We start from the raw sequence: 56,110 nt of genomic DNA, 5'->3' as shown, positions 1-56,110 counted from the left end.
CTCGCGGATGCGGTCGAGGAACCGGGCCCGGATGATGCAGCCGCCGCGCCAGATCGTGGCCATCGCGCCCAGGTCGAGGTCCCAGCCGTACTCGGCGCTCGCCGCGCGCATCTGGTCGAAGCCCTGCGCGTACGCCACGACCTTCGACGCGTACAGCGCCTGCCGCACGTCCTCGACCAGCGAGTCGTCCGCGCCGCCCGCGACCTCGGCGGGCCCGAACGCCTCCCGCACCGCCTGCCGCTGGCCCGCCCGCCCGGACAGCGACCGCGCGAACACCGCCTCGGCGATGCCGGTCACCGGCACGCCCAGCTCCAGTGCCTCCTGCACGGTCCAGCGGCCGGTGCCCTTCTGCTCGGCCTCGTCCGCGATCACGTCCACCAGCGCGGCACCGGTCTCGACGTCGACGTGGCCGAGCACCTCGGCGGTGATCTCGACCAGGTAGGACTCCAGGTCGCCGGTGTTCCAGCCGCGGAACACCTCGGCCACGTCGGCGGGCGCCAGGCCGCCTACCCGGTGCAGCAGGTCGTAGGCCTCGGCGATGAGCTGCATGTCGGCGTACTCGATGCCGTTGTGCACCATCTTCACGAAGTGCCCGGCGCCGTCCGGCCCGACGTGCACGCAGCACGGCACGCCGTCGACCTTGGCCGCGATGTCCTCCAGGACCGGCCCGAGGTGCGCGTAGGACTCCTCGGACCCGCCCGGCATGATCGACGGGCCGTTGAGCGCGCCCTCCTCGCCGCCGGAGACGCCCGTGCCGACGAAGTGCAGCCCGGCCTCCTTCAGCGCGGCCTCGCGGCGGCGGGTGTCGGCGTAGTGGGCGTTGCCGCCGTCGATCACCATGTCGCCGGGCTCCAGCAGGGGCACCAGCTCGTCGATGACGGCGTCGGTCGGCCCGCCCGCCTTGACCATGATGATGATCTGGCGGGGCGTCTGGAGGCTCGCGACGAGCTCTTCCAGCGTCTCGGCCGGCACGAAGTCGCCCTCGTGGCCGTGGTCGGCGATGAGCGCTTTGGTGCGGGCGTGGCTGCGGTTGTGCACGGCGACGCGGTAGCCGTGCCGGGCGAGGTTGCGCGCCAGGTTGCTGCCCATGACGGCGAGCCCGGTGACGGCGATCCGCGCGGGTGCCTCGGAGGTGGTCATCTGCCCAGCCTGCCGAAATCCGCGCCCGTGCGCACCTGTCCGGCACCCCTGAACCCCGTTGTGCACTGCGGCGACGATCACCCCTGTAACATCGTGAAACAGCAGTGGAACGGGGGACGCGGATGGCCAGGGCGACGGTGCGGGACGTGGCACGGGCCACCGGGCTTTCCATCGCCACGGTGTCCCGCGTGCTCAACGGGCAGGCCAACGTCGCCGAGCACACCCGCGAGCTGGTGCTGCGCACGGTCGCCGGGTTGGGCGTGGAGGGGCCGAGGGCACGCGGCGTGAAGCCCGCGGGCCCGATCTACGTGCGCTGCCCGTACCTGCTCACCGACTACTTCGGGCTGATCGTCTCCAGCGTCGCCGAGACGTTGGCGCTGCACCACCGGCAGGTGCTGCTCAGCGCGGGCGTGTCCGCGCAGCGCGAGACCGTGCTGCCGGGCCTGGCGAGCCGGTCGGACGTGGGCGGCGCGATCCTGATCCTGCCGCCGGAGCCGGCCGAGGAGCTGGTCCGGTTGCGCGACCGCCGGTTCCCGTTCGTGGTGGTCGACCCGCGCACCGAGCTGCCGCGCGACGTGGCGTCGGTGTCGGCGGCGCACTTCGCGGGCGCGCGGCGGCTGATGGCGCACCTGGTGGAGCTGGGGCACCGGCGGATCGGGATCATCGGCGGTCCCGGCGACTGGCTGGTCAGCGACGGCAGGCTGGCCGGGTACGCGGCGGCGTTGTCCGACGTGGGCGTGCTGCCGTCGGCGGAGCTGCTGCGGCACGTGGACGAGCCGACCGAGGAGAACGGCCACCTCGTCGCCCGTGAGCTGCTCGGCCTCGCGGACCGACCGACGGCGCTGGTCGCGTTCAACGACAAGATGGCGGTCGGCGCGTTGCGGGCGGCCCGGGAACAGGGCCTCGACGTGCCGGGTGACGTGTCGATCGCCGGTTTCGACGACCTGGACCTCAGCCGTGCCACGCGGCCGGAACTCACCACGGTGCGGCAGCCGTTGCAGGAGATGGGCCGGATGGCCGTGACCCTGCTGATGCGGCTGCTCGACCGGCACGAGCTGGAAGCCCTGCACGTCGAGCTGGCCACGGAACTGGTGGTCCGGGCGTCCACGGGCCCCGCGCCGCGCGCCTGACGCACCGCGTTCCACTCGTTTCACGGTATTTACCGGTATAAATCCGTGACCTTGACACGGGCTCGGCGCCATTGTTTCCTTCACCTGCGGACAAGTTCCACAAATGTTCCACTTTGTTTCAGACTGCCGACCCCTGCCCACAACGTCGTGAAAGGAGTCCGGGGTGCCCTCTTCCCACCGTCGGGCTTTCATCAGCGCCGGCATAACGTTGATCACGGTCGCCGCCGCCCTCGCCGCCTCGCAGCCCGCCGCCGCGGCAGGCGAGTCCGTCAACGTCTACCTGACCACCACCTCCGACAGCGGCGGCCGCACGGTCACCCGCGGTCTCCAGCAGCAGCCGTCGATCGCGTTCGGCTCGAACGGCGGTGGCGCGACCCACACCATCACCGTCAACGAGGGCACGACCTACCAGCGGTTCGAGGGCGGTGGCGCGTCGATCACCGACACCACCGCCTACCTGCTGCGCGGCGGTCCGGTCTCGGCCGCCACCCGGGACGCGGTGATGCGCAAGCTGTTCCACCCGGTCGACGGCATCGGCCTGTCGTTCGTGCGCAACCCGATCGGCGCCTCCGACCTGTCCCGGCCGGGCAACGTCTCGCTCGACGACACGTGCTGCGACCTCGACGACTGGGGCACCAACGGCTACGACACTAACGTGCGGCTGCTGACGCAGCAGGCCAAGCAGCTCAACCCGCAGCTGCGGGTCAAGGGCGTGCCGTGGAGCGCGCCGGGCTGGATGAAGGACAACGGCCGGATGGACCAGATGGGCTGGCTCAAGTGGGAGTACGCACCCATGTACGCCCAGTACTTCGTGAAGTACGTGCAGAGCTACCAGGCGGCGGGCATCCCGATCGACTACGTGTCCGTGCAGAACGAGCCGAACTGCTGCCAGGCGTCCAACCCGACCGCGATGAACTACCCCGGCATGAGCTGGAACCCGGCGGGCCTGGTCGAGTTCACCAAGAACAACCTCTACCCGGCGTTCCGCGCGGCGGGCATCAACACCAAGGTGCTGGTGCACGACTGGAACTACGGCGACTACGCCAACTTCGGCTCCGGCGTGTTGAACGACGCGGGCGTGCGCAACGACCCGTTGTTCGGCGGCATCGCCTGGCACGGCTACTTCGGTGACCCGGCGGTCGGCACGCAGGTACACGACCAGTACCCGAGCGTGCGGCAGTTCAGCACCGAGCACTCCGGCGGCACGTGGATCTCCAACCAGCACAACGAGGACATGGCCGACATCGTCAACTACGCCCGCAACTGGAGCTCCAGCCTGGTGAAGTGGAGCCTCGCGCTGAACCAGAACATGGGCCCGCACAACGGTGGTTGCGGCACGTGCACCGGCCTGATCACCGTGCAGGAGGGTGGGTCGCGGGCCGGCCAGGTCGACTACACCGTCGAGTACTACACGACCGGGCACCTGACGAAGTTCGTCAAGCCGGGCGCGTACCGGATCGACTCGACCGCGAACGGCACCGTGCAGAACGTGGCCTACCGCAACCCGGACGGCTCCAAGGCCCTGATCGCGCACAACGGCGGCACGTCGTCCCAGTCGATCCGGGTCAACTGGGGCAACCAGTCGTTCACCTACACCCTGCCCGCCCGCACCTCGGCGACGTTCACCTGGCAGGGCACGCCCGGCAGCGGCGGTGGCACCGGCGGCGCGATCACCGGACTGGCGGGCAAGTGCATCGACGTGGCGGGTGCGAGCAGCGCCGACGGCACGGCGGTGCAGCTGTACACGTGCAACGGCACCGCGGCGCAGCAGTGGTCGCGGCCCGGTGACGGCACGCTACGCGCGCTGGGCAAGTGCCTCGACATCAAGGACCGCGGCACCGCTGACGGCGCGCAACTGCAGCTGTGGAGCTGCGCGGGCGGCGCGAACCAGCAGTGGACCTACACCTCGGGCCGCGACCTGGTGAACCCGGCGACCGGCAAGTGCGTGGACGTCACCGGCAACAACAGCGCCGACGGCACCAGGCTGCAGATCTGGACCTGCACCGGCGGCGCCAACCAGAAGTGGACCATCGCCTGACCGCTGTAGTCCGACCGCTATACGGGGTCCCGCTCCGACGGCGCGGGACCCCGCTGCACCGTTCACGCGGCGAGCACCGACGCCGCCATGCCGATCAGCGCCGTGCCGCACAACCGCTCGAACACCGGCCGCACCTTCGGCCGCGTGAGCAGTGCCGAGAGCCGTCCGGCCAACGGCACCACCACGGCCCAGAAGCACGCGAACACGCCCACCGCGACGGCGGAGAGCAGCGCGGCCTGCGGCAGCGGCAGGGCCGCCGGGTCCATGGCCTGCGGGACCAGGCTGAGGAAGGTGAGCATCACCTTCGGGTTGAGCAGGTCGCACAGCACGCCGCGCAGGAACAGCGACCGGTCCGACTTCGGCGCCTGCCTGATCGGCCCACCGCGCCGTGCCGCCCTCAGCGTGGCGATGCCCAGGTAAGCCAGGTACAACGCACCGACCGCCTTGACCGCCAGCAGCGCCGCCGGTGCCGCCGCGACCAGCGCGGACAGCCCCACCGTGGCCAGCAGGGCGTGCACCAGCAGCCCGGTCACCACGCCCGCCGCGGTCAGCGCGCCGTACCGCACGCCGCGCACGGCGTTGCCGGTGATCAGCACGAAGTCCGGGCCGGGCACGACGGTGATGACGACGAGGGCGAGCAGGAAGGAGGTCCAGGCGATGTGCACGGCCGCATCCTCGGCCACTCGTTCGGGTGTGTTCCACCTGGGGATTACAGTGTTCGGTTGTGAGCGAGACAGCCGAACTGGATTCGGTCGACTGGCTGATCCTGGAGGCGTTGCAGAACGACGCGACGCTGCCGAACCGGAGCCTGGCCGAGTTGGTGGGCATCGCGCCGTCGACGTGCCTGCAGCGCGTGCGCCGGCTGCGTGAGCTGGGCGTGATCACCGGTTTCCACGCCGTGGTCGACCCGCGGACCACCGGGCTGCCGCTGGAGGCCGTGGTGTCGGTCAACGTGCGGCCGCACACCAGGCCGGTGGTGGCGGCGTTCCGGCGGTTCGTGATGGCGCAGCCGGAGACGCGCTCGCTGTTCCACGTCAGCGGGCAGGCGGACTTCCTGGTGCACATCGCGGTGGCCGACAGCACGCACCTGCAGGCGTTCCTGATGGACAAGATCGCCTCGCGCACGGAGGTGCGGAACCTGACCAGCTCGGTGGTGCTGGAACGGGTCGAGACCCGGGCCCTCACCCCGTCGGACGACCAGCGCCCCACCCACCGCAGGCGCCGCGTCTAGCCCCGCGCAAGGATTCCCGGCGGGTAGGTTTTCACCATGGACCCTGACGAGTTCCGCCGCATCGGCCACGAGGTGATCGACTGGATCGCCGACTACCGCTCGCGCGTCGAGGACTTCCCGGTCAGGTCGCCGGTCGAGCCAGGGTGGGTGCGGGAACAGCTGGCCGGGCTGCCCGAGCGGGGTGAGGGCTTCGCCGGCCTGCTCGCGGACCTGGACCGGGTCGTGCTGCCGGGGACCACGCACTGGCAGCACCCCGGCTTCTTCGCGTACTTCCCGTCCAACGCCTCGCTGCCGTCGGTGCTCGGCGACCTGCTGTCGTCGGGGCTGGGCGTGCAGGGCATGTTGTGGTCCACCTCGCCCGCCGCCACCGAGGTCGAGCAGCACCTGATGGACGAGCTGGTGGGCGCTTTCGGCCTGCCGTCGTCGTTCCTCGGCGGTGGCGTCATCCAGGACACCGCGTCGTCCGCCGCGCTGGTCGCCATGCTCGCCGCCCTGCACCGGGCGTCGGACGGCAAGTGGCGGCAGTCCGGTGTGGACGGCACCGAGACGGTGTACGTGTCGTCCCAGACCCACTCGTCGCTCGAACGGGCGGCGCGGATGGCGGGGCTGGGCGAGCAGGCCGTGCGGGCGATCGGGGTGGATTCGCGGCTGGCGATGCGGGTTGACGACCTGGCGTCCCGGATCAGGTCCGATGTGGAGGCCGGGCGGCGACCGGTCATGGTGTGCGCGACGGTCGGTACCACGGGCACGGGTGCGGTGGACCCGGTGCGCGAGATCGCCGCGTTGTGCGCGGAGCACGGGATCTGGCTGCACGTGGACGCGGCGTGGGCGGGCCCGGCGGCGCTGTGCCCGGAGTTCCGGGGCTTGTTCGACGGCGTGGAGCTGGCCGACTCGTTCACCGCGAACGCGCACAAGTGGATGCTGACGGCGTTCGACCTGTCGTTGTTCTGGACGGCGCACCCGGACGTGCTGGTGGACGCGCTCACGATCCTGCCGGAATACCTGCGGAACGCGGCGACCGAATCGGGTGCCGTCGTGGACTACCGCGACTGGCAGATCCCGCTGGGCCGCCGGTTCCGGGCGCTGAAGCTGTGGTCGGTGCTGCGGTGGTACGGGCTGGAGGGCGTGCGCGGACACCTGCGCGGGCACGTGGCGCTGGCGGAACTGCTCGAATCGTGGGTCGAGGCGTCCGAGGACTGGGAGCTGGTCGTGCCGCGCACGCTGTCCCTGGTCACCATCGCCCACCGCGCCGGCGACGAAGCCACGCGTGCCGCGATGGACCACGTCAACGCGGCGGGTGACGCGTACATCACCCACACCGTCGTGGACGGCAGGTTCGCCATCCGCGTGGCGATCGGCGGGGAGACCACCAAGGAACACCACGTCCGCGCCCTCTGGGACACCCTGACCGGATGACGCGCCGCCCGCCGGCTTGACAGGCAAGCGAGCACTTGCCTATAACTGGGTCGTGGACGCAGACCCTGACCTGTTCAAGGCGATCGGCGACGCGACGCGGCGCACCATCCTGGACGAACTGACCGAAAGGGACGGTCAGACGCTGTTCGAGATCTGCGGCCGGCTGACGATGAAGCACGGCCTCGCCTCGAGCCGCCAGGCCATCTCGCAGCACCTCGCGGTGCTCGAACAGGCCGGTCTGGTGCGCACCCGGCGACAGGGCCGGTACAAGTTCCACCACCTCGACACGAGCCCGCTGCGCTCGATCGTGGAGCGGTGGCCCACCGACCGAGAGGAACCGAACCCGTGATCCGCATCAACATCACCAGCGTGCTCGTCGACGACCAGGCCAAGGCGCTGGCCTTCTACACCGAGAAGCTGGGGTTCATCAAGAAGACCGACGTCCCGGCCGGCGAGGCCCGCTGGCTCACCGTGGTCTCCCCCACCGACCCGGACGGCGTCGAACTGCTGCTGGAGCCGGACGGCCACCCCGCCGCGGGCCCGTTCAAGAAGGCCCTGGTCGACGACGGCATCCCGTACACCCAGTTCGCCGTGGACGACGTCTACGCCGAGGTCGAGCGACTCAAGGGCCTCGGCGTCGAGTTCACCCAGGAAGCCACCGACCTGGGCCCGGTCGTCACCGCTGTTCTCGATGACACCTGCGGCAACCTCATCCAGTTGGCCACCATGAAGTAACCACCCGATCCCCACCGGTCACGTTCAGCGGCTCAGGGGTTGATCAGCGTCGCGAGGTCCACGGTGACCGGGAAAGGCTCGGGAACCTCGACCTTCCCGGTGCCCTGGGCGATCTGCTTGTACCTGCCGGCGACCAGGCTGAACGCGATGAGCGTGACCGGCTCGTCCAGTTCCACCACCCAGTAGTGCGGGATGCCGACCTTGGCGTACTCGATCGGCTTGAAGACGCGGTCTGTCCGGCCCGTTCCCGGCGACACGATCTCCACCGCCAAATGCAGGTCATCGGGGTTGAACCGACTCGGGTGCTCCCAGTAGCGCTCGGCCGGCACCACGACGACATCGGGTGCGCGCAGCGAGAGCGGAGGCCCTGGGTCTATCACGACATCGACGTCCTGGACCGCCACGATCCCGGCAGGCAATTGCTCTTTCAGGCAGCTGCGGAGGTTCGCCATCGCCACTTGGTGCTTCGGTGCCGGCCTGGGGGCCACCAGCAAGACTCCTTCGACCAGCTCGAAGTGGCGCGACTTGTCCTCGGGGAGCGCGTCCCACTCCTCAAGCGTGAACAAGTGGTCAGGCCAGGGCATGGTGCTCATCGCGGCCACCTCTCTTGCTCCATCGACTGCGCAGCGTAGCTGGTCGACTACAGGACCCGAAGCAGGCCCTCCTGCACCACGGTAGCCACCAACTGGCCGTCGTGGCTGTAGAAGCGGCCCGTGGCCAGGCCGCGCGCACCGGACGCCGACGGCGAGGCGCAGTCGTACAGGAACCACTCGTCGGCGCGGAACCGGCGGTGGAACCACATGGCGTGGTCCAGGCTCGCGCCCAGGACCCTGTCCGTGCCCCAGTACACCCCGTGGCGGACGAGGACGGAGTCGAGCAGGGTCATGTCCGACGCGTAGGCCAGCACGCACACGTGCAGCAGGTCGTCGTCCGGCAGCTTGCCGTCCGCCCTCATCCACACCTGGCTGCGCGCCTCGCCCGGCCCGTCCTCCCGCGCACGCCAAGGCGGCTCGGTCACGTACCGGATGTCGATCGGCCTCGGCAGCCGCGCCATGCCGACCTTCTCCAGGTACCCGGCCGCCGACTCGGCGTACGTGGGCAGCGAGGACGGCGGCGGCACGGTCGGCATCGGCTCCTGGTGGTCCAGGCCCGGCTCGTCCAGCTGGAACGACGCCGACAGCGCGAAGATCGCCTTGCCGTGCTGGACGGCGACCACGCGCCGGGTGGTGAACGAGCGCCCGTCCCGGATCCGGTCGACCTCGTACACGATCGGCACGGTCGGGTCGCCGCCGCGGATGAAGTACGAGTGCAGCGAGTGCACCCGGCGCTCGGGCGGCACGGTGCGGCCGGCGGCGACCAGGGCCTGGCCGGCGACCTGCCCGCCGAACACCCGCACGGGCGACTCGGCGGGCGACACCCCGCGGAAGATGTTCTCCTCGATGCGCTCCAGGTCGAGCAGCGCGACGAGTCGGTCGAGCACGGGCTGCCCGTGCGGCACACCGTCGGCGTCCAGGGGAACGTCCGAGAACTCGGCGGTCGCCGCGGCGCGGGCAGCCTCGGTCACGTCATCTCCTAAGCGTGGTCGTCCTCCCCCAGGCGGTGCACCCGGATGAGGTTCGTCGAGCCGATCGTGCCAGGCGGCGAGCCCGCCACGACCACGACGAGGTCGCCGGGCTGGTACCGGCCGATGTCGATCATCGACAGGTCGACCTGGCGGACCATCTCGTCCGTCGAGTCCACCTTAGGCACGAGGAACGTCTCGGTGCCCCAGGTGAGAGAAAGCTGACTGCGCACGCTGGGCTCCGGCGTGAACGCCAGCAGCGGCAGCGGGGTGTGCAGGCGGGCCAGCCTGCGCACCGTGTCACCGGACTGGGTGAACGCGACGAGTGCCTTCGCGTTCAGCCGCTCGCCGATGTCGCGCGCCGCGTACGAGATCACGCCGCGCTTGGTGCGCGGGACGTGCGTCAGCGGCGGGACCTGGGTGGACTCGGTCTCGACGGCCTCGATGATGCGGCCCATGGTCTTGACCGACTCGATGGCGTAGCGGCCGACCGACGTCTCGCCGGACAGCATCAGCGCGTCGGCGCCGTCGAGCACGGCGTTGGCGACGTCCGAGGTCTCGGCGCGGGTCGGCCGGGAGTTGGTGATCATCGAGTCGAGCATCTGGGTGGCCACGATGACCGGCTTGGCGTTCTCGCGGGCGATCTGGATGGCCCGCTTCTGCACCAGCGGCACGTGCTCCAGCGGCAGCTCGACGCCCAGGTCACCGCGGGCGACCATGACGCCGTCGAAGGCGAGCACGATCGCTTCGAGGTTGTCGACCGCCTCCGGCTTCTCGATCTTGGCGATCACCGGCTTGCGGCCGTGGCCCACGCGGTCCATGACCTGGTGGACCAGGTCGATGTCCGCGGGCGAGCGCACGAACGACAGGGCGATGAAGTCCACGCCCAGGTTGAGGGCGAACTCCAGGTCTTCGATGTCCTTCTCGGACAGGGCGGGCACGGACACGTCCATGCCGGGCAGCGACAGGCCCTTGTTGTTGCTGACGGGGCCGCCTTCGGTGACCTCGCAGACCACGTCGGGCCCGTCGACCTCGGTGACGGTCAGGCCCACCTTGCCGTCGTCCACCAGCAGCCGGTCGCCGACCTTGGCGTCCTGCGCCAGCTGCTTGTAGGTGGTGGAGACGCGGTCGTGGGTGCCTTCGACGTCTTCGACGGTCACCCGGACGATGTCACCGGTGCGCCACTCGACGGGGCCGTGGGCGAACCGGCCCAGGCGGATCTTCGGGCCTTGGAGGTCGGCCAGGATGCCCACCGCGCGGCCCGAGGCGTCGGCCGCCGAGCGGACCAGGTCGTAGACCTGCTTGTGGTCGGCATGGCTGCCGTGGCTGAAGTTCATCCGGGCCACGTCCATACCGGCCGCTACCAGCTCGTTGACCTTGTCCTCGGTCGCGGTGGCAGGACCAAGCGTACAGACGATCTTCGCGCGTCGACTCACGTGTCAGGAGCGTAGTCGCTGTCACTGGACCGATCAGGATGTACCGGGGGGTAATCTCGGCGAAACAGGCAGAATCTGCCCGGTGGGCGTCAGAATCCTTCCGTTCGTGGTCGCGGTGTTGCTCAGCGTCATCGTGCTGTTCACCCCGGCGTCAGGTGTGCCCACGGCTCCGCCGGGCACCGACAAGGTCGTGCACTTCCTGCTGTTCGCGCTGCTCATGGGCACTGGCAGGTACGCGCGCCTGCCAACCTGGCCACTGGCCGCCTGCCTGTTCGGTTACGCTGCGGTCTCGGAAGTGTTGCAGTGGCTCATCACCGCCCTGAACCGCGGCGGCGACGTCCTGGACGCCTTGGTGGACGTCGCCGGCATCGGCTTCGCGTACCTCGTGGCACGCTCAGCGGCCCGAAAACGTCGTACCCCTCTGGGAGAATAAAAGCAGGGGTCCCCTGGGGGGTGACGCCTGCGTAGCCAGCAGCCTGCCCGGCCCGTCAGCCTGCTCACCAGCCCAGCCCGGCAGCCCGCCCCGGGCCGGCCCAGCCCGCTCGGCGACCAGCCAGGCCGGTCAGCCCTGCTCGCCGGCGCGCTGGCTCAGTCCGGCAGTCCCACCTGCCGCCCAACCCCACCTACCGGACCGGCACCGCAGCCCAACCTGGCCAGCCGCAGCCCAACCTGGCCAGCCGCAACCCAGCTCGGCCCGCCACCAGCCCCGGCCTGCCTGCCAGCCAGGCCTGTCTGGCAGGCAGGCGCGTCAGCGGCGGAAGCCCAGTTCGGTCAGGCCGATGTGGTCGGCGCACCAGTCGACCAGCGGGGTGGCCTGGCGCCAGGCGTCGCGGACGCGCTTCAGGCAGCCCGGCTCGTGCAGGACGTCGTCGGGCGGCCAGACCTTGGCCACGTACACGCGCTTGTGCTTGAGCAGCTCGATCCGCGGGTGCTCGGGGTCGAGGCCGCGTGGCGCGCGCTTGAGCTTGTCGCCGCGCAGCTCCCAGCCGGACTTGGCCAGCTTGGCGAGCACCTTCTCCAGCGCACGGCCGCGTACGTCGTCGGCGACGGACTCGCGGTAGCGCGCGAGCTGGTCGGGAGCCATGGCGAACGACCCGCCGGCCACGAACAGGCCCTCGGGTCCGATCTGCACGTAGTGCGCACCGCCACCGCGGCCGAGTTCGACCACACCACCGCAGTGGTCTTTGTACGGCGTCTTGTCCTTGCTGAACCGCACGTCGCGATAGGGCCGAAAGACCTTTCCCTTGCCGAACTCGGGCTCCAGCGCGGCGAGCAACGTCTCCATCGGCGCACGCACATCACGCAGGTAGACGTGCTTGTTGTCGTCCCAGTACGCCTTGGAGTTGTCGGCGACGAGTCCGTCGTAGAAGTCGATGGCGTGTTCGCCGAAGCCGGTGAATTCCACGGCACCCAGCTTACGTTCGTCCATTCGTGGCTCATTCACTCGCTCTATCGCAACGCATGACCGAACGGTCACGTGCTGTGCATAATCGGCCGGGTGGGTAGGAAAACGGCGCTGGCCGGTTGGCTGCGCGAGCTCGACGCGGGGGAGATCCGGGACATCTTGGCGCTGCGCAAGGACGCCGCCGATCGCCGACCCCACTCGCTGCGGGCGCTGGCGGGCGAGTTGACCACGACGGCGTCGCTGCGCGCGGCGGTCGACGGGCTCGACCAGGCTTGCCGGGACGTGCTGGACACCGTGGTGCGGTTGGGTGACGCGGCCGAGGTGGAGGTGGTGGCGGAACGGTTGCGCTGCAACGGGAAGGCGTCGCGGGCCGAGCTGAGGCGGGCGTTGGCGCAGCTGCGCGCGAGGGCGCTCGTGTGGCCGGAAGGACAAAAACTGGTCGGCTCGCCGGGGTTGCGGCTGCTGGAGGACGAGCCGCCTCGCCGGATCACGCCCGCGCCGCGCACACCGCGCCGCACACCGCAGAACCGGGGTTTCGCGGACCGGGCCGCGATCACGCCCGCGACCTCCACTGTGGACGGTGTGACGCGGCTGGTCGACCTGTGCGACGTCGAGCTGGTGGTGTGCCGCGGTGGCGTGGGGTTGCGCGAGCTGCGGCGGCTCGCGGGCCTGCTGCGCGCGGACGAGAGCCGGACGCGGTTGTGGGTGGGGTTGGCCGTGGAGGCGCGGCTGCTGGCGGTGGACGACGGCAGGCTGGTGCCGACGGTCGCGGCGGACCCGTGGCGTGCGGCGTCGCCCGCGGACCGGTTGCCGGCGTTGGTGCGGGCGTGGCCGCGGATGACGTGGACGCCGGGCAAGCAGCGGCTCGCGTCGGCGGAACCGTCCTCGTCGGACGGGGGCGAGCGGACCAGGCGTGGCCTGCTGGAGCGGTATGTGGGGCTCGGTGTGGACGAGGCGTTCGAGCACCGGCACGAGGTGGTGGCGGATCTGGTGTGGACGCGGCCTGCCGTGCACGGGCGTGCGGCGACCGAGGCGGCGTTGGTGGAGGCCGAGTCGGTGGGGCTGGTGGCGCTGGGCGCGGCGACGGCGTTGGGCCGCGCGGTGCTCGCCGGCGATGAGGTGGACGGGCCGGCGGAGGTGGCGGGCCGGTTCGTGCCGCCCGCGGCGACGACCGCGCACCTGCGGCCGGACTTGACCGCCGTGGTGGCCGGGTTGCCGTCGCAGGAGCTGAGCGCGGTGCTGGACCTGGCGGCGGACGGCGCGGCGGGCGGGTGGCGGTTCAGCGGTGCGAGCGTGCGGCGGGCGTTGGACGCGGGGCACGAGCCGGACGCGTTGCTGGCGCGGTTGGCGTCGGTTGCCGAGCACGGTGTGCCGCCGACGTTGACGCACCTGGTGCGGGAGGTGGCGCGGCAGCACGGGCGGATCACGGTGACGCCGGTGGCGTGCTGCGTGCGGACGGAGGACCCGGTGCTGCTGAACGAGATCGCCGGGCACCGGTCGTTGGCGCAGCTGTCGTTGCAGCCGCTGGCGCCGACGGTGCTGGCGTCGGCGAAACCCGCCACGGAGACGTTGGCGCTGCTGCGGGCGGCGGGTTATGCGCCGACGACGTCGGCGGTGGACGGCACGGCGGTGGTGGAGCGGGTGCCGCGGCGTCGGGTCGAGCCGCCCGCGCCCCGGCGGGCGACCGGCGGGTGGCGGGCGCCGTTGACCGAGCAGGAGCTGGCGAAGCTGGCGGCGGCGCTGGTGGAGCGGGAGCGGCCGAGGTCGAAGTTCGTGCTGCCGCCGGCGGAGTCGCAGCGGATCGGCACGGTGCGGTTACTGCGCGACCAGTCGCTGGTGTTGCGCGATTCGGAGGTCGTGCTGCTGGCGGACGCGTTGGTGAGCCGCACGTCGGTGGAGATCGCCGTGGCGAACGGCCCGCGCAGCACGGTGAAGCACGTGATCACGCCGGTGGACCACGCGGCGGGCAACCTGAAGGCCAACTGCGCCCCGCGCGGCGAGCACCGCGAGTTCCTGGTCAGCCGGATCCGCTCGGTCCGCGCCGTGACGGGTGTGTGACGGCAGGTGGCCCCGATCCCGGGTCCTCGGGTCGGGGCCACGCGCGTCACGGCAGGCGGAGGTCGAGTTCGTCGGTTCGGCCTGCTTCGGCAGCCGCTTCGACCGGCGGGCCGGTGCGGTTGTCCTTGGTCGCGGTGAACTCGTAGCGGCCCGGGGTCAGGTGCCAGGTGTAGCGGCCCTGCTGGTCGGACAGCACGGCCAGTTCCGGCACCGGGTGCGGTGGGGTGTCCAGCGACCTCGGCTGCACGAGCGCGTCGCTCACCGGCAGGCCGGCGGAGTCCGTCACCACACCGGTGACGGTGGCCTGCGCGGTGGTGGGCGGTGGGGTGTCGGCGTCGGACGACGGGGTCTCCCCGCCGCACGCCGCGAGCGCCAGCACGCCGATCAGCAGCGCGAGGTGTGCGCGTCTCACGGTTCGCTCCTCTCGGTCACCGCTGGGACGGAGCGGACGGCGTTGCCGGTTGCCGCACGCCGACGAACCTCACCGGATCGGGTCAGCGCCAGCCGACGACCAGGTTGAACCGGCTCTCGGTGATGCGCGGCCCGCTGTTGTAGCCGTTGGACCCGACGCCGTAGGCGTGGAACGCCAACGAGCACCGGCCCGAGCAGCCGGACGACCCGGTCGCCCGCACGGTGTGCACGGAGCTGCCGCTGTTGCCGCCGACGGTGTCGTTGGCGTAGTACAGGCGCAGCGAACCGCTCACCCGCACCTGGTCGGTGTGGGTCCACTGCTGCTGGGCCTTGTCGCCGGGGTAGCCCTGGATCGTGGTGGACGTGCCGTTGAGCGACGCGGTGGTCCAGTAGGCGCCGTACCAGCCGGTGGTGTTGCCGATGGAGCAGTTCAGGGACGCGCCGCCGTAGTCGGCGTCGGGGTTGCCGTCGGTGGTCCAGCCGGTGTTGGACCGCAGGGTCGCCGCGGTGCAGGAGCCGTACGGGTAGCTGGTCCCGTTCGCGCCGGGGTAGAACTTGAGCTGGCCGGTGTACCAGCCGGTGCTCTGGTTGTAGACGCAGTGGCCGGCGGTCAGCACGAGGCTCGCGCCGAACATCCAGCCGGTGCAGTGCAGCCGCTCGACGCCGCTGACGGTGCGGGTGATGAGCACGGTGGCGCGGGCCGGGAAGCTCGTGGTCGGGTTGACCCGCACCCGGTTGTCGGCGCCGATGATGGACTGCACGCCGAAGTCGTCGCCGGTCGGCGAGGAGTAGCCCTGGATCTTGTGGCCGGCGGGCACGCGCTGCGCGCCGTACGCGGTCACGTCGGTCGGCACGCCCGTGCCCTCGTAGCCGGACACGCCGCGCAGCCCGCTGGTCCTGGCCGCCGTCACCACCGACTCGGTGTCGCTGGAGCCGAGCTCGACGCCCTTCGGCGTGCCCGCGGACGCGGTGGAGACGAGGCCGATCGTGGCCAGCAACGCGCTCGCCAGCGCCAACCCGACCCGTCTCGACGATCTCTGGATGTTCACCCGTGCACCCTTTCGTCGGAGGAAAAGCCCTCGACGGGTAAAGTCGCACGAATTCATGATTCGGTACGGAATAGGTAAAACTTGCGCCACTTGCCGCCTCGAATGGCCGCGACAGCCCATTCCGCACCCCCCAATGGGGGTACAAAAGTCCAGCTCAGGCCACGTGACGTGAAATAAGAGGCCGCCCCGACGTCGTTGTCGGGGCGGCCGGGTATCCAGCTAACGGCGGTCTGCGGGGGTTACACGACGGCCAGCGGGAGCATGTTGGGGATAACCGGGGACGGCAGGTCGGACGAGCCGGTCAGGTAGCGGTCCACGGCGTTGGCCACCGAGCGGCCCTCCGCGATCGCCCAGACGACCAGGGACGCGCCGCGGTGGGCGTCACCGCAGACGAACACGCCGGGCGACTGGGTCTGCCAGTCCGAGCCGCACGAGATCGTGCCGCGCGAGGTGAGCTGGATGCCCAGCCCGTCCAGCAGCGGCATGTGCTCGACGCCCTCGAAGCCGATGGCCAGCAGCACCAGGTCCGCCGGCAGCACCTCGACCTCCTCGGACGTCGGCACGACCTGTCGCCGACCGGAAGCGTCCTTCTCCACCCGCACCTTGCGCAACTGGATCTGGCGCACGTGCCCGTCGTCGTCGCCGACGAACTTCTCCACCGCGACCGCGAACTTCCGCTCCCCTGCCTCCTCGTGCGCGGGGTAGGTGCGCAGGATCCACGGCCACGTCGGCCACGGCGAGCGCGCGTCGTCCCGAGTGGACGGTGGCATCGGGTACTGGTCCAGCTGCAGCACCGAAGCCGCGCCCTGCCGGGACGCCGTGCCGTAGCAGTCGGCACCGGTGTCACCGCCGCCGATGATCACGACGTGCTTGCCCGCCGCGTCGATCTCCGCCGGCCCGTCGCCCTCGCACGCCCGGTTGGCGGGCACGAGGTGCTCCATCGCCAGGTGGATGCCCTGCAGCGAACGCCCCGGCGTGGTCGTGTCGTCACGGCCGCGCAGGGCACCGACCGCGAGCACCACCGCGTCGAACTGGGCCCGCAGCTCCTCGACGGTGAGGTCCACGCCGACCTCGCAGCCGGTGACGAACTTCGTGCCCTCCTTGCGCAGCTGCGCGAGCCGCCGGTCGAGGACCTTCTTCTCCATCTTGAACTCGGGGATGCCGTAGCGGAGCAGCCCGCCGAGCCGGTCGTCGCGCTCGAACACGGTGACCTCGTGCCCGGCCCTGGTGAGCTGCTGCGCCGCCGCCAACCCCGCCGGGCCGGAACCGACGACCGCGACCTTGCGGCCCGACGACACGTGCGCCTGCACGGGCGGCACGAGCCCCTGTTCCCACGACACGTCGGCGATGGCCTGCTCGACCCGCTTGATCGCGACCGGACCGCCCGCGTCGTGGCTGATCGACAGCACGCACGCCGCCTCGCACGGCGCGGGGCACAGCCGGCCGGTGAACTCGGGGAAGTTGTTCGTCGCGTGCAGCCGGTCCGAAGCGATCTCCCAGTCGCCGCGGCGCACCAGGTCGTTCCACTCGGGGATCAGGTTGCCCAGCGGGCACCCGGCCGACCCGGAGTGGCAGAACGGGATGCCGCAGTCCATGCACCGCGTGGCCTGCGTGCGCACCTCCGCGTCCCGCTGCTCGGCGGGGACGTCGGCGTACACCTCGTTCCAGTCGCTGAGCCGCTCGGCGGCGGGCCGCTTCTTCGGCTCGGAGCGGGAGTGCTTGAGGAAACCGTACGGGTCAGCCACGGGAGGCCTCCATGATCGCCTGGTCGACGTCCCTGCCTTCCGCGCGGGCGAGCCTCATCGCTTCGAGCACGCGCTGGTAGTCACCGGGCATGACCTTGGTGAACGACGCGGAACGCCGGGGCCAGTCGCCGAGCAGCGAGGCGGCCACCGCCGATCCGGTGAGCTTGTGGTGCTTCTCCACCACTTCGCGCAGCCAGCGCAGGTCTTCGGCGCCGGGCCGCTGGAGCTCGACCATGGCGGTGTTGACCGCGGCCGGGTCGAGTTCCAGCACGTACGCGATGCCGCCGGACATGCCCGCGGCGAGGTTGCGGCCGGTCGGCCCGAGCACCACGGCCCGGCCGCCGGTCATGTACTCGAACGCGTGGTCGCCCACGCCCTCGGCCACGGCCAGCGCGCCCGAGTTGCGCACGCAGAACCGCTCGCCGACCCGTCCGCGCAGGAAGATCTCGCCGGACGTGGCGCCGTAGCCGATCACGTTGCCCGCGATGACCTGCCGCTCGGCCGCGAACGGCGCGTCCGGGTGCGGTCGCACGACGATCCGGCCGCCGGACAGGCCCTTGCCGACGTAGTCGTTGGCGTCGCCGATCATCTCCAGCGTGATGCCGCGCGGGATGAACGCGCCCAGCGACTGGCCGGCCGAGCCGGTGAACGTCACGTGGATCGTGTCGTCGGGCAGGCCGTCACCGCCGAACCGGCGCGTGACCTCCGCACCGAGCAGCGTGCCGACGGTGCGGTTGACGTTGCGCAGCGGCAGTTCCAGCCGGACGGGGCGGGCGTCGTTGAGCGCCGCGTCGGCGAGCTGGAGCAGCGTGCGGTCCAACGCCTGCGCCAGGCCGTGGTCCTGCTCGCGGACCTTGCGCTTGGCCGTGCGGTAGGGCGTCTCGGGCACCTCGAACACCGGCGTCAGGTCGAGCCCGGCCGCCTTCCAGTGCTCGATCGCCTCGTCGGTCTTGAGCAGCTCGGCGTGGCCCACGGCCTCGTCGATGGTGCGGAAACCCAGTGACGCCAGCAGTTCCCGGACTTCCTGCGCCACGAAGTGGAAGAAGTTGACCACGTGGTCGGCCTGGCCGGTGAAGCGCTTGCGCAGCTCGGGGTTCTGCGTGGCGATGCCGACCGGACAGGTGTCCAGGTGGCAGACGCGCATCATGATGCAGCCCTCGACGATCAGCGGCGCGGTCGCGAAGCCGAACTCCTCCGCGCCCAGCAGCGCGGCCACCACCACGTCGCGGCCGGTGCGCATGGCGCCGTCGACCTGCACGGTGATCCGGTCGCGCAAACCGTTGAGCAGCAACGTCTGCTGGGTCTCGGCCAGGCCGATCTCCCACGGCGTGCCCGCGTGCTTGAGCGAGTTCAGCGGTGACGCGCCGGTGCCGCCGTCGTGGCCGGAGATCAGCACCACGTCCGCGTGTGCCTTCGCCACGCCCGCCGCGACTGTGCCGACGCCGACCTCGCTGACCAGCTTCACGTGCACGCGGGCCTGCTCGTTGGCGTTCTTCAGGTCGTGGATCAGCTGCGCCAGGTCCTCGATCGAGTAGATGTCGTGGTGCGGCGGCGGGGAGATCAGGCCGACGCCCGGCGTCGAGTGCCGGGTCCGCGCGATCCACGGGTACACCTTGTAGCCGGGCAGCTGGCCGCCCTCGCCGGGCTTCGCGCCCTGCGCCATCTTGATCTGGATGTCGCTGGCGTTGACCAGGTACTCGGACGTGACGCCGAACCGGCCGGACGCGACCTGCTTGACCGCGCTGCGCCGCTCCGGGTCGTACAGGCGCTCCGGGTCCTCGCCGCCCTCGCCGCTGTTGGACCGGCCGCCGAGCCGGTTCATCGCGATGGCCAGCGTCTCGTGCGCCTCAGCCGAGATCGACCCGTAGGACATGGCGCCGGTGTTGAACCGCTTGACGATCGAGGACACCGGCTCGACCTCGTCGATCGGGATCGGCGTGCGACCCTCGGTGCGGAACTCGAACAGGCCGCGCAGCAGGCCGCCCTGGCGGGCCAGCCGCTCCACTTCGTCGGTGTAGCGCCGGTAGACGTCCTCCCGCCCGGTCTTGGTGGCGTGCTGGAGCAGGAACACCGACTCGGGCGTGAACAGGTGCAGCTCGCCCTCGCGGCGGTAGGCGTACTCGCCGCCCACCTCCAGCCGGCGGTGCACCCGGTCGGTCGGGTTGTCGGGGTGGGCACGGCGGTGCCGCAGCGCCACCTCCTCCGCCAGCACGTCCAGGCCCGCGCCGCCGAGCTTGGACACCGTGCCGGTGAAGTACTCGTCCAGCAGCTCGGAGGACAGGCCGACCGCCTCGAACACCTGCGCCGCCGTGTACGCGCCGACGGTCGAGATGCCCATCTTCGACATGATCTTCAACGTGCCCTTGACCAGGGCCGTCACGTAGTTGCGGATCGCCTTGCGCGGCTCGATACCGGTGATCGCGCCCTGCGCGATCATGTCCTCGATCGTCTCGAACGCCAGGTACGGGTTCACCGCGGCGGCGCCGTAGCTCAGCAGCGCGGCGATGTGGTGCACCTCGCGGGCGTCACCGGTCTCCACGACCAGCGCCACGCGCAGCCGCTCCTTGGTGCGCACCAGGTGGTGGTGCACGGCGGAGACCAGCAGCAGCGACGGGATCGGCGCCATCCGGTGGTCGGAGTCGCGGTCGGACAGCACCAGCGTGCGGGCGCCGTTCGCGATCGCCTCGGACGCCTCCCGGCGGACCCGCTCGACCGCCGCCGCCAGCGCCGCGCCGCCACCATCCACTTCGTACAGTCCGGACAGGACGGTGCAGGCGAACCCGGGCAGGTCGCCGTCGTCATTGATGTGGATGAGCTTGGCCAGCTCGTCGTTGTCGATCACCGGGTAGGTCAGCTTGATGTGCCGGCAGCTGACCGGGCCCGGCTCCAGCAGGTTCTGCTCCGGGCCCATCACCCGGGACACGCTGGTGACGATCTCCTCGCGGATCGCGTCCAGCGGCGGGTTCGTGACCTGGGCGAAGTTCTGCACGAAGTAGTCGTAGAGCAGCCGGGAGCGCTGCGAGAGCGCCGCCACCGGCGTGTCGGTGCCCATCGAGCCCAGCGGCTCGGCGCCCGCGGTGGACATCGGGGCGAGCAGGATCCGCAGCTCTTCCTCGGTGTAGCCGAACGTGAGCTGGCGGCGCACCACCGACTCGTGGCTCTGCACCACGTGCTCGCGGTCGGCCAGGTCGGCCAGCTCCAGCAGGCCCGCGTGCAGCCACTCGTCGTAGGGCAGCTCGTCGGCGAGCTTCGCCTTGACCTCGTCGTCCTCGACCAGGCGGCCCTCGACGGTGTCGACCAGGAACATCCTGCCGGGCTGCAGGCGACCCTTGGCCACGACCTGGTCGGCCGGGACGTCCAGCACACCGGTCTCCGAGGCCAGCACCACGCGGCCGTCCGCGGTCTGCCACCAGCGGGCCGGGCGCAGGCCGTTGCGGTCCAGCACCGCGCCGACCAGCGAACCGTCGGTGAACGTGACGCACGCCGGGCCGTCCCACGGCTCCATCAGGCTCGCGTGGAACTCGTAGAACGCGCGGCGCTTCGGGTCCATCGAGGTGTGGTTCTCCCACGCCTCCGGGATCATCATCAGCACCGCGTGCGGCAGGCTCCGGCCGCCCAGGTGCAGCAGCTCCAGCACCTCGTCGAAGCTCGCCGAGTCCGAGCCCTCCGGGTGGCAGATCGGGAACAGCCTGGTCAGGTCGCCCGGGATCAGGTCGGACGCGAGCAGCGCCTCCCGGGCCCGCATCCGGTTGCGGTTGCCGCGGACCGTGTTGATCTCACCGTTGTGGGCGACGTACCGGAACGGGTGCGCCAGCGGCCACGACGGGAACGTGTTGGTGGAGAAGCGCGAGTGGACCAGGGCGATCGCGCTGGCCAGCCGCTCGTCGCGCAGGTCGGGGAAGAACGCGGGCAGCTGGCCCGTGGTCAACATGCCCTTGTAGACGATCGTCCGCGACGACAGCGACGGGAAGTACGTGCCGACGTCCGCCGCCGCGCTCTCGTGCTCGACCCGCTTGCGCAGGGCGAACGTGAGGCGGTCCAGCTCGACGTCACGCCTGCCGGTCTCGCCCCGGACCAGCAGCATCGCGAAGTGCGGCATCACCGACCGGGCGGTCGGGCCGACACCCGCGTGGTCGGGCGCCGTGGGCACGTCGCGCCAGCCCAGGACCTCCAGGCCCTCCTCGGCGGCGATCCGCTCGGCCAGCTCGACGGCCTTCGCGCGCGGCTCCTCGTCGGCGGGCAGGAACGCGATGCCCGCCGCGTACGCGCCCGGCTCGGGCAGCTCGAAGTCCAGCACGTCGCGCAGGAACGCGTCGGGCAGCTGCAGCAGGATCCCGGCGCCGTCGCCGCTGGTCGGCTCGGCGCCCGCGGCGCCCCGGTGTTCCAGGTTGGCCAGCGCGGTGAGCGCGTCGACGACGATGTCGTGCGAGCGCCGGCCCATGATGTCGGCGACCATCGCCACACCGCAAGCGTCACGTTCCGCGGTGGGGTCGTAGAGCCCCTGCGGGGACGGGATGGCGGAGAAGATCACTGCGCAGACCTCCTTCGTCGTCCTTGGTGAAAGAACGAGTCCTCGTGTCCAGGTCCTGGAATCCGGGTGCTGGGCACGGGACGACGATGGCCCGCGTGTTGACGCGACTTTAACAGTCGCGAAACCGAACCACACCATCCTTCGGGTGATCTTGGCCGGCGACGCGTAACGATTCGGCCCGTTCGAGCGATACCCGGGCCGGTTTGTTTACGCGTTGGTAAGCATAACGGAGGGCCGCCCGCCACGCGCGCCGGTGAGAGCCGGCCAACACGCCCCGGCAGGCCCCGGTTGTGATCGAAACCGCAGGTGAGCCCCCGTGCCGTCGCCTGGTGGGGCGACGACGCCGGGGGCTCGGGCACGACGTCTCAGCGGGTGCCCGCACCAACGGGTTCACGGTCCGTGACGTCTTCGTCACCGTGCTGGCGTTCCATGAGGGCGTCCACGTCCACCTGAGACGGGTTGTCCATCACTTCGCGCAACCGCTCGCGGTCCAACTGGCCCTGCCACCGCGCCACCACCAGGGTGCCGACGCCGTTGCCGATGACGTTGGTGATGGCCCGCGCCTCGGACATGAACCGGTCGATGCCCACGATCAGCGCGATGCCGACCGCCGGGATCGCACTGTTGCCCTCGAACGCGCTCAGCGACGCCGCCAGCGTGACCAGGCCCGCGCCCGTCACGCCCGCCGCGCCCTTGCTGGCCAGCAGCATGAACAGCAGCAGCCCGACCTGGGTGCCCAGACCCACCTCGACACCCGTGGCCTGGGCGATGAAGATCGCGCCCATGGTCAGGTAGATGCACGTGCCGTCCAGGTTGAACGAGTAGCCGGTCGGGATCGTGAGGCCCACCACCGACTTGTCGGCGCCCGCCGCCTCCAGCTTCACCAGCATCCGCGGCAGCACCGTCTCCGAGGACGACGTGCCGAGCACGATCAGCAGTTCGTCCTTGATGTACCGGAGGAACTTGAAGATCGAGAACCCCGCGTACAGCGCCACCCCGCCCAGCACCACCAGGATGAACAGCAGGCACGTCGCGTAGAACGAGCCCATCAGCCAGGCCAGCTTGCCCAGGATCGAGCCGCCGAACTTGCCGATCGTGTAGGCGATGCCGCCGAACGCGCCGATCGGCGCCGCGTACATGACGATCTTGATGACGCCGAACATCACCTTCGCCGTGGTGTCCAGGGCGGACACCACCTTCTCGCCGCGCTTGCCCATGCCCGCCACGGCCACCGCGACCAGGATCGCGATGAGCAGCACCTGGATCAGCTGGCCGTCGGTGAACGCGCCGAGGAACGACTTCGGCACCAGGCCGAGGATGAAGCCCGTGACGCCCGTCTCGGCGGTCTCCGCCTCGGCCAGTGTCTTGTCCGCCGCGCCGTCGCTGATCGGGACGGACGCGCCGTGGTGGCCCGGCTGCACCAGGTTCACCACGAGCAGGCCGATCGCCAGCGCCACCGTCGTCATCGCGGTGAAGTACAGGATGGTCCGCAGCGCCAGGCCGCCCGCCTTGGCCAGGTTGCCCAGGCCCGCGATGCCGACCACGACGGTGCAGAAGATCGTCGGCGCGATGACCACCTTCACCAGCGCGATGAAGAAGTCCGCCATCCACTTCATGCCCGACGCCTGCGCCGGGAAGGCGTAGCCGACGATCACGCCCAGCACGATCGACACCAGCACCCAGAAGTAGAGGTGCTTGTAGATCGGTTTGCGCTCACGTGTCTGCGCGCTGACCACGTCTCCTCCAAGGGGACCGATGGGAGTTGACTGGTGATCCTGAGCACAGCCCGCGACCGCGACAAGGAGGACGCCGGAAACTTCAGATCCCTCTGACGTAACGCTGGTGTTCACCTCGTCCGGCGGGGTTACGCTGCTGTTCGTGCGGGTGTCCCGACGTTCGGTGCTGCGAGCCGCCGGCTTGGCGGCCGTGCCCGCCGGTGCCGCCGGGTGCACGTCGAGCAGCCTGCCGGTGATCGACGAACTGGTCCTCGCGACCGGCCCGGACGGTGCCGTGTTCCGCGAGGTCGGCGGCGCGCTGGCAGCGGCGCTGGCCGACGAGCTGCCGTCGACCCGGGTGGTGGAGCGCCACACCGGCGCGTCGGTGGAGAACGTCCGCCTGCTGCGCTCGGGCGAGGTCCACCTCGGACTGTCCAGTTTGGATCCCCTGGTCGACGGCACGGTGCTCAGCGCCGAGGATCCCGGTGGCATCAGCGCCGTCGGCCGGCTCTACGACAGCTTCATGCAGATCGCCGTGCCCGCCGGCTCACCGCTGCGGACGTTGTCGGACCTGGCCGGTCGCACCGTCTCGTTCGGCCCGTCCGAGTCCGGCACGGAGTTCACCGCTACCCGCCTGCTGTCCTTGCTGGGCATCGACGTCGACGCGCGCCGCATGGCCCACGCCGACGCGGCCGAACAACTGGTGACCGGCGAACTGGACGCGGTCCTGGCGCTGACCGGCATCCCCACGCCCGCCATCACCGACACCCTCCGCGCGTTCCCCCTGCGCCTGCTGGACCTGCCCGCCGAGGCGGAAGCCCTGGCCGAGGCCTACCCGGGCCCGTACGTGCCGGCGACCATCCCGGCCACGACCTACGGCGACCTGGGCCCGTGCCGCACGTTCGCCGTGCCGAACCTGCTGCTGGCCAGGACCTCGCTCGACGCGGACGTGGTCGAGGTCGTCACCCGGACCGTGTTCACCCAGTCGGCCAGGATCGCCGCCGGCCACCCCGAGGCCAGCCGCATCAACGTGCGGACGGGCATCGCCACCGGCCAGGCCCCCCTGCACCAGGGCGCCGAGCGCTGGTTCCGCGCCACCAAGCGCTAGGTCGGTGATCGGGACGGCTCAGGTGGCGAGGCGGACGACGGCGTCCAGGCCGTGCGGCTCGGCGGGGCACAGGTCGAGCTCACCGCCGGCCGACTCGATCAGCTCGGCGCAGATCGCCAGCCCCAGACCGGTGCCCGCGATGTTCTGGTGACGTGGCGCGCGCCAGAACCGGCTCACGGCCTCGGCCCGCTCGTCGTCCGTCAGGCCCGTGCCGTTGTCGGTGACATGGAGTTCGACGTGGCCGTCAGTGGTCCTGCCCCACACCTTCACGTGCGTGCCACCGGAGAGCCGGATGGCGTTGCCGACGAGCTCGTCCAGGACGCTGCCCAGGCCGCCGGGCGGTGCCAAGGCCCGCAGGCCGGGTGGCACGGCGACTTCGAGGCGCAGGTCCCCCGCCAGGGCACGCCAGCCGGGCACGTGGGTGGCGAGCAGGTTGTCCACGTCGACCGGTTCGGCGGCGGAGGCGCTGTCGAGCCGGGTGGCGGCCAGCAGGGTGTCCAGGACGCGGCCCATCTCCTCGGCCTCGTCGACCGCTATGCGCTGCGCCTCGCGGCCCGCGTCGCCGGTGACGTGGGGCGCCAGGTTGTCGACCGCGAGGCGGAGGCTGGCCAGCGGGTTGCGCAGCTGGTGGGAGGCGTCGGCGACGAACGCGCGTTGCCGGCGCAGCGCCCGGCCGACCACGTCGACCATCGCGTTGAAGCTGGCGGCGAGCCTGCGCAGCTCCGGGGGCCCGCCGAACTCGTCCGCGCGGGCGTCGAGCCGGCCACCCGCCACGGCGGCGGTCGCCTCGTCCAGGGTGCGGACCGGGCGCAGCACCCAGCGCGACATCGGCCACGCGATCGCCACCACGCCGAGCATCGGGACCAGGCCGATCAGCGCCAGGACGCCCCACTGGCGCAGGATCGCGGACCGCAGGCCGTCGGTCGGGGAGATCGTCACGACCGCGGCCACCACTTCGCTGTCCCGGCCCACCGGTTCGACCACGACGAGGTCCACCTCCTCCCACGGCCACACCGACTGGTCGGTCTCGCCTCGGTAGCCGCCGAACGCCGCCTCCAGGCCCACCTCGACGTTCGGGTCGGTCAGCGGGAACGGCCGGCGCGACGATTCCAGCACCGTGCCGTCGGTACCGACCAGGGCGGCCGAGATGCCGTAGAGCCGGTCGTAGCGGACCAGTTCCTCGCGCAACGCCGTCAGGCGGTCCGACGCCAGGGCGTTCTCGGCCAGCGACGCGAACCGGCTCGCGTCACCCAACCGGTCGAGGTAGGTCTCCTGGCTCTCCCGCTGCACGACGGCGAACGCGAGCGGCACCCCTAGGGCCGCGACGAGGGCGACCAGCAGCGGCACGATGAGGACCAGCAGGCGGCGCAGCACGCGGAGGCAACCTCCTGGGGGTGACGTGCGTCATGTCGTCTGCGGGCCGTGCGGCCCGCGGGAGGGGGAATGAGCATGCTACGCAAGGTTGCGGCGTTACTCGCCGCGGTGACGGCGTTCGCGGTGGTGGCGCCGGTGGCGGCGTCGGCCGCGCCGGTCGTCTGCACGCCCGTCGACTGGGGGTCGGGCGCCAAGTACGCGTCCCAGACCACGACCGCGTTGCTGACGAACATCCGGGCCGGCAGGCAGGAGTGCTACGACCGGCTCGTGTTCGACTTCACCGGCACGAACGACGGCTACACCGTGCAGTACGTGCCCGAGGTGACGCACGAGGGGTCGGGCAAGCCGGTGCCGTTGCGCGGCGGCGGCAAGCTGCAGATCACGGTCAACTCGCCGGCCTACGACCAGGACGGCAACCCGACCTACACCTACCCGAACGGGTCTGAGCTGGTCGACGTCACCGGCTACCAGACGTTCCGGCAGGTCGCGTGGGCCGGGTCGTTCGAGGGGCAGACGACGGTCGGGCTGGGCGTGCGCGCCCTGCTGCCGTTCCGGGTGTTCACGCTGAGCAACCGGGTCGTGGTGGACGTCGCCCACGTGTGGTGACACCGGTCAGGTGTGGGCTGCCACCCGGTAGCCCACACCCCGGATCGTCTCGATGCGCAACGCGTCGCCGAGCTTGCCCCGCAGGGCGGCGATGTGGGTGTCGAGGGTGCGTGACGGCGCCTCCCAGTGCGCCTGCCACACCTGGTCCACGATCAGGTCACGGCTCACGACGGTGCCCGCGCGGCCGACCAGCAGGGCGAGCAGGTCGAACTCCTTGCGGGTCAGCGGCACCGGTTCGCCGTCGACCCTGGCCTCCCGGCCGGCCGGGTCCAGGGTCAACGGGCCGAGGGTGATCTCCTGCTCGCGTTCGGCGGCACGGGCCGCGCGGGTGCGGCGGAGCACGGCTTCGATGCGGGCCAGCAGCTCGGCCGTGCCGAACGGCTTCACCACGTAGTCGTCCGCGCCGAGCCGCAGGCCCAGCACCCGTTCCCGCTCCTCGCCCCGGGCGGTGACGGTGATGATCGCGGTGCCGGTGCGGTGGCGGAGTTCGCGCAGCACGTCGAGGCCGTCACCGTCGGGCAGGCCGAGGTCGAGCAGCACGACGTCCGCCGGTGGTGCGGTCAGCGCCGCGGCGGCCGTGCCCACCCGGTGGACCTCGTAGCCGGTGTGCCGCAGCGCGGTCAGCAGCCCACGCGCCACCCGGTCGTCATCTTCGACGACGAGGATGCGCACGGCGTGCTACTGGCCCGACTTGTCGCCGGTGTCCGCGGGCTTGTCGGGTGCGGCCTTCGTGTCGGGGACGGTCGTCGCGTCGGCGTCGGCGTCCGGTGCTTCACTGCTCGCGTACCCGGACTCCGGCGGCTCGGTGGACGGCTCCTCGCGCACGATGACCTCGCGCTCGCCCCTCTTCGCGGCGAGCACGAAGTAGGCGATCGCGCCGAGGAACACCACGGCGGAGGTGATGACGTTGATCCGCAAGCCGAACACCTCGGTAGCGTAGTCGGTGCGCATCAGCTCGATCCAGAACCGGCCGGCCGTGTAGCCCGCGACGTACAGCGCGAACACGCGGCCGTGGCCGAGCCGGAACTTCCGGTCGGCCCACACGATGATCAGCGCGACGCCGAGGCACCACAGCAGTTCGTAGAGGAACGTCGGGTGCACGATCTCGATCGGCGTGTGGTCGACCGCCACGCCGCCGAGGTCGTCCTCGAAGCCGGTCTCCGGGTCTTCCCGCTTGTAGATCTCCAGGCCCCACGGCAGCGTGGTGGGACCGCCGTAGAGCTCCTGGTTGAAGTAGTTGCCGAGGCGGCCGACGGCTTGCGCGACGACGATGCCGGGCGCGAGCGCGTCCGCCATCGCGGGCAGCGGGATGCCCTTGCGCCGACACCCGATCCACGCGCCGACACCACCCAGGGCGATGGCACCCCAGATGCCGAGGCCGCCGTTCCAGATGGCCAGGGCTTCGAGCGGGTTGCGCCCCTCCCCGAAGTACTTGTCGTGGTCCGTCGCCACGTGGTAGAGCCGCCCGCCGACCAGGCCGAACGGGACCGCGAAGACGGCGATGTCGGTGACCTCGCCCTTCAACCCGCCACGCGCCACCCAGCGGCGCTCACCCCACCAGATGGCCAGGATGATGCCGAGGATGATGCACAGCGCGTAGGCGCGGATCGGGATCGGTCCCAGTTGCCACACGCCCTGGTCGGGGCTGGGGATCGTCGCGAGGTAAGTCGTCACCACGGCCCCCACCGTAGTGGGTGCGGCCGTTCGTCCTACGCCGACAGCTCGATTGTTACCGGGAAGGGTCGTTCGAGCTTCAGCACGCCGCCCCCGCTACGCGCGGATTCGACGTAGTCGACGCCGTCGAGCTCGAACAGGGTCGCGACGGGCTCGCCACCCCTCGGGTCGACCACCAGGTAGAACGGCACTCCGGCCTCGGCGTAGAGCTGCTTTTTGAGGGTGAGATCCTGCACGCGGGTGCTCGGCGAGAGCACCTCACCCGCCAACAGCAGGTCCTGCACCGGCAGCAGAAGACCTCGGAACCCTGCCCTGTTGACGGTGAAGTCCGGGATCAGCATCCGACCACCGGACAGGCCGACATTGAGCCCCGGCATCACCTCGTGGCCCGGCGGGCAGGCCGCCCGCAACGCGGCGTAGCAGTCCCCGACCAGCATCTGGTGCCTGCCCGTGCCGAGCGGGCTCACGAGGAGCGCTCCGTCGACGAGTTCGACTCGCTGCGACGGGTCTTCGGGCATCGCGAGGACTTCTTCGAGGGTCCACGGTCCGTTGTGGTGCCACGGCGGAGCCGGGTGACCGACATCGTGTTCGTAGTCCGCCGGCAGGGCCATGCGACATCACCTCCGGTGGCAGCCCGACGCACGCCAGTGTGGCACGCCGGGTCGTGGATGAGCTTGATCACGAGCCCAGGATGCCGACGCGCACCGACAACCTCGAGCCACAAGAGCCGCCGAACGGACTAGTTCACTCGAACGTGCGTGCTACACGGCTGCTGCCGCTTGGCGCACCCCACTGGCCAACTCCTCGGTCAGCGCTGCCACCGTGTCGTCCTGCACCGCCGACACGAACGCCGAACCCACGATCACACCGTCCGCGAACGCCGCCAGCTCCGCAGCCTGCGCCCCGTTGCGCACACCCAGCCCGACACCGATCGGCATGTCCGTGTGCTCACGCACCCGCTTGACCAGCGCGGGAGCGGCCGACGAGACGACGTCCCGCGCGCCCGTCACGCCCATCACCGACGTCGCGTAGAGGAACCCGCGCGACGAGCGGGACGTCAGGGAGATCCGCTCCTCCGTGGACGACGGCGCGACCAGGAAGATCCGGTCCAGGTCGTGCGCGTCCGTGGCCGCGATCCACTCGGCACCCTCGTCCGGCACGAGGTCGGGCGTGATGACGCCCAGCCCACCGGCCGCCGCCAGGTCACGCGCGAACCGGTCCACCCCGTAGGCCAGCACCGGGTTCCAGTACGTCATCACGACCGCATTTCCACCGGCCGCCGCCACCGACTCCACCACGCCGAACAGGTCACGCACCCGGAAGCCGCCGCGCAGCGCCTGCTCGGCCGCGCGCTGGATCGTCACACCGTCCATCACGGGGTCGGAGAACGGCAGGCCGACCTCCACCAGGTCGCACCCGGACGACACCATCGTCCGCAGCACGTCCTTCGACCCCTCGACCGTGGGGTAGCCGGCGGGCAGGTACCCGATCAGGGCCGCCCGCGACTCCGCCCGACAAGCCGAGAAAACCGGTTCAAGCCTGCTCACGACTCCACCCCCAGCCCGAACCACTTGATCGCGGTGTCCATGTCCTTGTCGCCGCGCCCGGACAGGTTCACCAGGATCAACCCCTCCGGCCCCAGCTCACGGCCCAGCACCAGGGCACCGGCCAGCGCGTGCGCCGACTCGACCGCCGGGATGATGCCCTCCTCGCGCGACAGCAGCGCGAACGCCTCCATCGCCTGGGCGTCGGTCACCGGCCGGTACTCGGCCCGCCCGCTGTCCTTCAGGAACGCGTGCTCGGGCCCGACGCCGGGGTAGTCCAGACCGGCCGAGATGGAGTGCGCCTCGGCGATCTGCCCGTCCTCGTCCTGCAGCACGTACGACATGGCGCCGTGCAGCGACCCGGGCGTGCCCGCGGTGAGCGTCGCGCCGTGCCGGTCGGTGTCGATGCCGTCGCCACCGGGCTCCAGGCCGACCAGCCGCACGGACGGGTCGTCGATGAAGCCGTGGAAGATGCCGATGGCGTTCGACCCGCCGCCCACGCACGCCGCCACCACGTCGGGCAGTCGGCCTGCCTTCTCCAGGATCTGCTCGCGCGCCTCGATGCCGATGATCCGGTGGAAGTCGCGCACGAGCACCGGGAACGGGTGCGGCCCGGCGGCCGTGCCGAGCAGGTAGTGCGTGTCCTCGACGTTGGCGACCCAGTCGCGCAGCGCCTCGTTGATGGCGTCCTTCAAGGTGCGCGAGCCGGTCTTGACCGGGATGACCTGTGCGCCGAGCAGCCGCATCCGGGCCACGTTGAGCGCCTGCCGCTCGGTGTCGACCTCGCCCATGTAGACGACGCAGTCCAGGCCCATCAGGGCGCAGGCGGTGGCCGTGGCCACGCCGTGCTGGCCCGCGCCGGTCTCGGCGATGACCCGCTTCTTGCCCATCCGCTTGGTCAGCAGCGCCTGGCCAAGCACGTTGTTGATCTTGTGCGAGCCGGTGTGGTTGAGGTCCTCGCGCTTGAGGAAGATCCGCGCACCGCCCGCGTGGGCGGCGAACTTCGGCGCTTCCGTGAGCAGCGACGGCCGCCCGGCGAAGTCGCGCAGCAACCGGGCGAACTCGTCCAAAAACTCGGGGTCGACCCGCGCCTTCTCGTAGAACGCGGCGAGCTCGTCCACCGCGGCGATGAGCGCTTCCGGCATGAACCGGCCGCCCCACGGCCCGAAGTGGCCCCGCTCGTCCGGGTCGTGGGGTGTCGGAGCCAACTGGCCGCGCGCCATGCGCTCTCCTCCTACCGGGTCTTACCGGCTCGGCCGGGGACACGCCGGGTGCGACCCCGCCGTCACCAGCTTGTTCACCGCGACCTTGGGGTCGCCGCTCGTCACCAGGCTCTCGCCGACCAGCACCGCGTCGGCACCCGCGCCCGCGTACGCCATCAGGTCACCCGGACCGGTGACACCGGACTCGGCGATCTTGATGGTGTCGAAGGGCAGGCCGGGCGCGATCCGCCCGAACACGTCCTTGTCCACTTCCAGCGTGTGCAGGTTGCGCGCGTTCACGCCGATGACGCTCGCGCCCGCCTCCAGCGCGCGGTCGGCCTCCTCGGCCGTGTGCACCTCGACCAGGGCCGTCATGCCCAGCGACTCGACCCGGTCCAGCAGCGACACCAGCGCGTTCTGCTCCAGCGCCGCCACGATCAGCAGCACCAGGTCGGCGCCGTGCAGGCGCGCCTCGTGCACCTGGTACGGGCTGACGATGAAGTCCTTGCGCAACAGGGGAACGCCCACCGCCGCGCGCACCGCGTCGAAGTCCTCCAGGGACCCGCCGAACCGGCGCTGCTCGGTCAGCACGCTGATCGCCCGCGCGCCGCCCAACTCGTACTGCACGGCGAGGTCCGCCGGTTCCGGGATCTCGGCCAGCTGCCCCTTGGACGGGCTGCGCCGCTTCACCTCGGCGATCACACCGACACCCGGCGAGCGCAGGATCGACATCACGTCCTGCGGTGGCGCCACCTTCGCCGCTTTCTCCCTGAGCACGTCGAAGGGCAGTGCCGCCTCGCGCGCGGCGAGGTCCTCGCGGACGCCTTCGATGATCGACTCGAGCACGGTCATCCGAGCACCTCGCTCGACTCCGTCAGACCTTCCGGTTCAGTCGCAAGCTCCCGCACGTCATGCTCCCCTTCCCGCCACGAGGATGCTAACCCCGCCGCGAACCCCGTCCGGCCACCGGGTGGGCCCGTTCCCCCTGATGACCAGGGCCCTTCACGAGCCGACGTGCGCAAACGTGCGCCGCCGGCGCGTCAGCGGCACGTCAGCGTGCCGTCAGTCCCGTTCCGTGGGATCGTCCCCGCGCTCCAGGGCGTTCCACAGCTCGCGCTCGGGATCGGCGGTCCGCTTGGCCGCGCCGGGCGTCTGGTAGCCGCCTCCCAGGCGCGGCATGGCCGAACCGCGCACCACGAGCAGCACGCCCGCCGCGACCACGAGCACCGCGCCCAGCAGCACCAGGCCGCGCCCGGTCAGCGGCCCGTCGGCGTCCACTGCTTGGAACGCCGACGCCACGCCCGCCAGCAGCACGACGACGCCGAGCACGCGCCGCACCCAGCCGCTCAACGCCACCACGGCGGCGATCGCGGCCAGGCACAGCAGCGCCAACGGGGTCAGCGCGGGCACCACGTCACCGCCGCTTCGGTCCGCCGAAGCGTCCCAGGACATCGCGGCGGCGCCCCACAACGCCACCGCGCCGAGCAGCAGCAGCGCCACCACGATCCACAGTGGACGTCGGGCGGCCGACCGCTCAGACACGGGCGGGGTCCACCGCCGGCGCCATGGTCTGCGCGGTCGCGATCGCCGACAGCACCGCACCCGCCTTGTTCAGGCACTCGTTGTCCTCGGCGACGGGGTCGGAGTCGGCCACGATGCCGCCGCCTGCTTGCACGTACGCCACGCCGTCGCGCACCAGGGCGGTCCGGATGGCGATCGCGGTGTCCGCGTCACCGGCGAAGTCCAGGTAGCCGACGACGCCGCCGTACAGGCCGCGCCGGGTCGGCTCCAGCTCCTCGATCAGCTCCATCGCGCGAGGCTTGGGCGCGCCGGACAGCGTTCCCGCGGGGAAGCACGCCGCCACCGCGTCGAACGCCGTCCTGCCCTCGGCCAGCTCGCCGCTGACCGTGGACACGATGTGCATGACGTGGCTGTACCGCTCGACCTTGAAGAAGTCGACCACGGTCACCGAACCGGGCTTGCACACCCGGCCCAGGTCGTTGCGGCCCAGGTCGACCAGCATCAGGTGCTCGGCGCGTTCCTTGTGGTCGGCCAGCAGGTCCTTCTCCAGCAGGGCGTCTTCCTCGTCGTCGACACCCCTCCACCGGGTGCCCGCGATCGGGTGAGTCGTGGCCTTGCCGTCGCGCACGGTCACCAACGACTCCGGGCTGCAGCCGACGATGTCGAAGTCGTCCAGCCGCAGCAGGTACATGTACGGGCTCGGGTTGGACGTGCGCAGCACGCGGTAGATGTCGAGCGGGTCAGCCGTGGTGCGCATCTCGAACCGCTGCGACAGCACGACCTGGAACGCCTCACCGGCGCGGATGGCCTCCTTGGCCTTCTCCACCACGGCGTAGTGCTCCTGCTGCGTGCGGCGGCGCACGAACTCCGGCTTGGGCCGGGCGAACACCGCGACCGTGGGCGGCGCCGGGCTCTGCAGGTCCTGCGTCATCGCGTCGAGCCGGGCCACCGCGTCGTCGTACGCGGCGTCGACCCGTTCCGGCGAGTCGTCCCAGTTGATGGCGTTGGCGATGAGCGTGACGGTGCCCTCGTGGTGGTCGAGCGCGGCCAGGTCGGTGGCCAGCAGCATCACCAGCTCCGGCACCTTCAGGTCGTCCTCGGCCAACGACGGCAGCCGTTCCAGCCGCCGCACGGCGTCGTAGCCGATGTAGCCGACCATCCCGCCGGTCAACGGCGGCAGGCCGGGCAGCGGGTCGGTGCGCAGCACCTCGATGGTCTCGCGCAGCGCCACCAGGGGGTCGCCGCCCTCGGGCAGGCCGACGGGGTGCGGCCCGAGCCAGAACGCCTCGCCGCCGGTCGCGGTCAACGCGCCCGCGCTGCGCGCGCCGACGAACGACCAGCGCGACCAGGAGCGGCCGTTCTCGGCCGACTCGAACAGGAACGTGCCCGGGCGGTCCGCCGCGAGCTTGCGGTACAGCCCGACGGGTGTCTCCGCGTCCGCCAGCAACCGCCGCACCACCGGGATGACCCGCCGCTGGGCGGCGAGCTCGCGGAACTCCTCGCGCGTCGGGCTGACCTCGCCCAGACCCGCACCTGCACCGATGACGCTCACCATGGCGACATTGTGCCGGTTGCACCTGTGCGGGCGTTGGCCGCATCCCAATTCAACGCACGTTGAAATACTGCCGGGCTTGCTCCATGATGATGGCGTGAACCCCGGCTCGGACCAAACCGAACCCAAGCGCCGCGGTCGACGGGCGGGCGGCGAGGACACCAAGGCCGCGCTGCTGACCGCCGCACGTGAGGTGTTCGTCGAACGCGGCTACGAGGGCGCCACCGTCCGGTCCATCGCGGCGCGGGCCGGTGTGGACGCGGCGATGGTCAACCACTGGTTCGGCGGCAAGGAAGGCCTGTTCGCCAAGGCCGTGCTCCAGGTGCCGGTCGACCCGAACGAGCTGGTCGAACGCCTCCTCGACGGCCCGGACGAGGAGATCGGCGAACGGATCGTGCGCAACTTCATCGGCATCTGGGACCCCATCGGCGGCGGCCAGTTCGCCGCGATGGTGCGCAGCGTGACCGCCCAGAGCCAGGTCGCCGACGTGCTGCGCGGCTTCTTCGTGCAGACGTTGATCAAGCGGGTCGTCATGCACCTGGGCGTGTCCGACCCGGAGCTGCGCGCGACCCTGGTGGCCAGCCAGATCTTCGGCATGGGCATGGTGCGGTACGTGGTGCGGTTCGAGCCGTTCGCCTCGGCGGACGTGGAGACCATGGTCAAGGCCATCGCGCCCAACCTGCAGCGCTACCTGACCGGCGACCTGGCCTGAGCCGCGTCAGTCCTCGGGCGGCAGCAGCACGGTCGCGTCGAAGCAGGTCGCGTCGCCGGTGTGGCAGGCGGCGCCGACCTGGTCCACGACCAGCAGCACCGTGTCGCCGTCGCAGTCCAGCCGCACCTCGTGCACGTACTGCGTGTGCCCGGACGTCTCGCCCTTCACCCACTGCTGCTGCCGGCTGCGCGAGTAGTACGTGGCGCGGCGGGTGGTGAGCGTGCGGTGCAGGGCCTCGTCGTCCATCCAGGCGACCATCAGCACCTCACCGGTGCCGCGCCGCTGCACCACCGCGCACACGAGGCCGTCGGCGGTGCGCTTGAGCCGTGCGGCGATGGACGGGTCGAGCGCGCTGGTCAACGCTGTCCTCCGAGGAAGTGGATCCGGGCGGGCTTGGTGTTGAGCATCACCACGGCGAAGATGTGCGCCGCCGAGAGCAGACCCGACAGCACGCGGATCCACACCGGCACCTGGTTGAGCACCGCGAGCAGGTGGATCAGCGCCACCAGTCCGAACACGAACGCGGCGGTGAGCCGGGCCGGGCGCGGGCCCGCCACCAGGCCGCCCACCGCGAGCAGCCCCAGCACCGCGACGATCAGCGGGAACCTGAACGCCACCGGGTCGTCGTGGACCTGCCACTGGATCAGGCCCATGAGCGCGAACACCAGGGCGCCCGCCGCGCCGATCAGGGTCGCGAGGAACACCTCGATGGGCCCGTTGCGCGGGTTCCGCATCAGCGCACCTCCACGCCCGCGTCGCGCAGGCTCCGCTTCACGTCACCGATGCGCAGCGTGCCGAAGTGGAACACGCTGGCCGCGAGCACGGCGTCCGCGCCCTCGGCCACGGCGGGCGGGAAGTGCTCGACCGCACCCGCGCCGCCGCTGGCGATCAGCGGCACGTCGACCACCTTCCGGGTGAGCCGGATCAGCTCCAGGTCGAACCCGGCCTTGGTGCCGTCGGCGTCCATGGAGTTCAGCAGGATCTCGCCGACGCCCAGCTCCTGGCCCCGCGCGGCCCACTCGACGGCGTCGATACCGGTGCCCTTGCGGCCACCGTGCGTGGTGACCTCGAACCCCGAAGGAGTGGGCTTCTCACCCTCGGGGACACGGCGTGCGTCGACCGACAGCACGATGCACTGGGCGCCGAAGCGGCGGGACAGCTCGCCCAGCAGCTCGGGGCGGGCGATGGCGGCCGTGTTCACGCTCACCTTGTCCGCGCCGGACCGCAGCAGCTTGTCCACGTCGTCCGCGCTGCGCACGCCGCCGCCCACGGTGAGCGGGATGAAGACCTGCTCGGCCGTGCGGCGGACCACGTCGAACGTGGTCTCGCGGTCGCTGGACGACGCGGTCACGTCGAGGAACGTCAGCTCGTCCGCGCCCTCCGCGTCGTAGGCCCTGGCCAGCTCGACCGGGTCGCCCGCGTCGACGAGGTTGGTGAAGTTCACACCTTTCACGACCCTGCCCCGGTCGACGTCCAGGCAGGGGATCACGCGCACCGCGACTGACATGGTCGAAAGCCTACGTGGACGCCCTGAGCGGCGGACTTCGGCGTGCCCGAGCGTTCAACTCGGAGGTCCTGAACGTAGGACACACGCGTTCTGAACGTAGGACACGCCGGTGTAAACGTTGGCTTCGTGACACTCGAAAGTGGGGTCCGAGGCCGTTGGAGGGCGACGTGGCGGCGAAAGTGTGCTTCACTTGTGGAGGTCGCAAGTTTTGTGTTCGTGTCATCCACGCTCGCGAAACATTGTTTGAGCGTGTGATTCCTCAGGGTCAGCGTTTGGACCGGCCTCAGCGGGTGCGTTCGCCCCGTTGGTAGCTGTATGAGGAGTACAAAGATGGCGCAGGGCACCGTGAAGTGGTTCAACTCGGAGAAGGGCTTCGGCTTCATCTCCCCCGAGGACGGTGGCGCGGACGTGTTCGTGCACTACTCGGAGATCCAGAGCGGCGGCTACCGCAGCCTGGAGGAGAACCAGCGGGTGAGCTTCGATGTCGGCCAGGGTGCCAAGGGCCCCCAGGCGACCAACGTGACGGTCATCTGACCTGGCGTTCTCGCGAAGAGCCCCGTTCCCCTCGTGGGAGCGGGGCTCTTCGGCGTCCGCGGGGCTAACGTTGCCGGACATGGACCTCGCAGCCGGCAAGTACCTGTTGTTGACCACCTTCCGCAAGGACGGCACCGCCGTGCCGACACCCGTCTGGGTCGTGGGCGGGAACGGCACGCTGTACGCGTGGTCCGCCGCCGGCGCGGGCAAGGTCAAGCGCATCCGCCGCAGCGGCGACGTCCAGGTCGGACCGTGCGACTTCCGCGGCAACCCCACCGGCGAGCAGGTCCCCGCCACCGCCCGGCTGCTCGACCGCGCGGGCAGCGACCGGGTCCGGTCCCTCATCGCCCGGAAGTACGGCGTCATGGGTCGGGTCTCACTGCTCGGCAGCCGCCTGCGCCGCGGCCGCGACGGCTCGATCGGCATCGAGATCAAGCCCGCCTAGCGTCAACCGGAGGTTGACCCACCCGGCAGCGTCAACCTAGAGTTGACGGATGATCGCGCCGCCCGTCCAGCTGACAGACCTCATCGTCACCGTCGCGTCCGAACACCCGGACGTGCTCGGCAGGCTGGCCGCCGCCGTGGAGCTGAGCGGCCAGCTCGACGAGCTGGGCGACCACCTCATCGGCCACTTCGTGGACGAGGCGCGCCGCGCGGGCGCGAGCTGGACCGACATCGGCGCGAGCCTGGGCGTCACCAAACAGGCCGCGCAGAAGCGGTTCGTGCCCAAGGAGTCACCGGAGTTGAAGCCGAGCTTCGACCGCTACACCGAGCGGGCCAGGCGGGTCATCGTGCTGGCCCGCCACCACGCCCGGTTCAGCGAGCGCATCGGCACCGAGCACCTCCTGCTCGGCCTGCTGGACGAGTCCGGCGGCCTGGCCGCCAAGACGATCGCCAAGCTGGAGGCGGCGGAGGGCACCACGCGGATGGCGGTGCTCACCGAGCTGGACGGCGTGGTCCGGCCGCGGCCCCAGCCGCAGCCGTTCACCGCGCACTGCAAGAAGGCGCTGGAACTGGCCGTGCGGGCGTCACTGCGCCACGGCCACACGTTCGTCGGCACCGAGCACCTGCTGCTCGGCCTGCTCGCCGACGCGGAAGGCACCGCGGCCGAGGTCCTCGAACGCACGGGCGTCACCGAGGCGGCCGCGGAGGCCTACATCGTCCGGGAGATCCAGGACGCGATCAGTCGCGGACCGCGGCCAGCGCCTCAGGGAGCGTGAACGCGCCCGCGTAGAGCGCCTTGCCCACGATCGCGCCCTCGACGCCGTCACGGGACAACGCCGCCAGCGCGACCAGGTCGGCCACGCTGGACACACCGCCGGAGGCGATCACCGGCGCGTCCGTGCGCGCGCACACCTCGCGCAGCAGGTCCACGTTCGGGCCCTGGAGCGTGCCGTCCTTGCCCACGTCGGTCACCACGTAGCGGGAGCAGCCGTCGCGGTCGAGCCGCTCCAGCACCTCCCACAGGTCGCCGCCGTCCTTCGTCCAGCCGCGCGCGGCCACCCGGTGGCCCTGCTCGGTGATCCGCACGTCCAGGCCGACCGCGATCTTCTCGCCGTGCTCGGCGACGACCTTCGCGCACCACACCGGGTCCTCCAGCGCGGCCGTGCCCAGGTTCACCCGTGCGCAGCCGGTCGCGAGCGCGGCGGCCAGCGACTCGTCGTCGCGGATGCCGCCGGACAGCTCGACCTGGACGTCCAGCTCGCCGACCACGCGGGCCAGCAGCTCGCGGTTGCTGCCGCGGCCGAACGCGGCGTCGAGGTCGACCAGGTGCACCCACTCCGCACCGTCGCGCTGCCACGCGAGCGCGGCGTCCAGCGGGTCGCCGTAGTTGGTCTCGGTGCCGGCCTCGCCCTGCACGAGCCGAACGGCCAGGCCATCGGCCACATCAACAGCCGGGAGCAGCGTGAAAGTCACGCGTTCAGCCTAGTGGACGCTAGTCGACGCTCTTGAGCCAGTTCTCCAGCAGGTGCGCGCCCGCGTCACCGGACTTCTCCGGGTGGAACTGGGTCGCCCACAGCGGCCCGTTCTCCACGGCCGCGACGAACTCGTCACCGCCGTGCTCGGCCCACGTCACCAGCGGCGCCTTGAGCGTGTCCGACGCGTCCAGCTCCCACTTGCGCACGCCGTAGGAGTGCACGAAGTAGTAGCGGGTGTCCGCGTCGAGGCCCGCGAACAGCTCGGTGTCCTCGGGGGCGCGGACGGTGTTCCAGCCCATGTGCGGCACGACAGGTGCCTCCAGCCGCTCCACCGTGCCGGGCCACTCGCCGCAGCCCTCGGTGAGCACGCCGTGCTCGATGCCGCGCTCGAACAGGATCTGCATGCCGACGCAGATGCCCAGCACGGGACGCCCGCCCGCGAGCCGCCGGCCGATGAGCCGGCCGCCCTTGATCGCGTCCAACCCGGCCATGCACGCCGCGAACGCGCCGACACCGGGCACCACCAGGCCGTCGGCGTCGAGCGCGGCCCGATGGTCGGCGGTCACCTCCACGTCGGCGCCGACGCGCTGGAGCGCGCGCTCGGCGGAGCGGATGTTGCCGAATCCGTAGTCCAGCACAACGACCTTGGGCACGAAATCAGCCTACTAGGCCGTCCAGCCCATCAACGGATCAGGCAAGTCCGCCCTGCGTGACGGGAACCACCGGCAGGACGGTGTTGATCGGCAGGCCGGCGTGGTCGGGCAGGGCGGTCACCCACGTGTCCGCGCGGCCCTCGTCCACCAGGGACCGCACCTCGGCGACGTCGGCGGGCAGGTCCACGGGCTCGGGCCGGGCGTCCAGGCGCCACCACCGCAGCAGGCCGACCAGCTTGCGCGCCGAGCCCGTGGAACCCGCCCGCTCACCGTCGGTCCACACCTCGGCGGTGGGAGACCAGCGCAGCAGCAGCGCCGCCGCACCGGTCTCCCGGACCTGCTCGGCCAGTCGGAGCGCGGCCGGGAACCCGATTTGCCTGCGCGGCAGCAGCACCGTCCCGGACGTCACCGGGACCAGTGCCGCGGGGCCCGCGGCGGCGCGGTGCAGGTTCAGCTGCAGCTCCGCGGTCGGCGCGGGTGTCCAGATCAGGGTTCTCGGCACGCTCACAGGCACAGATCATGCCGCAGCGGCCGGGTGGCCGAACATCCGACGCACGGCCGCGGCGACGCCGAGCACGTCGAGGTCGTGCGCCGAATCGTGGTCCTCGGCCGTGCCGTAGGCCCGCAGCTCGGCGTCCCGCCGCACGCCCAACGACCGCAGCCGGTGCGGCACGTCCGCCAGCGCCTCGGCCGCCAGGTGCGCCGACGTGCCCTCCAGGTACGGCTCCACCAGCAGCACGTCGGCCCGCTCGGCGCGGTGCACTGCCGCCCGCAGCCCGGCCGCTCCCCCTTGCCGATCTCCGCCACCACGACCAACGGCCGGCCGGGGTGGTCCTGCGTGAACGCCGCGAACAGCGCGGCGTGATCTCTTCCATCCACTGTGGACGTCTGCCAGCCCTCGACCTCGAACCTCTTCGCCACCCCGCCGGGCCAGCCGTGCGTGCCGGAGGCGTTGTCCACCACCACCGCCACCAGGCGGTCCAGGCCGAGCCGCCCGGCCAGCGCGATCGCCTCGTGGTTGCTGCCCTCGTCCAGCTCCGCGTCGCCGACCAGCACGAACGTCCGCGCGGTGCGGCCCTGCAGGCGCAGGCCGATCGCGGTGCCGACGGCGATCGGCAGGCCGTGCCCGAGCGAGCCGCTGCTGATCTCCACGCCCTTGACCAGCGCGCGGTCCGGGTGCTGGCCCAACGGCGAGTCCCACGCCGTCCACGTGTCCAAAGTGGAGGGATCGAGGTAGCCCTTCGCGGCCAGCACGGCGTAGTACGCCATCGGGCCGTGCCCTTTGGACAGCAGGAACCGGTCGCGGTCCGGGTCGTCCACCCGGTCCGGCGAGACGTCCAGCACCCGGTCGTAGAGCACCCACAGCACGTCGAGCGTGGACGCCGCCGCCCACTCGTGCTTCTCGTCACCTGTCATCCGCCCGAACAACGCGGGGAGGTCCGCGTAGCCGGACTTGTCCTTGACCGTCATGACCTCACGAAACAACTTCGACTTATGTCGAGGTCAAGCCGCATAGCATGGGCACGTGAGCAAGTTGCCGGAGATGTTGACCATCGGTCAGGTGGCCGAGCGCAGCGGCGTGCCGCACACCGCGTTGAGGTTCTACGAGGAACGGGGGCTGATCTCGTCCGACCGCACGGCGGGCAACCAGCGCCGGTACCCGCGGCACGTGCTGCGGCGGCTGGCGTTCATCCGCACCGCGCAGCGGGTCGGGTTGTCGCTGGAGGACGTGCACGCGGCGCTGGCGACGCTGCCGGACAACCGCACGCCGACCAAGTCGGACTGGAGCAGGCTGTCGGCGAGCTGGCAGGTGGAGCTGGACGCGCGGATCGACGCGCTGCGCCGGCTGCGCGACCGGCTGACGTCGTGCATCGGGTGCGGGTGCCTGTCGCTGCGCAGCTGCACCCTGCAGAACTTCGACGACGAGCAGGCGGCGGACGGCCCTGGCGCGCCCAAGCTCAAGCCGGCCGTCGAAGGCGGCACGTGAAAACCTGTTGTGGCCGCGTGCTGCACTGGGAGTCGTGCAAGAGAAGAAGCAGATGGTCCGCTTGTCGAAGCGGATGTCCAAGGTCCTGCGCCACGAGCCGGAGCGGGTCGGGCTGACGCTCGACGCGGCCGGGTGGGTGGACCTGGACGATTTCGTGCGCGCCCTGGGCGTGAGCCGGGCGCAGGTGCTGGAGGTGGTGGCGGACAACGACAAGCAGCGGTTCGCGATCGAGGACGGGCGCATCCGGGCCAACCAGGGGCACACCGTGGAGGTGTCGTTGGACCTGCCGGTCACCGAGCCGCCCGCCGAGCTGTACCACGGGACGGTGGGCCGGTCCCTGCCCGACATCTTCCGGGACGGGCTGCGGCCGATGGCGCGGCACGACGTGCACCTGTCCGCGTCCGTCGAGACGGCCGTGCGGGTCGGGTCACGCCGGGGCAAGCCGGTGGTGCTGGTCGTCGACGCCGCGGCCATGGCCGCCGACGGACACGAGTTCCGGGTGAGCGCCAACGGCGTGTGGCTGGTGCCCGCCGTGCCGCCTAACTACCTGCGAGAACACGTCTCGTGAGCCAGTCGAGGCCCGCGACGACCTCGTCCGGGCTCAGGCCCCGCACCTGTCTTTGGTACTGGTAGACCTCCGGGGCCAACGGCGCCATCAGGGCGTCCACCACGGCCGCCGGGGCGCCGTCCACCAGCGCGGCCACGTGCCGCCGCCAGAACCCGTAGGCACCCGCCCGGAACCGCGCCCGGCCCGTCTCCGCGCCGAGCACCACGTGCAGGTGCCGTTCCAGCAGGCCGACCATGGTCCGGTAGAACGCGGCCAGCCGCTCGTCCGGCGGCGCGCCCGGCCCCAGCGGCGGCGGACCCGTGAGGATGCGGTCCTGGATCTCGGCCTCGTGCTCGTCCAGCAGCGCCTGCGCGATCGACGTCGTATCGGGGTAGCGCCGGTACAGCGTGGCCCGACCCACGCCTGCGGCCCGTGCGATGTCCTCCATCGTCACGCCGACCGCCCCGCCGGCCGCGGCGAACACCTCTTCCGCGGCGGCGAGCACGCGGGCCCGGTTGCGTGCGGCGTCGGCCCGTTCCCGAGGGCGACCGACGGTGATGGCGGCCTGAGCCGGTGACGACATGTGACCAACCATACGCAGACAGCCAAGCCCGCCACGGCCAACGCGCCTGAATGTTCAACTCGGGGGTCCTGAACGTAGGACACACGGGACCTGAACGTAGGACACGCGCGCGTGTCCTACGTTCGGAACGCGCGTGTCGAACGCTCGGGACCCCCGAGTTCTGCGTTCGGGTCAGAGCAGCCAGGCGATGGCAGCGCCCACGGCGACGACGGTCAGGACCAGCAGGACGATCGCCAGGCCCCGAGCCGTCTTCCACGTGCTGTAGACGCCACCGCCGAGGAAACCGGCCAGGGCGATCAGCCCGATGACCACGTACTCCTTCGGCATCTACAGGACGCCCTTGGTCGATGGCACGCCACCCACGCGCGGGTCCGGCTCGACGGCCGCGCGCAGTGCCCGCGCGATCGCCTTGAACTGCGCCTCGGCGATGTGGTGCGGGTCCCGCCCGTACTCCACCCGCACGTGCAGCGCGATGCCCGCGTGGAACGCCAGCGAGTCGAACACGTGCCGGTTCAGCACGAACGGGTAGTTGCCGCCGATCGTGAACGTGTTGAACTGCTCCGGCTCGCCCACGTGCACGCAGTACGGTCGCCCCGACACGTCCACCGCCGCGTGCGCCAGCGTCTCGTCCATCGGGATCCACGCGTCGCCGAACCGGCGGATGCCCGCCTTGTCCCCCAACGCCTCCCGCAACGCCTGGCCGAGCACGATCGCCACGTCCTCCACGGTGTGGTGCGCGTCGATCTCCACGTCACCGGTCGCCCGGACGACCAGGTCCAACGACCCGTGCACGCCCAGCGCGGTGAGCATGTGGTCGTAGAACGGCACCCCCGTCGCGATCTCGACCTTGCCGGTGCCGTCGAGGTCCACCTCGACGTACACCGACGATTCCCTGGTGGTGCGCTCCACCTTGCCGACCCGGCTCACCGGCCAACCTCCTTGCTCGCCGCGAGGAACGCGTCGTTCTCCTCCGGAGTACCGACCGTCACCCGCAGATGTCCGGCGATGCCGACGTCCCTGATCAGCACACCGCGTTCCAAATACGACCGCCACGTGGCGTGCGCGTCCTCGAACCACCCGAACAGCACGAAGTTCGCGTCGCTCGGCACGACCGAGAAGCCCAGACCCGCCAACGAGTCCATCACCCGGTCCCGTTCGGCCGCCAGCTTCGCCACCGAACCCAGCGTCTCGGCCGCGTGCCGCAACGACGCCCGTGCCGCCGCCTGCGTCAACGCCGACAGGTGGTAGGGCAGCCGCACGAGCTGCAACGCGTCCACCACGGCGGGCGCGGCGGCCAGGTAGCCCAGCCGGCCGCCCGCGAACGCGAACGCCTTGCTCATGGTCCGGCTGACGATCAGCTTCGCCGGGTGGTCCTCCAGCAGCTCGACCGCGCTCGGCCGGGACGAGAACTCCGCGTACGCCTCGTCCACCACGACCATCCCGGGTGAGGCTTCGATCAGCACGCGCAGGTCTTCCAGCGGCAGGCTCTGCCCGGTCGGGTTGTTCGGGCTGGTCACGAAGACCACGTCCGCCGCGCGTTCGGCGATGATCTCCGCCGCCCGCGCCACGTCCAGCGAGAAGTCCGCGCGGCGGGGCGTGGGCACCCACTCCGTGCGGGTGCCGGCGGCGATGATCGGGTGCATCGAGTACGACGGCTCGAAGCCCAGCGCCGAGCGGCCCGGACCGCCGAACGCCTGCAGGATCTGCTGCAACACCTCGTTCGACCCGTTCGCCGCCCACAGGTTCGCCGAGGTCAGCGGCACGCCCGTGGACGAGGCCAGGTAGGCGGCCAGGTCCTCGCGCAGTGCCACCGCGTCCCGGTCCGGGTAGCGGTGCAGCTCGCCCGCGATCGCCGCGACCTCCCGCACCACGTCCTCCACCAGGGCGGGCGTGGGCGGGTACGGGTTCTCGTTGGTGTTCAGCCGGACGGGCACGTCCAGCTGAGGAGCGCCGTATGGTGTGCGTCCGCGCAGGTCGTCACGCAAAGGCAGGTCTGTGATTTCGACCTTGGAACCGATGCTGTGTCTCATGCCGCCTCCGCTGAGAAGAGCGCGTCGGCGGGCCGTTCACCGATGGGCTTCATCCGCTGAACCTCGCCGTGACCGCCTGGCCGTGGGCGGGCAGGTCCTCGGCGTTCGCCAGCGCCACGACGTGGGGCGCGACCTCGCGCAACGCGTCCTCGCTGTAGTCGACCACGTGGATGCCGCGCAGGAACGTCTGCACCGACAGCCCCGACGAGTGCCGCGCGCACCCGGCGGTCGGCAGCACGTGGTTGGAGCCCGCGCAGTAGTCGCCCAGCGACACCGGCGAGTGCGGTCCCACGAAGATCGCGCCCGCCGCACGCACGCGTGCGGCGACCTCACGCGCCTGAGCGGTCTGGATCTCCAGGTGCTCGGCGGCGTAGGTGTCCACCACGCGCAGTCCGTCGTCCAGGCCGGACACCAGCACGGTGCCGGACTGCCTGCCGGTCAACGCCGTCCGCACGCGCTCGCGGTGCTTGGTCGCGTCGGTCTGCCGCTCCAGCTCGGCGTCCACGGCGTCGGCCAGCTCCGCCGACGTGGTCACCAGCACGCTCGCGGCCAGCGGGTCGTGCTCGGCCTGGCTGATCAGGTCGGCGGCCACGTGCACCGGGTCGGCCGTGTCGTCGGCCAGGATCGCGACCTCGGTCGGCCCGGCCTCGGCGTCGATGCCGATCAGGCCGCGCAGCAGCCGCTTGGCGGCGGTCAGGTAGATGTTGCCGGGACCGGTCACCAGGTCCACCGGCTCCAACGCCCCGCCGTCGGTGTCCGTGCCGCCGTACGCCAGCAGCGCGACCGCCAGCGCGCCGCCCACGGCCCACACCTCGGTCACGCCGAGCAGCGCGGCGGCGGCCAGGATCGCCGGGTGCGGCAGGCCGCCGAACTCCGCCTGCGGCGGCGAGCACACCACCAGCGACTCGACGCCCGCGATCTGCGCCGGCACCACGTTCATGACCACGGTGGACGGGTAGACGGCCAGGCCGCCGGGCGCGTACAGGCCGACCCGGGACACCGGCACCCAGCGCTCGGTCACCGTGCCGCCGGGCACGACCTGGGTGGTCGTGTCGACGCGGCGCTGGTCGGCGTGCACCTTGCGGGCGCGGGCGATGGACTCCTCCAGCGCCGCCCGCACGGCCGGGTCCAGCTCGGACAGCGCGCGCTTCAGCTCGGACGCGGGCACGCGGATCGAGGCCGGGCGCACCTTGTCGAACTTCTCGCCGTGCTCCAGCACCGCTTCGACACCGCGTTCGCGCACGTCGTCCACGAGCGGCCGGACCTGATGCAGCACCGCGTCCACGTCGACCTCGGCGCGCGGCAGCGCGGCACGCAGTTCGGCGGGTGACGGGACACGACCTCGCAGGTCGATGCGGTTCAGCATGCCCTCAAGGGTAAGGCGTCGCCAATTCCGTCAACTGTCAGCCCGGCGCCGGGTGGTGAACCCGACAAACGGCGGCTACCTCGAATCGTGACCGGCGCGCCACGCTGCGTACGCATCCGTCGCAAACCCTGCTGATGATGGAGGCTTGATGTTCACCAAGCGGCGCGGCCTCGTGGCCGCCGCGCTGGTCGCGAGCGTGGCCCTGGTGCTCCCCGCGCACCCCGGGTCGGCGCAACCGGCGACCGCGCACACCCCCGAGCGGATCGTGTTCGAGGTGACCGCGACCACACCCGAGGCGCGCACGAAGGTCGCCCGGACCGGGGTCGACGTCCTCGGGCAGAACGGCGACACGCTCACCGTGATCGCCGAACCCCGCCAGCAGTGGCTGCTGCGCGCCACCGGGCTGCCGGTGCGCCACGCCGGTGACGCGGACGCCCAGCTCGCGGGCCTGGGCAAGGCGGAGTTCGCCGATCCCCAGCTCGGCACGCTGGACTTCCCGTCCGGCTACACCGGCTACCACAACTACGCGGAGATGGTCGCCGAGCTGAACCAGACCGTCCGCGACCACCCGAACCTGGTCACGCTGCGCAGCATCGGCAAGTCGTACCAGAACCGCGACCTGTGGATGATCAAGATCAGCGACAACCCGGCGGCCGACGAGTCCGAGCCGGAGGTGCTGTTCACCTGCAACCAGCACGCGCGTGAGCACCTGACCGTGGAGATGTGCCTGCACATCATCAAGCGGTACACGGACAACTACGCGTCCAACGCGGCCATCAAGGGCGCGGTCGACAGCCGGGAGATCTGGGTCATCCCCAGCGTCAACCCCGACGGCGCGGAGTACGACATCGCGACCGGCTCGTTCCGGGCGTGGCGCAAGAACCGGCAGCCGAACTCCGTCGCGGTCGGCACCGACCCGAACCGCAACTGGGGCCACCAGTGGGGCTGCTGCGGCGGTTCCAGCGGCAGCGGGTCGAGCGACACCTACCGCGGCACGGCGGCGTTCTCCGCGCCCGAGGTGGCCCGCGTGCGCGACTTCGTCAACGGCCGCGTGGTCGGCGGTGTGCAGCAGATCAAGACGCACATCGACTGGCACACCTACTCGGAGCTGATCCTGTGGCCGTACGGCTACACCTACAACAACACCGCCCCCGGCCTGGACGCCACCCAGGCCAGTGTGTTCCAGACCCTCGGCAGGCGGATGGCGTCGCTGAACGGCTACACGCCGCAGCAGTCCAGCGACCTCTACATCACCGACGGCAGCGTCAACGACTGGATGTGGGCCGCCCACAAGATCTGGAGCTACACCTTCGAGATGTACCCCAGGTCCGCGAGCGGCACCAGCGGCTTCTACCCGCGCGACACGGTGATCGCCACGCAGACCTCGCGCAACGACACCGCGGTGCAACTGTTCCTCGACTACTCCGACTGCGTTCCGCGCATCACCGGGCGCACCTGCTGACGGCCTCCACGGCCTGATCAACCTGGGCGGGCTCGACGAAGTAGTGGGGCGAGGCCCTCACCACCTCGTCGAGCCCGCGCCGGGTCATGTCCTATCCCAGGCTGGAGGTGAATTTCGCGAGCGCGCTGGCCAACGTCATGTCGAGCACCTCGACGACACTGGCCCACTGGTGGTCCGCGGAATCTGTCCAGGTCCAGGTCACCGTTTCGGTCGGAGACGACACCACAATCGGGTTGGCCGCCAGTTCGGCGTCGCCCTGGCGGCGAGAACTCACCATCTCCGCATAAACCGTCAAGGTGATCACACCGGTTTCACCACTACCGACTTTCTGCATGAAGACCAAATAGCGCAGCTTCTTCCCGAACGCCACCACGTGCAGCCGCGACCACCACGTGCCGCCATTCAGGTTCGGGAAGAAATCGACGCTACGAGCAGCAGTGAGAACCTGGTCCTCCCAGTAGAACGCCTCGTCGCTTGGAGGAGCCGCGGTCCTCAGGGACGCATAGGCTCGCGGGTCGACACCTTCGCGCAGCAGTTCGCCGATCTTGTCCTTCATGTCTTCGAGCCAGTCGTTGATCTTGGTCTGCACAGCGTTGGCGAGCGCGCTCGCCCCTGCTGCGCGATCCGCGGTCCCGCTCGCCGAGTGGACTTCGCGGAGCCGCCCGATACCGGCCTCGAGAACTGTGAGGGCCCCACCTCCGGCCGCGAACGCGTGGTCGGCGGCCACTGGACGTTCCAACTCACTGCGGAGGGCGGCGATCTCCAGTTCCCCGAAGAACCGGACCAACGGGCGCAGGTCGCCCTCGTTGGCCCGGTCGAGACACAAGAGATAGCGAGTCCGCTCACGCCGGTCCACCACCAGCGGCGCGAGGTCGTGCCTGAGGAGGATGAGCAACGTCAAACACCGGGCTACGCGACCATTGCCGTCCTCGAACGGATGAATCCGGACGAACCTGTGGTGCAGCCAGGCCGCCTGGATGATCGGGTCACGGTCGCCGTAGTCGTGGTACAGCTCGACCAGCCGGTCCATCTGCGACGCCACCTGCTCGGGCGGCGTGTATTCGAGCAGTGACCCGTCGGGGCGGGTCACATGATTCGCCTGCTGCTTCCACTCACCGTGGTGCAGAGTCGCTTCGAAGACCATGCCGGTCGGCCCGGTGGCCGTGTACGTCGACTGGCGCGTGGTCAGGGCGACGTGCAGTTCCTTGATCAAGCCCACCGATAGGTCGCGGCCTTCACGAGCGGATTGGACCAGGAATTCCAATGTGTCGTACTGGGACCGAACAACCTCGAGGACGTCCTCGTTCACCGAACCATCCCCGGCCCGGGCGACCGCGTCCGCGGTGAGACCTTCAGCGACCAGCGCTTCGGTCACACCCCAGTCGATGTCGTACAACCGCTCGATGATGCCGGTTTCGATGGCGTGACGCCGCAACGACCTCCGACGGGCCTCGTGGAATGCCTCGTCATTGGCCGAGACAACGGTTTTCCAGGCACCTTGGATGGCACGCACCGTGTCGAGCAATGGCTGAAGATTCCCGTTGAGCGGAGGAAGGGGTTCGACATCAGTCCACGGCATATCGGCCATTGTCACGGGCGAATGGTATCGGCAGGCACGCGACCTGGCTCAGGCGGCGCACCTGCTGACGGCCTCCACGGCCTGATCAACCTGGGCGGGCTCGACGAAGTAGTGGGGTGAAGCCCTCACCACCTCGTCGAGCCCGCGCCGGGTCATGTCCAGCAACGTGGACGACGCGCCGCTCACGGTCACCGTCACGCCCGCCTCGGCCAGCCGGTCGCGCACCTCGGTCGCGGTGCGGCCATCGACGGTGAACGTGACGATGCCGGCCTTGCGCACACCAGGATCGCGGACGGTCACGCCGGGCAGCGCCGCCAGGCCTTCCCGCAGCCGCCCGGCCCGTTCGCCGACCTCGCGTTCGATCACGTCGATGCCCTTGGCCAGCGCGTAGCGTGCCGCGGCGATGAACCCGAGCCGGTCGGCGACGCTCGTCTCCCAGATCTCGTGGACCCGCGCGTCGTCCCGCAGGCGGTACTCCCGCGGCGCGACCCACTCCCCGCTGTGCAGGTCCACCAGGCGCGGCTTCATGCGGGCCGCGGCCTCGCGGCGCACCACCAGCACACCCGTGCCGCGTGGACCGCGCAGCCACTTGCGGCCGGTGCCCGCGATCAGGTCCACGCCCAGTTCGTCGGCGCGCACCGGCAGCTGTCCGACCGACTGGCACGCGTCCAGCAGCACCAGCGCGCCCACCTCGTGCGCCGCCTCGGCGACCTCGCGCGCCGGGTTCACCAGCCCGCTGTTGGTCGGCACGTGCACCAGCGAGACCAGCTTCACCCGTTCGTCCAGCATCTCCTTCAACGCGTCCACGTGGATCTGCCCGAACGCGTCCGACGGCACCACCTCGGCCGACGCGCCGACCTCCCGCGCCCGGTGCAGGATCGGAATCGCCGTGCCCGCGTACTCCGCCTCGCTGAACAGCACCCGGTCACCCTCGGTTAGCGGCACCGCGTCGAACGCGGACAGCCACGCGCGCGTGGAGCTGTCGGTGAACGCGATCTCGTCCGGCCGCGCGCCCAGCAGCTCGGCGAACACCCCGTACCCGGCTTCCAGGTCGTCCTCGCGTTCGCGTGCGGCGACGTACCCGCCGACCTCGGCCTCCCGCCGCAGGTGGCCGATCACCTCGTCCAGCACCTCACGCGGAGGCAGGGACGAACCGGCCGAGTCCAGGAAAATGGTCACTGAGTGCCCCCATGCGCTCGTGGCTACCCGCACTTATCGCCACCAGCATGCAACAAGAACGGGACTAGCGGGGCGTCCACTTCTCCAGGTTCCACCACGGGCCCCACGACAGCGCACCGTGCGCGTGCGGGTCCACGACCTCCTGGTAGCCGTTCCAGTTCTCCCGCACCACGTACGTGTGCTGCACCGTCGCCAGCACCACCATGCCCGGCGCGGCGACGTAGGCGCGCTGGAGCTGCTTGTACGCCGCCGCCCGCTGCGCGGGGTCCAGCAGCGAGCGCCCGGTGTCGAGGGCCGCGTCCACCTGCGGGTTCGAGTAGCCCCACGGGTTGGGCGTGTGCAGCGGTTGGTAGGTCATCAGGTCCGGGTCGAACGGCGTGCCGCCGCCGTGGAGCAGCGCGTCCACGCCCAGCCTCGGCGTGACCGCGTCCCAGCCCAGCCCGGCCAGCTGCACGTCGATGCCGACCGCCTTGGCGTCCGCGGCGAACGCGGTGGCCAGGTCGGCGCGCACCACGTCGCCGATCGGGTACATCAACGTGAACCGCGCGACCACGCCGTCACGCGCCCGCACGCCGTCCGCGCCGCGCACCCAGCCCGCCTGGTCCAGCAGCAGCTCGGCCAGCCCTTTGTCGTAGGCGAACCGCGCGCCGGTCTCCACGAACTCCGGCAGCGTGTCCGGCACCGGCGTGCTCGCCTCCGCGCCCTTGCCGCCGAGCAGGTTGTCCACCATGCCCTTGCGGTTGACCGCGTGGTTCAACGCCATCCGGATCGCGCTGTCACCCGTCACGGCGCCACTCGGCAGCGTGACCGCACGCAGGTCGGCGGTGCGGTGCGTGATCACCCTCATGCCGTTCGCGCCGCCGAACGACGCGGCCAGCCGGGGCGGCAGCGCGGTGCCGTCGAACTCGCCCGCCTGCAGCCGTTGTGCCCTGGTGTTGTCGTCCGGCACGAACACCACGGTCAGCTTGCGGATCTTGGGCTCGCCGCCGAAGTAGGAGGCGTTGGCCTCCAGCACCATCCGGTCGCCCTTGCGCCACTCCACCAGCCGGTACGGGCCGGTGCCGACGGGTTGCACGGCGCGCAACGGGCCGCCGAGCGCCTCGCTGGGCAGGATGCCGAGCACGAGCGTGTGCGGGAACGCCGCCCACGGCCTGGCCAGCGTGAACCGGACCGCGTGCACGTCCAGCTGCTCCACGCCGGTCAGCTCCGCGAAGGAAGCCCGCTCGGTCGAGCCGGACGCCGGGTCCAGCAACGCCCGGTAGGTGGCCACCACGTCCTCGGGCCCGAACGACGTGCCGTCGGTGAACTTGACGCCCTCGCGCAGCGTCACCGTCCAGCTCAGCCCGTCCGGGGAGGGCTTGGGCGGGTCGGCGGCGAGCTGAGGCCGCACCGAGCCGTCCGCGCGGTGCTCCACCAGCCCGTCGTACAGCTTCGACACGCCTTCGCGGCCGTAGCCGAGCAGCGGGTTCAGCGTGGTCGGCTCGATCGGGTCGGCCAGCACGATGGCGCTGTTGTCCGACGTGCCCTCGGCGCTCGGTGTCGTCGAGCCGGTGCACCCCGCGGCGGCGAGGACGGCGGCGACGACGAGCGGGGGCAGGAGGGAGCGCACGAGACCCGACACTACCTAGAGTGGGCGCCATGCGTGTCGCCCTCTGCCAGATCACCTCGTCCAGCGACCCGGCGGCGAACCTGGACCTCGTGCGTTCGGAGACCAAGCGCGCCGCGGCCGGCGGTGCGCGCGTGGTGGTGTTCCCGGAAGCCACCATGTGCCGGTTCGGCGTGCCCCTCGGCCCGGTGGCCGAGCCGCTGGACGGCCCGTGGGCGGGCGCGGTGCGCGACATCGCCGACGAGCACGGCGTGGTCGTCGTGGCGGGCATGTTCACACCCGCGCCGGACGGCCGGGTGGCGAACACGCTGCTGGTCACGGGCGGCGGGCGGCACGTCGGCTACGACAAGATCCACCTGTTCGACGCGTTCGGGTTCACCGAGTCGCGCACGGTCGCGCCCGGTTCGACCCCGGTGACCGTCGACGTGGACGGCGTCACGCTGGGCCTGGCCACGTGCTACGACGTGCGGTTCCCGGAGCTGTTCCGGGCGTTGGCCGACCGGGGCGCGACGGCCGTGCTGGTGTGCGCGTCGTGGGGCGCGGGACCGGGCAAGCGCGAGCAGTGGGAGCTGCTGGTGCGCGCCCGTGCGCTGGACTGCACGTCGTGGGTGCTAGCCTGCGGGCAGGCCGATCCCGGGGTCGACCACGGGGCGCCGACGGGCATCGGCTTCAGCACGGTCGCCTCGCCGCTGGGCGAGGTGGTCGAGCAGTTGGCGGGCGAGCCGGGGACGTTGGTGACCGAAGTGGACACTGAGAGTGTCACGCGGGCGAGGGAAACGTTGCCCGTCCTGGCGAATCGTCGTTTCTGAATCTCTTTCGAGGGGCGTTGCATCACACGAACGGGTGGCAGCCGAATAGGTGGCCCTTCGAGCCGGGAAGCCCTTCGCGGGACTGAAATCACGACACGCGAAGGGGACCCGGCCATGATCAACCAGGCCGAAGTGGACCGCCTGTACGACTGTGAAGTGATCGACGAGCACGGTGAGCGCATCGGCTCGGTGAAACAGGTGTGGCTCGACGATCAGGACGGGCAGCCGATGTGGGCCTCGGTGCACACCGGCCTGTTCGGTCTCAAGGAGTCGTTCGTGCCGATCCAGGACGCGACTTTGGGCAACGGCGTCATCACCGTTCCCGTGGACAAGCAGCAGGTCAAGGACGCGCCCCGGATCGACGTTTCCGACCAGCACATGTCCGACAAGCAGCAGGACGAGCTGTACGAGTACTACGGCATGATCCCGACCCACCGCACCGGCGAGCACGACCGCCTGCCGGGCGGGCGCACCGAGACCAAGCCGATGCCGATGCCCGGCGCGGGCCGCACGTCCGGCCTGACCCGCGGCGAGATGCGCGGCGGCGGGATGCCCGGCGAGACCCGGCCCGAAGGGCTCGGCAACGTGCGCGAGCCGGCCACCGGTCAGCGCGCCCGCCACGAGGCCCGCACCGGCGACTCGGTCACCCGTTACGAGGAAGAACTCGACGTCGGCACGCGCGATGTCGAGGCCGGTCGGGTGCGGCTGGTCAAGCACACCGTGACCGAGCAGAAGGACGTGACCGTGCCGGTCTCGCACGAAGAGGTCCGCGTGGTGCGCGAGCCCGCCGAGGGCGCGCCCACCGACCGGGCGTTCGTGGACGAGGAGGCGGAGGTGACGCTGCGCCGGCAGGAGCCGGTGGTGGAGAAGAAGACCAAGGCCGCGGAGAAGGTCCGGCTGGACAAGCAGAGCATGACCGAGCAGCAGCACGTCCACGGCGAGGTGCGCAAGGAACGGGTGGACGTCGAGCGCGACGACCAGATCACGCAGCGCGACGACCGCACCAAGCGGCGCGACACCTGACCTGGACGCGCCCGCGCCTGTGCCCCGGGCGCGGGCCCGTCCCACCTCCCGTCGGCGGCCGGCGGCAGTCGCGGCACTAACGCAGGTCGAGCCCCAGGTCCAGGGCCGGGGAGGAGTGCGTGAGGCCGCCGACGGCCAGGTAGTCCACGCCCGTCTCGGCGTAGGCCCTGGCCACGTCCAGCGTCAACCCGCCGGACGCCTCCAGCGCGACACCACCCGCCCGCCGCACCGCCTCGGCGCACTCGGCGGTGGTGAAGTTGTCCAGCAGCACGAGTTCCGCGCCCTCGGCGACGGCCTCGTCCAGCTGGTCCAGCGAGTCGACCTCGACCTCGCACGGCAGGTGCGGCGCGTGGGCGCGCACGGCGGCCAGCGCCGCCCGCACCGACCCGGCGGCGCGCACGTGGTTGTCCTTGATCAGCACCGCGTCGCCGAGGCCGAGCCGGTGGTTGACGCCACCGCCGCACCGCACCGCGTACTTCTCCAGCAGCCGCAGGCCGGGCAGGGTCTTGCGGGAGTCGCGCACGCGCGCCTTGGTGCCGGCGACCTCGTCCACCCAGGCCGCGGTGAGCGTGGCCACGCCGGACAGGTGGCACAGCAGGTTCAACGCGGTGCGCTCGGCGGTGAGCAGCCCGCGCACCGGTCCGCGCAGCACCAGGGCGGGCTCGCCCGGCACGGCCTTGTCGCCGTCGGACCGCTGCTCCAGCACCTCCACGTCGGTGACCTGCCGGAACACCTCCAGCGCCACCGGGATGCCCGCCAGCACACCGGCCACGCGCGGCGTCAACTCGGCCACGGCCACCGCGTCCGCGGGCACCGTCGCCTCGGTCGTCGCGTCCGCGCCGTACCGCAGGTCTTCCTCCAACGCCGTCGCGATCACGCGGCGGGCGTCGTCCAAGTCGAGCCCGATGCTCGCCCCTGCGAGCAGGTCTTCGGTGCTCATGCCACTCCCCTCGCCACCACGGGATCGGCCAGCACCGGCTGGCCGGACGGGTTGAGCCGGACCACCTGGCTGCGCTGCCAGCGCACGTCGTCGCGCTCGGTGAAGTCGGTGCGCACGTGGCAGCCGCGCGACTCCTCGCGCTGCGCCGCCGCCGCGATCAACGCCCGCGCGGCCACGGTGAGCGCCGCGTCCTCGACCAGCTGCCGGCTGTCCAGCGTGCGGTCCACAGTGGACAGGTCGAGCACCGAGCCGACCACGGCCAGGCCCTCGGCGTCACGGCCGATCGCCGCGTACCGCGACATCACGCGCTGCAACGAGTCCCGGTCGGCCACCGGCGCCGTCGGCAGTTCCACCGCGGCCGCCGCCGAGGGGCGGGCCAGCACGCCGAGCGCCAGGTCCACCGCGACCGCCTCGGCCGCCCGCGTGCCGACGACCAGGCCTTCGAGCAAGCTGTTGGACGCCAACCGGTTCGCGCCGTGCAGCCCGGTACGGGCCACCTCACCCGCCGCGTACAGGCCGGTGACACCCGTTCGTCCGTCCACATCGGACACCACGCCACCGCACGCGAAGTGCGCCGCGGGCGCGACCGGGATCGGCTCGCCCGCCGGGTCGACTCCCGCCGCGAGACAGGCCGCGTGCACGGTCGGGAACCGCCGCGCGAAGTCCGAGATGCCCGTGGCGTCGAGGAACACGTGGTCGTCCACGCCGCCGGGACCGCCCGCCATGTGCCGGGTGATCGCCGCGGCCACCACGTCACGCGGCGCCAGGTCCTCCAACGGGTGCACGCCGCGCATGACCCGCGCGCCGGTCGCGTCGACCAGCACCGCGCCCTCGCCGCGCACCGCCTCGGTGACCAGCGGGCAGCGGCCACGCGCGCCACGCCCGGTGTAGAGCACGGTCGGGTGGAACTGGACGAACTCGACGTCCGCCGCCACCGCGCCCGCGCGCAACGCCAGCGCCAGGCCGTCGCCGGTGGCCACCTCCGGGTTGGACGTGGCCTGGTAGAGCTGGCCGAGGCCGCCGCTGGCCAGCAGCACGGCGGGCGCGCTGAGCACGCCGGGCACGCCGTTGCCGTCCAGCACCAGCAGCCCGCACACCGCGCCGAGCGGGGTGCGCACCGCGTCCACCGCGACGTGGTTCTCCAGCACCGGCACCCGACCGTCCGACGCCGCCGCCAGCAACGCGCGCTCGACCTCCGCGCCGGTCGCGTCACCGCCCGCGTGCACCACCCGGAACGCGCTGTGCCCGCCCTCCCGCGTGCGGGCCAGCCCACCGGTCGGCGCGGCGTCGAACACCGCGCCGCGCTCGCGCAACCGCGTCACCGCCGCCGGTCCACCGGCGATGATCGCGGCGACCGCGGCCTCGTCGCACAGTCCGGCCCCGGCCACCAGCGTGTCGCGCACGTGCGCGTCGACCGTGTCGTCGGCGTCGTGCTCACCGGGCAGCACGACGGCCACGCCGCCCTGCGCCCACCGGGTGTTGCCGTCCTCGC

At 71.3% G+C, this 56,110-nt stretch carries 55 protein-coding genes and 1 pseudogene (2 of these 56 running past the window's edge); 19 read left to right on the top strand and 37 right to left on the bottom strand.

Going from position 1 to position 56,110, the window contains the following annotated elements:
- Positions 1-1,140, bottom strand: the 5' portion of a protein-coding gene (gndA, locus tag A6A25_RS40850) for an NADP-dependent phosphogluconate dehydrogenase (protein ID WP_073899795.1). Its footprint begins 300 nt before the window's first position; only the first 1,140 of its 1,440 coding nucleotides appear in the window; its start codon is at positions 1,138-1,140; its stop codon lies beyond the left edge, outside the window.
- A gap of 122 nt (positions 1,141-1,262) precedes the next feature.
- Between gndA and A6A25_RS40845 the strand changes: the two genes are divergently transcribed.
- Complete coding sequence (locus tag A6A25_RS40845; RefSeq protein ID WP_073899793.1) at positions 1,263-2,270, top strand: LacI family DNA-binding transcriptional regulator; 1,008 nt, start codon at positions 1,263-1,265, stop codon at positions 2,268-2,270.
- Between the two features lie 163 nt (positions 2,271-2,433).
- A complete protein-coding gene (locus A6A25_RS40840; protein WP_073899791.1) occupies positions 2,434-4,308 on the top strand; it encodes a ricin-type beta-trefoil lectin domain protein in 1,875 nt (624 codons plus the stop codon).
- Positions 4,309-4,370: 62 nt separating this feature from the next.
- Here the strand turns inward: A6A25_RS40840 and A6A25_RS40835 are convergent, their stop codons facing one another.
- Positions 4,371-4,991, bottom strand: a complete 621-nt coding sequence (locus A6A25_RS40835; RefSeq protein ID WP_241829185.1) for a LysE family translocator — start codon at positions 4,989-4,991, stop codon at positions 4,371-4,373.
- A 41-nt stretch (positions 4,992-5,032) separates the two neighbouring features.
- On the opposite strand from A6A25_RS40835, the gene A6A25_RS40830 reads away from it, so the two are divergent.
- From A6A25_RS40830 to A6A25_RS40815, 4 genes are read left to right on the top strand one after another with little or no spacing between them, the layout of a single operon-like run.
- Positions 5,033-5,539, top strand: a complete 507-nt coding sequence (locus A6A25_RS40830) for an Lrp/AsnC family transcriptional regulator (RefSeq protein WP_073899789.1) — start codon at positions 5,033-5,035, stop codon at positions 5,537-5,539.
- Between the two features lie 36 nt (positions 5,540-5,575).
- Positions 5,576-6,955, top strand: a complete 1,380-nt coding sequence (locus A6A25_RS40825; protein WP_073899787.1) for a pyridoxal phosphate-dependent decarboxylase family protein — start codon at positions 5,576-5,578, stop codon at positions 6,953-6,955.
- 52 nt (positions 6,956-7,007) lie between these two features.
- Positions 7,008-7,304, top strand: a complete 297-nt coding sequence (locus A6A25_RS40820; RefSeq protein WP_073899786.1) for an ArsR/SmtB family transcription factor — start codon at positions 7,008-7,010, stop codon at positions 7,302-7,304.
- The gene (locus A6A25_RS40815) at positions 7,301-7,690 is read left to right on the top strand and encodes a VOC family protein (RefSeq protein ID WP_073899784.1); all 390 of its coding nucleotides are present in this window, start codon (positions 7,301-7,303) and stop codon (positions 7,688-7,690) included. Before A6A25_RS40820 ends, A6A25_RS40815 begins: the two co-directional genes overlap by 4 nt.
- A 32-nt stretch (positions 7,691-7,722) precedes the next feature.
- On the opposite strand, the gene A6A25_RS40810 is transcribed toward A6A25_RS40815, so the two are convergent.
- The 3 genes from A6A25_RS40810 to pyk are packed head-to-tail and all read right to left on the bottom strand — an operon-like array spanning position 7,723 to position 10,687.
- Positions 7,723-8,283, bottom strand: coding sequence for a Uma2 family endonuclease (locus A6A25_RS40810; protein WP_073899859.1), 561 nt, complete (start codon positions 8,281-8,283; stop codon positions 7,723-7,725).
- 47 nt (positions 8,284-8,330) lie between these two features.
- Positions 8,331-9,254, bottom strand: a complete 924-nt coding sequence (tesB, locus tag A6A25_RS40805; protein WP_073899782.1) for an acyl-CoA thioesterase II — start codon at positions 9,252-9,254, stop codon at positions 8,331-8,333.
- A gap of 8 nt (positions 9,255-9,262) precedes the next feature.
- Positions 9,263-10,687, bottom strand: a complete 1,425-nt coding sequence (pyk, locus tag A6A25_RS40800) for a pyruvate kinase (RefSeq protein WP_073899780.1) — start codon at positions 10,685-10,687, stop codon at positions 9,263-9,265.
- 82 nt (positions 10,688-10,769) lie between these two features.
- On the opposite strand from pyk, the gene A6A25_RS40795 reads away from it, so the two are divergent.
- Complete coding sequence (locus A6A25_RS40795) at positions 10,770-11,120, top strand: VanZ family protein (RefSeq protein ID WP_073899778.1); 351 nt, start codon at positions 10,770-10,772, stop codon at positions 11,118-11,120.
- Between the two features lie 315 nt (positions 11,121-11,435).
- Here A6A25_RS40795 and A6A25_RS40790 read toward each other — a convergent pair whose 3' ends face one another.
- Entirely contained in the window at positions 11,436-12,092 is a 657-nt protein-coding gene (locus A6A25_RS40790; RefSeq protein WP_073899858.1) for a DUF2461 domain-containing protein, read from the bottom strand.
- Positions 12,093-12,185: 93 nt separating this feature from the next.
- Here A6A25_RS40790 and A6A25_RS40785 point away from each other — a divergent pair, with 93 nt between their 5' ends.
- Positions 12,186-14,150 carry a helicase-associated domain-containing protein gene (locus A6A25_RS40785; protein WP_073899776.1) on the top strand — a complete coding sequence of 655 codons (1,965 nt, stop codon included), beginning with the start codon at positions 12,186-12,188 and terminating at the stop codon, positions 14,148-14,150.
- A 46-nt stretch (positions 14,151-14,196) separates the two neighbouring features.
- On the opposite strand, the gene A6A25_RS40780 is transcribed toward A6A25_RS40785, so the two are convergent.
- The 5 genes from A6A25_RS40780 to dctA form a co-directional block, all read right to left on the bottom strand.
- Positions 14,197-14,562, bottom strand: a complete 366-nt coding sequence (locus A6A25_RS40780; RefSeq protein ID WP_073899774.1) for a carboxypeptidase-like regulatory domain-containing protein — start codon at positions 14,560-14,562, stop codon at positions 14,197-14,199.
- 82 nt (positions 14,563-14,644) lie between these two features.
- Positions 14,645-15,610 carry a trypsin-like serine protease gene (locus A6A25_RS40775; RefSeq protein ID WP_143193728.1) on the bottom strand — a complete coding sequence of 322 codons (966 nt, stop codon included), beginning with the start codon at positions 15,608-15,610 and terminating at the stop codon, positions 14,645-14,647.
- Positions 15,611-15,849: 239 nt separating this feature from the next.
- Positions 15,850-17,355 (bottom strand): glutamate synthase subunit beta, encoded by a 1,506-nt coding sequence (locus tag A6A25_RS40770; protein WP_073899770.1) that lies wholly within the window; start codon positions 17,353-17,355, stop codon positions 15,850-15,852.
- Positions 17,348-21,886 carry a glutamate synthase large subunit gene (gene gltB / locus A6A25_RS40765; protein ID WP_073899768.1) on the bottom strand — a complete coding sequence of 1,513 codons (4,539 nt, stop codon included), beginning with the start codon at positions 21,884-21,886 and terminating at the stop codon, positions 17,348-17,350. Before gltB ends, A6A25_RS40770 begins: the two co-directional genes overlap by 8 nt.
- 365 nt (positions 21,887-22,251) lie before the next feature.
- On the bottom strand, positions 22,252-23,622 hold the full coding sequence (dctA, locus tag A6A25_RS40760; RefSeq protein ID WP_073899766.1) for a C4-dicarboxylate transporter DctA: 1,371 nt from the start codon (positions 23,620-23,622) through the stop codon (positions 22,252-22,254).
- 142 nt (positions 23,623-23,764) lie between these two features.
- Here dctA and A6A25_RS40755 point away from each other — a divergent pair, with 142 nt between their 5' ends.
- Positions 23,765-24,709, top strand: coding sequence for a TAXI family TRAP transporter solute-binding subunit (locus A6A25_RS40755; RefSeq protein ID WP_241829184.1), 945 nt, complete (start codon positions 23,765-23,767; stop codon positions 24,707-24,709).
- An 18-nt stretch (positions 24,710-24,727) separates the two neighbouring features.
- Here the strand turns inward: A6A25_RS40755 and A6A25_RS40750 are convergent, their stop codons facing one another.
- Positions 24,728-26,083 carry a sensor histidine kinase gene (locus A6A25_RS40750; protein ID WP_073899765.1) on the bottom strand — a complete coding sequence of 452 codons (1,356 nt, stop codon included), beginning with the start codon at positions 26,081-26,083 and terminating at the stop codon, positions 24,728-24,730.
- 75 nt (positions 26,084-26,158) lie between these two features.
- Between A6A25_RS40750 and A6A25_RS40745 the strand changes: the two genes are divergently transcribed.
- Entirely contained in the window at positions 26,159-26,689 is a 531-nt protein-coding gene (locus tag A6A25_RS40745; RefSeq protein WP_073899856.1) for an AMIN-like domain-containing (lipo)protein, read from the top strand.
- 6 nt (positions 26,690-26,695) lie between these two features.
- Here A6A25_RS40745 and A6A25_RS40740 read toward each other — a convergent pair whose 3' ends face one another.
- The 8 genes from A6A25_RS40740 to A6A25_RS40705 form a co-directional block, all read right to left on the bottom strand.
- On the bottom strand, positions 26,696-27,361 hold the full coding sequence (locus A6A25_RS40740) for a response regulator transcription factor (RefSeq protein ID WP_073899763.1): 666 nt from the start codon (positions 27,359-27,361) through the stop codon (positions 26,696-26,698).
- A gap of 6 nt (positions 27,362-27,367) precedes the next feature.
- Positions 27,368-28,363, bottom strand: a complete 996-nt coding sequence (gene lgt, locus A6A25_RS40735) for a prolipoprotein diacylglyceryl transferase (RefSeq protein WP_073899855.1) — start codon at positions 28,361-28,363, stop codon at positions 27,368-27,370.
- Between the two features lie 35 nt (positions 28,364-28,398).
- Complete coding sequence (locus tag A6A25_RS40730; protein ID WP_073899761.1) at positions 28,399-28,974, bottom strand: Uma2 family endonuclease; 576 nt, start codon at positions 28,972-28,974, stop codon at positions 28,399-28,401.
- 150 nt (positions 28,975-29,124) lie between these two features.
- Positions 29,125-29,910, bottom strand: coding sequence for a tryptophan synthase subunit alpha (trpA, locus tag A6A25_RS40725; protein ID WP_073899759.1), 786 nt, complete (start codon positions 29,908-29,910; stop codon positions 29,125-29,127).
- Positions 29,907-31,130, bottom strand: coding sequence for a tryptophan synthase subunit beta (gene trpB / locus A6A25_RS40720; protein WP_073899757.1), 1,224 nt, complete (start codon positions 31,128-31,130; stop codon positions 29,907-29,909). Before trpB ends, trpA begins: the two co-directional genes overlap by 4 nt.
- Positions 31,131-31,151: 21 nt before the next feature.
- Positions 31,152-31,961 carry an indole-3-glycerol phosphate synthase TrpC gene (gene trpC, locus A6A25_RS40715; RefSeq protein ID WP_073899755.1) on the bottom strand — a complete coding sequence of 270 codons (810 nt, stop codon included), beginning with the start codon at positions 31,959-31,961 and terminating at the stop codon, positions 31,152-31,154.
- 210 nt (positions 31,962-32,171) lie between these two features.
- Positions 32,172-32,651 (bottom strand): Trp biosynthesis-associated membrane protein, encoded by a 480-nt coding sequence (locus A6A25_RS40710; RefSeq protein WP_073899754.1) that lies wholly within the window; start codon positions 32,649-32,651, stop codon positions 32,172-32,174.
- Positions 32,644-34,185, bottom strand: coding sequence for an anthranilate synthase component I (locus tag A6A25_RS40705; protein WP_073899752.1), 1,542 nt, complete (start codon positions 34,183-34,185; stop codon positions 32,644-32,646). The genes A6A25_RS40710 and A6A25_RS40705 overlap by 8 nt, the downstream gene beginning before the upstream one ends.
- Before the next feature lie 94 nt (positions 34,186-34,279).
- On the opposite strand from A6A25_RS40705, the gene A6A25_RS40700 reads away from it, so the two are divergent.
- On the top strand, positions 34,280-34,894 hold the full coding sequence (locus A6A25_RS40700) for a TetR/AcrR family transcriptional regulator (RefSeq protein ID WP_073899750.1): 615 nt from the start codon (positions 34,280-34,282) through the stop codon (positions 34,892-34,894).
- Between the two features lie 6 nt (positions 34,895-34,900).
- On the opposite strand, the gene hisI is transcribed toward A6A25_RS40700, so the two are convergent.
- Genes hisI through hisF form a run of 3 tightly spaced genes read right to left on the bottom strand, consistent with a single transcriptional unit; the run spans position 34,901 to position 36,401 of the window.
- The gene (hisI, locus tag A6A25_RS40695) at positions 34,901-35,254 is read right to left on the bottom strand and encodes a phosphoribosyl-AMP cyclohydrolase (protein ID WP_073899748.1); all 354 of its coding nucleotides are present in this window, start codon (positions 35,252-35,254) and stop codon (positions 34,901-34,903) included.
- Positions 35,251-35,628, bottom strand: a complete 378-nt coding sequence (locus A6A25_RS40690) for a hypothetical protein (protein WP_073899747.1) — start codon at positions 35,626-35,628, stop codon at positions 35,251-35,253. The genes hisI and A6A25_RS40690 overlap by 4 nt, the downstream gene beginning before the upstream one ends.
- Positions 35,628-36,401, bottom strand: coding sequence for an imidazole glycerol phosphate synthase subunit HisF (gene hisF / locus A6A25_RS40685; RefSeq protein ID WP_073899745.1), 774 nt, complete (start codon positions 36,399-36,401; stop codon positions 35,628-35,630). Before hisF ends, A6A25_RS40690 begins: the two co-directional genes overlap by 1 nt.
- Before the next feature lie 330 nt (positions 36,402-36,731).
- Here hisF and A6A25_RS40680 point away from each other — a divergent pair, with 330 nt between their 5' ends.
- The 3 genes from A6A25_RS40680 to A6A25_RS40670 all read left to right on the top strand — a co-directional run bounded on the left by A6A25_RS40680 (position 36,732) and on the right by A6A25_RS40670 (position 38,155).
- The gene (locus A6A25_RS40680) at positions 36,732-36,935 is read left to right on the top strand and encodes a cold-shock protein (RefSeq protein ID WP_033437808.1); all 204 of its coding nucleotides are present in this window, start codon (positions 36,732-36,734) and stop codon (positions 36,933-36,935) included.
- A 79-nt stretch (positions 36,936-37,014) separates the two neighbouring features.
- A complete protein-coding gene (locus A6A25_RS40675) occupies positions 37,015-37,380 on the top strand; it encodes a PPOX class F420-dependent oxidoreductase (RefSeq protein WP_073899743.1) in 366 nt (121 codons plus the stop codon).
- Between the two features lie 49 nt (positions 37,381-37,429).
- Positions 37,430-38,155 (top strand): Clp protease N-terminal domain-containing protein, encoded by a 726-nt coding sequence (locus tag A6A25_RS40670; RefSeq protein WP_073899741.1) that lies wholly within the window; start codon positions 37,430-37,432, stop codon positions 38,153-38,155.
- Here A6A25_RS40670 and priA read toward each other — a convergent pair.
- From priA to A6A25_RS40645, 4 genes and pseudogenes are all read right to left on the bottom strand, one after another.
- Positions 38,118-38,852, bottom strand: coding sequence for a bifunctional 1-(5-phosphoribosyl)-5-((5-phosphoribosylamino)methylideneamino)imidazole-4-carboxamide isomerase/phosphoribosylanthranilate isomerase PriA (priA, locus tag A6A25_RS40665; protein ID WP_073899739.1), 735 nt, complete (start codon positions 38,850-38,852; stop codon positions 38,118-38,120). The genes A6A25_RS40670 and priA overlap by 38 nt on opposite strands.
- Positions 38,853-38,871: 19 nt before the next feature.
- Positions 38,872-39,507, bottom strand: a complete 636-nt coding sequence (gene hisH, locus A6A25_RS40660; RefSeq protein ID WP_073899737.1) for an imidazole glycerol phosphate synthase subunit HisH — start codon at positions 39,505-39,507, stop codon at positions 38,872-38,874.
- A 37-nt stretch (positions 39,508-39,544) separates the two neighbouring features.
- On the bottom strand, positions 39,545-40,015 hold the full coding sequence (locus tag A6A25_RS40655) for a hypothetical protein (RefSeq protein ID WP_073899735.1): 471 nt from the start codon (positions 40,013-40,015) through the stop codon (positions 39,545-39,547).
- 287 nt (positions 40,016-40,302) lie between these two features.
- Positions 40,303-40,977, bottom strand: a pseudogene (locus A6A25_RS40645) (transketolase); the annotation flags it as partial.
- A gap of 73 nt (positions 40,978-41,050) precedes the next feature.
- Between A6A25_RS40645 and soxR the strand changes: the two are divergent.
- Positions 41,051-41,494: a redox-sensitive transcriptional activator SoxR gene (gene soxR / locus A6A25_RS40640; RefSeq protein WP_181319975.1), complete on the top strand. Its 444-nt coding sequence runs from the start codon at positions 41,051-41,053 to the stop codon at positions 41,492-41,494.
- A gap of 52 nt (positions 41,495-41,546) precedes the next feature.
- Complete coding sequence (locus A6A25_RS40635; RefSeq protein WP_073899854.1) at positions 41,547-42,062, top strand: RNA 2'-phosphotransferase; 516 nt, start codon at positions 41,547-41,549, stop codon at positions 42,060-42,062.
- Here A6A25_RS40635 and A6A25_RS40630 read toward each other — a convergent pair.
- The 5 genes from A6A25_RS40630 to hisD all read right to left on the bottom strand — a co-directional run bounded on the left by A6A25_RS40630 (position 42,034) and on the right by hisD (position 46,020).
- Positions 42,034-42,624 carry a TetR/AcrR family transcriptional regulator gene (locus A6A25_RS40630; RefSeq protein WP_073899731.1) on the bottom strand — a complete coding sequence of 197 codons (591 nt, stop codon included), beginning with the start codon at positions 42,622-42,624 and terminating at the stop codon, positions 42,034-42,036. The two genes, A6A25_RS40635 and A6A25_RS40630, sit on opposite strands and share 29 nt — an antisense overlap.
- Before the next feature lie 171 nt (positions 42,625-42,795).
- The gene (locus A6A25_RS45140) at positions 42,796-42,951 is read right to left on the bottom strand and encodes a hypothetical protein (protein WP_198933043.1); all 156 of its coding nucleotides are present in this window, start codon (positions 42,949-42,951) and stop codon (positions 42,796-42,798) included.
- Positions 42,952-43,551, bottom strand: a complete 600-nt coding sequence (gene hisB, locus A6A25_RS40625; RefSeq protein WP_073899729.1) for an imidazoleglycerol-phosphate dehydratase HisB — start codon at positions 43,549-43,551, stop codon at positions 42,952-42,954.
- A complete protein-coding gene (locus A6A25_RS40620) occupies positions 43,548-44,654 on the bottom strand; it encodes a histidinol-phosphate transaminase (protein ID WP_073899727.1) in 1,107 nt (368 codons plus the stop codon). Before A6A25_RS40620 ends, hisB begins: the two co-directional genes overlap by 4 nt.
- A gap of 49 nt (positions 44,655-44,703) precedes the next feature.
- Complete coding sequence (gene hisD, locus A6A25_RS40615; protein WP_073899726.1) at positions 44,704-46,020, bottom strand: histidinol dehydrogenase; 1,317 nt, start codon at positions 46,018-46,020, stop codon at positions 44,704-44,706.
- Between the two features lie 148 nt (positions 46,021-46,168).
- On the opposite strand from hisD, the gene A6A25_RS40610 reads away from it, so the two are divergent.
- A complete protein-coding gene (locus tag A6A25_RS40610; protein WP_083669068.1) occupies positions 46,169-47,482 on the top strand; it encodes a M14 family metallopeptidase in 1,314 nt (437 codons plus the stop codon).
- Between the two features lie 91 nt (positions 47,483-47,573).
- Here A6A25_RS40610 and A6A25_RS40605 read toward each other — a convergent pair whose 3' ends face one another.
- From A6A25_RS40605 to A6A25_RS40595, 3 genes are all read right to left on the bottom strand, one after another.
- On the bottom strand, positions 47,574-49,070 hold the full coding sequence (locus A6A25_RS40605) for a Fic family protein (RefSeq protein ID WP_241829192.1): 1,497 nt from the start codon (positions 49,068-49,070) through the stop codon (positions 47,574-47,576).
- A 39-nt stretch (positions 49,071-49,109) separates the two neighbouring features.
- Positions 49,110-50,240, bottom strand: a complete 1,131-nt coding sequence (locus A6A25_RS40600; RefSeq protein WP_241829183.1) for an aminotransferase class V-fold PLP-dependent enzyme — start codon at positions 50,238-50,240, stop codon at positions 49,110-49,112.
- 64 nt (positions 50,241-50,304) lie between these two features.
- On the bottom strand, positions 50,305-51,849 hold the full coding sequence (locus tag A6A25_RS40595) for an ABC transporter substrate-binding protein (protein ID WP_241829182.1): 1,545 nt from the start codon (positions 51,847-51,849) through the stop codon (positions 50,305-50,307).
- Positions 51,850-51,878: 29 nt separating this feature from the next.
- Here A6A25_RS40595 and A6A25_RS40590 point away from each other — a divergent pair, with 29 nt between their 5' ends.
- A complete protein-coding gene (locus A6A25_RS40590; protein ID WP_073899852.1) occupies positions 51,879-52,655 on the top strand; it encodes a carbon-nitrogen hydrolase family protein in 777 nt (258 codons plus the stop codon).
- Positions 52,656-52,769: 114 nt separating this feature from the next.
- Positions 52,770-53,678, top strand: coding sequence for a DUF2382 domain-containing protein (locus A6A25_RS40585; protein WP_073899718.1), 909 nt, complete (start codon positions 52,770-52,772; stop codon positions 53,676-53,678).
- 76 nt (positions 53,679-53,754) lie between these two features.
- Here the strand turns inward: A6A25_RS40585 and nadC are convergent, their stop codons facing one another.
- Together nadC and A6A25_RS40575 are read right to left on the bottom strand one after the other, a co-directional pair.
- Entirely contained in the window at positions 53,755-54,618 is an 864-nt protein-coding gene (gene nadC, locus A6A25_RS40580) for a carboxylating nicotinate-nucleotide diphosphorylase (protein WP_073899716.1), read from the bottom strand.
- A protein-coding gene (locus A6A25_RS40575; RefSeq protein ID WP_073899714.1) for an L-aspartate oxidase crosses the window boundary here: on the bottom strand, positions 54,615-56,110 show its 3' portion. It continues 127 nt past the right edge of the window; the window shows 1,496 of its 1,623 coding nt (coding positions 128-1,623); its start codon lies off the right edge, out of view; the stop codon is at positions 54,615-54,617. The genes nadC and A6A25_RS40575 overlap by 4 nt, the downstream gene beginning before the upstream one ends.

This window comes from Saccharothrix sp. CB00851, assembly GCF_001905065.1.
In the GTDB taxonomy this organism is placed as follows: domain Bacteria; phylum Actinomycetota; class Actinomycetes; order Mycobacteriales; family Pseudonocardiaceae; genus Actinosynnema.
This window is presented reverse-complemented; position numbering and strand designations above follow the sequence as displayed.

What these genes read in the sequence shown, in the direction of transcription:
- nadC (WP_073899716.1), bottom strand. Translation starts at nt 54,618, where the DNA reads ATGAGCACCGAAGACCTGCTCGCAGGGGCGAGCATCGGGCTCGACTTG.
- A6A25_RS40610 (WP_083669068.1), top strand. Translation starts at nt 46,169, where the DNA reads ATGTTCACCAAGCGGCGCGGCCTCGTGGCCGCCGCGCTGGTCGCGAGC.
- A6A25_RS40810 (WP_073899859.1), bottom strand. Translation starts at nt 8,283, where the DNA reads ATGAGCACCATGCCCTGGCCTGACCACTTGTTCACGCTTGAGGAGTGG.
- A6A25_RS40690 (WP_073899747.1), bottom strand. Translation starts at nt 35,628, where the DNA reads ATGCGGAACCCGCGCAACGGGCCCATCGAGGTGTTCCTCGCGACCCTG.
- A6A25_RS40705 (WP_073899752.1), bottom strand. Translation starts at nt 34,185, where the DNA reads ATGGTGAGCGTCATCGGTGCAGGTGCGGGTCTGGGCGAGGTCAGCCCG.
- A6A25_RS40585 (WP_073899718.1), top strand. Translation starts at nt 52,770, where the DNA reads ATGATCAACCAGGCCGAAGTGGACCGCCTGTACGACTGTGAAGTGATC.
- soxR (WP_181319975.1), top strand. Translation starts at nt 41,051, where the DNA reads ATGTTGACCATCGGTCAGGTGGCCGAGCGCAGCGGCGTGCCGCACACC.
- A6A25_RS40620 (WP_073899727.1), bottom strand. Translation starts at nt 44,654, where the DNA reads ATGAGACACAGCATCGGTTCCAAGGTCGAAATCACAGACCTGCCTTTG.
- A6A25_RS40825 (WP_073899787.1), top strand. Translation starts at nt 5,576, where the DNA reads ATGGACCCTGACGAGTTCCGCCGCATCGGCCACGAGGTGATCGACTGG.
- A6A25_RS40845 (WP_073899793.1), top strand. Translation starts at nt 1,263, where the DNA reads ATGGCCAGGGCGACGGTGCGGGACGTGGCACGGGCCACCGGGCTTTCC.
- A6A25_RS40630 (WP_073899731.1), bottom strand. Translation starts at nt 42,624, where the DNA reads ATGTCGTCACCGGCTCAGGCCGCCATCACCGTCGGTCGCCCTCGGGAA.
- trpC (WP_073899755.1), bottom strand. Translation starts at nt 31,961, where the DNA reads ATGACCGTGCTCGAGTCGATCATCGAAGGCGTCCGCGAGGACCTCGCC.
- hisF (WP_073899745.1), bottom strand. Translation starts at nt 36,401, where the DNA reads ATGTCAGTCGCGGTGCGCGTGATCCCCTGCCTGGACGTCGACCGGGGC.
- A6A25_RS40590 (WP_073899852.1), top strand. Translation starts at nt 51,879, where the DNA reads ATGCGTGTCGCCCTCTGCCAGATCACCTCGTCCAGCGACCCGGCGGCG.
- A6A25_RS40745 (WP_073899856.1), top strand. Translation starts at nt 26,159, where the DNA reads ATGCTACGCAAGGTTGCGGCGTTACTCGCCGCGGTGACGGCGTTCGCG.
- hisD (WP_073899726.1), bottom strand. Translation starts at nt 46,020, where the DNA reads ATGCTGAACCGCATCGACCTGCGAGGTCGTGTCCCGTCACCCGCCGAA.
- A6A25_RS40605 (WP_241829192.1), bottom strand. Translation starts at nt 49,070, where the DNA reads ATGGCCGATATGCCGTGGACTGATGTCGAACCCCTTCCTCCGCTCAAC.
- A6A25_RS40730 (WP_073899761.1), bottom strand. Translation starts at nt 28,974, where the DNA reads ATGGCCCTGCCGGCGGACTACGAACACGATGTCGGTCACCCGGCTCCG.
- A6A25_RS40675 (WP_073899743.1), top strand. Translation starts at nt 37,015, where the DNA reads ATGGACCTCGCAGCCGGCAAGTACCTGTTGTTGACCACCTTCCGCAAG.
- A6A25_RS40635 (WP_073899854.1), top strand. Translation starts at nt 41,547, where the DNA reads ATGGTCCGCTTGTCGAAGCGGATGTCCAAGGTCCTGCGCCACGAGCCG.
- trpB (WP_073899757.1), bottom strand. Translation starts at nt 31,130, where the DNA reads ATGGCGCGCGGCCAGTTGGCTCCGACACCCCACGACCCGGACGAGCGG.
- A6A25_RS40680 (WP_033437808.1), top strand. Translation starts at nt 36,732, where the DNA reads ATGGCGCAGGGCACCGTGAAGTGGTTCAACTCGGAGAAGGGCTTCGGC.
- A6A25_RS40670 (WP_073899741.1), top strand. Translation starts at nt 37,430, where the DNA reads ATGATCGCGCCGCCCGTCCAGCTGACAGACCTCATCGTCACCGTCGCG.
- A6A25_RS45140 (WP_198933043.1), bottom strand. Translation starts at nt 42,951, where the DNA reads ATGCCGAAGGAGTACGTGGTCATCGGGCTGATCGCCCTGGCCGGTTTC.